The 54,924-nt window shown below is 70.5% G+C and carries 51 protein-coding genes and 7 tRNA genes (1 of these 58 only partly in view); 40 read left to right on the top strand and 18 right to left on the bottom strand.

From position 1 onward, the window contains the following. The first annotated feature begins 393 nt into the window (after nucleotides 1-393). Nucleotides 394-1,392, top strand: coding sequence for a type I glyceraldehyde-3-phosphate dehydrogenase (gene gap, locus ACFT2C_RS09075; RefSeq protein WP_377206715.1), 999 nt, complete (start codon nucleotides 394-396; stop codon nucleotides 1,390-1,392). 61 nt (nucleotides 1,393-1,453) lie between these two features. After that, entirely contained in the window at nucleotides 1,454-2,209 is a 756-nt protein-coding gene (locus ACFT2C_RS09080) for an alpha/beta fold hydrolase (protein WP_377206716.1), read from the top strand. Between the two features lie 71 nt (nucleotides 2,210-2,280). On the opposite strand, the gene ACFT2C_RS09085 is transcribed toward ACFT2C_RS09080, so the two are convergent. Then, entirely contained in the window at nucleotides 2,281-2,724 is a 444-nt protein-coding gene (locus ACFT2C_RS09085; protein WP_377206717.1) for a protein-tyrosine phosphatase family protein, read from the bottom strand. 83 nt (nucleotides 2,725-2,807) lie between these two features. Here ACFT2C_RS09085 and ACFT2C_RS09090 point away from each other — a divergent pair, with 83 nt between their 5' ends. Next, the gene (locus ACFT2C_RS09090; protein ID WP_377206718.1) at nucleotides 2,808-3,389 is read left to right on the top strand and encodes a dihydrofolate reductase family protein; all 582 of its coding nucleotides are present in this window, start codon (nucleotides 2,808-2,810) and stop codon (nucleotides 3,387-3,389) included. Between the two features lie 36 nt (nucleotides 3,390-3,425). Here ACFT2C_RS09090 and ACFT2C_RS09095 read toward each other — a convergent pair whose 3' ends face one another. Beyond that, a complete protein-coding gene (locus tag ACFT2C_RS09095) occupies nucleotides 3,426-4,001 on the bottom strand; it encodes a TetR/AcrR family transcriptional regulator (RefSeq protein ID WP_377206719.1) in 576 nt (191 codons plus the stop codon). Between the two features lie 96 nt (nucleotides 4,002-4,097). On the opposite strand from ACFT2C_RS09095, the gene ACFT2C_RS09100 reads away from it, so the two are divergent. Continuing rightward, nucleotides 4,098-5,027 (top strand): SDR family oxidoreductase, encoded by a 930-nt coding sequence (locus ACFT2C_RS09100; protein ID WP_377206720.1) that lies wholly within the window; start codon nucleotides 4,098-4,100, stop codon nucleotides 5,025-5,027. A 71-nt stretch (nucleotides 5,028-5,098) separates the two neighbouring features. On the opposite strand, the gene ACFT2C_RS09105 is transcribed toward ACFT2C_RS09100, so the two are convergent. Next, nucleotides 5,099-6,754 (bottom strand): beta-1,3-glucanase family protein, encoded by a 1,656-nt coding sequence (locus tag ACFT2C_RS09105; RefSeq protein WP_377206721.1) that lies wholly within the window; start codon nucleotides 6,752-6,754, stop codon nucleotides 5,099-5,101. Between the two features lie 132 nt (nucleotides 6,755-6,886). Continuing rightward, the gene (locus ACFT2C_RS09110; protein WP_377206722.1) at nucleotides 6,887-7,576 is read right to left on the bottom strand and encodes an alpha/beta fold hydrolase; all 690 of its coding nucleotides are present in this window, start codon (nucleotides 7,574-7,576) and stop codon (nucleotides 6,887-6,889) included. Nucleotides 7,577-7,664: 88 nt separating this feature from the next. On the opposite strand from ACFT2C_RS09110, the gene ACFT2C_RS09115 reads away from it, so the two are divergent. Together ACFT2C_RS09115 and ACFT2C_RS09120 are read left to right on the top strand one after the other, a co-directional pair. Then, a complete protein-coding gene (locus tag ACFT2C_RS09115) occupies nucleotides 7,665-8,474 on the top strand; it encodes an AraC family transcriptional regulator (protein WP_377206723.1) in 810 nt (269 codons plus the stop codon). A 131-nt stretch (nucleotides 8,475-8,605) separates the two neighbouring features. Beyond that, nucleotides 8,606-9,601 (top strand): sulfotransferase family protein, encoded by a 996-nt coding sequence (locus tag ACFT2C_RS09120; protein WP_377206724.1) that lies wholly within the window; start codon nucleotides 8,606-8,608, stop codon nucleotides 9,599-9,601. A gap of 304 nt (nucleotides 9,602-9,905) precedes the next feature. Here the strand turns inward: ACFT2C_RS09120 and ACFT2C_RS09125 are convergent, their stop codons facing one another. Next, nucleotides 9,906-10,547 carry a hypothetical protein gene (locus tag ACFT2C_RS09125; RefSeq protein ID WP_377206725.1) on the bottom strand — a complete coding sequence of 214 codons (642 nt, stop codon included), beginning with the start codon at nucleotides 10,545-10,547 and terminating at the stop codon, nucleotides 9,906-9,908. A 155-nt stretch (nucleotides 10,548-10,702) separates the two neighbouring features. Between ACFT2C_RS09125 and ACFT2C_RS09130 the strand changes: the two genes are divergently transcribed. Further along, nucleotides 10,703-11,251, top strand: coding sequence for a hypothetical protein (locus ACFT2C_RS09130; RefSeq protein WP_377206726.1), 549 nt, complete (start codon nucleotides 10,703-10,705; stop codon nucleotides 11,249-11,251). 44 nt (nucleotides 11,252-11,295) lie between these two features. Here ACFT2C_RS09130 and ACFT2C_RS09135 read toward each other — a convergent pair whose 3' ends face one another. Both ACFT2C_RS09135 and ACFT2C_RS09140 read right to left on the bottom strand, forming a co-directional pair. Continuing rightward, complete coding sequence (locus tag ACFT2C_RS09135; protein ID WP_377206727.1) at nucleotides 11,296-12,096, bottom strand: protein phosphatase 2C domain-containing protein; 801 nt, start codon at nucleotides 12,094-12,096, stop codon at nucleotides 11,296-11,298. Between the two features lies 1 nt (nucleotide 12,097). Continuing rightward, entirely contained in the window at nucleotides 12,098-12,937 is an 840-nt protein-coding gene (locus ACFT2C_RS09140; RefSeq protein ID WP_377206728.1) for a helix-turn-helix domain-containing protein, read from the bottom strand. Between the two features lie 232 nt (nucleotides 12,938-13,169). Between ACFT2C_RS09140 and ACFT2C_RS09145 the strand changes: the two genes are divergently transcribed. The 14 genes from ACFT2C_RS09145 to xerC all read left to right on the top strand — a co-directional run bounded on the left by ACFT2C_RS09145 (nucleotide 13,170) and on the right by xerC (nucleotide 22,095). Then, a complete protein-coding gene (locus ACFT2C_RS09145; protein ID WP_377206729.1) occupies nucleotides 13,170-13,400 on the top strand; it encodes a hypothetical protein in 231 nt (76 codons plus the stop codon). Next, complete coding sequence (locus tag ACFT2C_RS09150) at nucleotides 13,397-13,711, top strand: DUF6284 family protein (RefSeq protein WP_377206730.1); 315 nt, start codon at nucleotides 13,397-13,399, stop codon at nucleotides 13,709-13,711. Before ACFT2C_RS09145 ends, ACFT2C_RS09150 begins: the two co-directional genes overlap by 4 nt. A 14-nt stretch (nucleotides 13,712-13,725) precedes the next feature. Then, nucleotides 13,726-13,932 carry a hypothetical protein gene (locus ACFT2C_RS09155; protein ID WP_377206731.1) on the top strand — a complete coding sequence of 69 codons (207 nt, stop codon included), beginning with the start codon at nucleotides 13,726-13,728 and terminating at the stop codon, nucleotides 13,930-13,932. Between the two features lie 3 nt (nucleotides 13,933-13,935). After that, complete coding sequence (locus tag ACFT2C_RS09160; protein ID WP_377206732.1) at nucleotides 13,936-16,164, top strand: FtsK/SpoIIIE domain-containing protein; 2,229 nt, start codon at nucleotides 13,936-13,938, stop codon at nucleotides 16,162-16,164. 3 nt (nucleotides 16,165-16,167) lie between these two features. Beyond that, a complete protein-coding gene (locus ACFT2C_RS09165; RefSeq protein ID WP_377206733.1) occupies nucleotides 16,168-17,253 on the top strand; it encodes a hypothetical protein in 1,086 nt (361 codons plus the stop codon). Nucleotides 17,254-17,315: 62 nt separating this feature from the next. Continuing rightward, entirely contained in the window at nucleotides 17,316-17,687 is a 372-nt protein-coding gene (locus ACFT2C_RS09170; RefSeq protein ID WP_377206734.1) for a hypothetical protein, read from the top strand. 142 nt (nucleotides 17,688-17,829) lie between these two features. Further along, on the top strand, nucleotides 17,830-18,177 hold the full coding sequence (locus ACFT2C_RS09175; protein ID WP_377206735.1) for a hypothetical protein: 348 nt from the start codon (nucleotides 17,830-17,832) through the stop codon (nucleotides 18,175-18,177). Nucleotides 18,178-18,196: 19 nt separating this feature from the next. After that, nucleotides 18,197-18,613, top strand: a complete 417-nt coding sequence (locus tag ACFT2C_RS09180) for a hypothetical protein (RefSeq protein WP_377206736.1) — start codon at nucleotides 18,197-18,199, stop codon at nucleotides 18,611-18,613. Beyond that, the gene (locus ACFT2C_RS09185; protein WP_377206737.1) at nucleotides 18,606-18,767 is read left to right on the top strand and encodes a hypothetical protein; all 162 of its coding nucleotides are present in this window, start codon (nucleotides 18,606-18,608) and stop codon (nucleotides 18,765-18,767) included. Before ACFT2C_RS09180 ends, ACFT2C_RS09185 begins: the two co-directional genes overlap by 8 nt. Further along, nucleotides 18,767-18,979 carry a hypothetical protein gene (locus ACFT2C_RS09190; protein WP_377206738.1) on the top strand — a complete coding sequence of 71 codons (213 nt, stop codon included), beginning with the start codon at nucleotides 18,767-18,769 and terminating at the stop codon, nucleotides 18,977-18,979. Before ACFT2C_RS09185 ends, ACFT2C_RS09190 begins: the two co-directional genes overlap by 1 nt. Further along, entirely contained in the window at nucleotides 18,976-19,203 is a 228-nt protein-coding gene (locus ACFT2C_RS09195; RefSeq protein WP_377206739.1) for a hypothetical protein, read from the top strand. Before ACFT2C_RS09190 ends, ACFT2C_RS09195 begins: the two co-directional genes overlap by 4 nt. After that, entirely contained in the window at nucleotides 19,200-20,486 is a 1,287-nt protein-coding gene (locus tag ACFT2C_RS09200; protein ID WP_377206740.1) for a hypothetical protein, read from the top strand. Before ACFT2C_RS09195 ends, ACFT2C_RS09200 begins: the two co-directional genes overlap by 4 nt. A 164-nt stretch (nucleotides 20,487-20,650) precedes the next feature. Continuing rightward, nucleotides 20,651-20,881, top strand: a complete 231-nt coding sequence (locus ACFT2C_RS09205) for a helix-turn-helix domain-containing protein (protein WP_377206741.1) — start codon at nucleotides 20,651-20,653, stop codon at nucleotides 20,879-20,881. Next, the gene (gene xerC, locus ACFT2C_RS09210) at nucleotides 20,878-22,095 is read left to right on the top strand and encodes a tyrosine recombinase XerC (RefSeq protein ID WP_377206742.1); all 1,218 of its coding nucleotides are present in this window, start codon (nucleotides 20,878-20,880) and stop codon (nucleotides 22,093-22,095) included. The genes ACFT2C_RS09205 and xerC overlap by 4 nt, the downstream gene beginning before the upstream one ends. Before the next feature lie 101 nt (nucleotides 22,096-22,196). Here the strand turns inward: xerC and ACFT2C_RS09215 are convergent. The 3 genes from ACFT2C_RS09215 to ACFT2C_RS09225 all read right to left on the bottom strand — a co-directional run bounded on the left by ACFT2C_RS09215 (nucleotide 22,197) and on the right by ACFT2C_RS09225 (nucleotide 23,802). Continuing rightward, nucleotides 22,197-22,268: transfer RNA gene (locus ACFT2C_RS09215), tRNA-Val, on the bottom strand. A gap of 81 nt (nucleotides 22,269-22,349) precedes the next feature. After that, nucleotides 22,350-23,198 carry an aminotransferase class IV gene (locus tag ACFT2C_RS09220; protein WP_377206743.1) on the bottom strand — a complete coding sequence of 283 codons (849 nt, stop codon included), beginning with the start codon at nucleotides 23,196-23,198 and terminating at the stop codon, nucleotides 22,350-22,352. A 13-nt stretch (nucleotides 23,199-23,211) separates the two neighbouring features. After that, a complete protein-coding gene (locus tag ACFT2C_RS09225; protein ID WP_377206833.1) occupies nucleotides 23,212-23,802 on the bottom strand; it encodes a dihydrofolate reductase family protein in 591 nt (196 codons plus the stop codon). 201 nt (nucleotides 23,803-24,003) lie between these two features. On the opposite strand from ACFT2C_RS09225, the gene ACFT2C_RS09230 reads away from it, so the two are divergent. From ACFT2C_RS09230 to ACFT2C_RS09240, 3 genes are read left to right on the top strand one after another with little or no spacing between them, the layout of a single operon-like run. Further along, the gene (locus ACFT2C_RS09230) at nucleotides 24,004-25,335 is read left to right on the top strand and encodes an ABC transporter substrate-binding protein (RefSeq protein ID WP_377206744.1); all 1,332 of its coding nucleotides are present in this window, start codon (nucleotides 24,004-24,006) and stop codon (nucleotides 25,333-25,335) included. Between the two features lie 28 nt (nucleotides 25,336-25,363). Continuing rightward, a complete protein-coding gene (locus tag ACFT2C_RS09235) occupies nucleotides 25,364-26,368 on the top strand; it encodes a carbohydrate ABC transporter permease (RefSeq protein ID WP_377206745.1) in 1,005 nt (334 codons plus the stop codon). Then, on the top strand, nucleotides 26,365-27,306 hold the full coding sequence (locus tag ACFT2C_RS09240) for a carbohydrate ABC transporter permease (RefSeq protein ID WP_377206746.1): 942 nt from the start codon (nucleotides 26,365-26,367) through the stop codon (nucleotides 27,304-27,306). Before ACFT2C_RS09235 ends, ACFT2C_RS09240 begins: the two co-directional genes overlap by 4 nt. Nucleotides 27,307-27,314: 8 nt before the next feature. On the opposite strand, the gene ACFT2C_RS09245 is transcribed toward ACFT2C_RS09240, so the two are convergent. Beyond that, nucleotides 27,315-28,334, bottom strand: a complete 1,020-nt coding sequence (locus tag ACFT2C_RS09245) for a LacI family DNA-binding transcriptional regulator (protein WP_377206747.1) — start codon at nucleotides 28,332-28,334, stop codon at nucleotides 27,315-27,317. Nucleotides 28,335-28,385: 51 nt separating this feature from the next. On the opposite strand from ACFT2C_RS09245, the gene ACFT2C_RS09250 reads away from it, so the two are divergent. Genes ACFT2C_RS09250 through ACFT2C_RS09260 form a run of 3 tightly spaced genes read left to right on the top strand, consistent with a single transcriptional unit; the run spans nucleotide 28,386 to nucleotide 33,270 of the window. Next, nucleotides 28,386-29,342, top strand: coding sequence for a family 43 glycosylhydrolase (locus ACFT2C_RS09250; RefSeq protein WP_377206748.1), 957 nt, complete (start codon nucleotides 28,386-28,388; stop codon nucleotides 29,340-29,342). Next, on the top strand, nucleotides 29,339-31,522 hold the full coding sequence (locus tag ACFT2C_RS09255) for a glycoside hydrolase family 36 protein (RefSeq protein ID WP_377206749.1): 2,184 nt from the start codon (nucleotides 29,339-29,341) through the stop codon (nucleotides 31,520-31,522). The genes ACFT2C_RS09250 and ACFT2C_RS09255 overlap by 4 nt, the downstream gene beginning before the upstream one ends. Continuing rightward, nucleotides 31,519-33,270: a family 43 glycosylhydrolase gene (locus tag ACFT2C_RS09260; RefSeq protein ID WP_377206750.1), complete on the top strand. Its 1,752-nt coding sequence runs from the start codon at nucleotides 31,519-31,521 to the stop codon at nucleotides 33,268-33,270. The genes ACFT2C_RS09255 and ACFT2C_RS09260 overlap by 4 nt, the downstream gene beginning before the upstream one ends. Nucleotides 33,271-33,410: 140 nt before the next feature. Here ACFT2C_RS09260 and ACFT2C_RS09265 read toward each other — a convergent pair whose 3' ends face one another. Next, nucleotides 33,411-34,112 (bottom strand): DUF3800 domain-containing protein, encoded by a 702-nt coding sequence (locus tag ACFT2C_RS09265; protein WP_377206751.1) that lies wholly within the window; start codon nucleotides 34,110-34,112, stop codon nucleotides 33,411-33,413. Between the two features lie 232 nt (nucleotides 34,113-34,344). Here ACFT2C_RS09265 and ACFT2C_RS09270 point away from each other — a divergent pair, with 232 nt between their 5' ends. Continuing rightward, on the top strand, nucleotides 34,345-37,803 hold the full coding sequence (locus ACFT2C_RS09270) for an Ig domain-containing protein (RefSeq protein ID WP_377206752.1): 3,459 nt from the start codon (nucleotides 34,345-34,347) through the stop codon (nucleotides 37,801-37,803). Here the strand turns inward: ACFT2C_RS09270 and ACFT2C_RS09275 are convergent. Then, complete coding sequence (locus ACFT2C_RS09275; RefSeq protein WP_377206753.1) at nucleotides 37,800-38,876, bottom strand: chorismate-binding protein; 1,077 nt, start codon at nucleotides 38,874-38,876, stop codon at nucleotides 37,800-37,802. The two genes, ACFT2C_RS09270 and ACFT2C_RS09275, sit on opposite strands and share 4 nt — an antisense overlap. A 192-nt stretch (nucleotides 38,877-39,068) precedes the next feature. On the opposite strand from ACFT2C_RS09275, the gene ACFT2C_RS09280 reads away from it, so the two are divergent. The 3 genes from ACFT2C_RS09280 (at nucleotide 39,069) to ACFT2C_RS09290 (ending at nucleotide 39,359) form a co-directional block, all read left to right on the top strand. Next, nucleotides 39,069-39,140 (top strand) — tRNA-Gly (locus tag ACFT2C_RS09280). 63 nt (nucleotides 39,141-39,203) lie between these two features. Further along, a tRNA-Cys gene (locus ACFT2C_RS09285) sits at nucleotides 39,204-39,274 on the top strand. A gap of 13 nt (nucleotides 39,275-39,287) precedes the next feature. After that, nucleotides 39,288-39,359, top strand: a tRNA-Val gene (locus ACFT2C_RS09290). A gap of 80 nt (nucleotides 39,360-39,439) precedes the next feature. Here ACFT2C_RS09290 and ACFT2C_RS09295 read toward each other — a convergent pair. Then, nucleotides 39,440-40,744: a D-alanyl-D-alanine carboxypeptidase family protein gene (locus tag ACFT2C_RS09295; RefSeq protein WP_377206754.1), complete on the bottom strand. Its 1,305-nt coding sequence runs from the start codon at nucleotides 40,742-40,744 to the stop codon at nucleotides 39,440-39,442. Between the two features lie 521 nt (nucleotides 40,745-41,265). On the opposite strand from ACFT2C_RS09295, the gene ACFT2C_RS09300 reads away from it, so the two are divergent. Continuing rightward, the gene (locus tag ACFT2C_RS09300; RefSeq protein WP_377206755.1) at nucleotides 41,266-42,150 is read left to right on the top strand and encodes a S1 family peptidase; all 885 of its coding nucleotides are present in this window, start codon (nucleotides 41,266-41,268) and stop codon (nucleotides 42,148-42,150) included. Nucleotides 42,151-42,154: 4 nt separating this feature from the next. Next, nucleotides 42,155-43,054: a 4-hydroxy-tetrahydrodipicolinate synthase gene (gene dapA, locus ACFT2C_RS09305; protein ID WP_377206756.1), complete on the top strand. Its 900-nt coding sequence runs from the start codon at nucleotides 42,155-42,157 to the stop codon at nucleotides 43,052-43,054. A 45-nt stretch (nucleotides 43,055-43,099) separates the two neighbouring features. Here dapA and ACFT2C_RS09310 read toward each other — a convergent pair whose 3' ends face one another. Next, nucleotides 43,100-43,678: a dihydrofolate reductase family protein gene (locus ACFT2C_RS09310; protein WP_377206757.1), complete on the bottom strand. Its 579-nt coding sequence runs from the start codon at nucleotides 43,676-43,678 to the stop codon at nucleotides 43,100-43,102. 270 nt (nucleotides 43,679-43,948) lie between these two features. Here ACFT2C_RS09310 and ACFT2C_RS09315 point away from each other — a divergent pair, with 270 nt between their 5' ends. Continuing rightward, nucleotides 43,949-44,827 carry a S1 family peptidase gene (locus tag ACFT2C_RS09315; RefSeq protein ID WP_377206758.1) on the top strand — a complete coding sequence of 293 codons (879 nt, stop codon included), beginning with the start codon at nucleotides 43,949-43,951 and terminating at the stop codon, nucleotides 44,825-44,827. 99 nt (nucleotides 44,828-44,926) lie between these two features. Here the strand turns inward: ACFT2C_RS09315 and ACFT2C_RS09320 are convergent, their stop codons facing one another. Next, complete coding sequence (locus ACFT2C_RS09320; RefSeq protein ID WP_377206759.1) at nucleotides 44,927-45,325, bottom strand: PPOX class F420-dependent oxidoreductase; 399 nt, start codon at nucleotides 45,323-45,325, stop codon at nucleotides 44,927-44,929. A 270-nt stretch (nucleotides 45,326-45,595) separates the two neighbouring features. On the opposite strand from ACFT2C_RS09320, the gene ACFT2C_RS09325 reads away from it, so the two are divergent. The 5 genes from ACFT2C_RS09325 to ACFT2C_RS09345 all read left to right on the top strand — a co-directional run bounded on the left by ACFT2C_RS09325 (nucleotide 45,596) and on the right by ACFT2C_RS09345 (nucleotide 50,915). Further along, entirely contained in the window at nucleotides 45,596-46,477 is an 882-nt protein-coding gene (locus ACFT2C_RS09325) for a S1 family peptidase (protein ID WP_377206760.1), read from the top strand. Between the two features lie 188 nt (nucleotides 46,478-46,665). Continuing rightward, nucleotides 46,666-46,737: transfer RNA gene (locus tag ACFT2C_RS09330), tRNA-Gly, on the top strand. A gap of 24 nt (nucleotides 46,738-46,761) precedes the next feature. Then, nucleotides 46,762-46,832 (top strand) — tRNA-Cys (locus ACFT2C_RS09335). 1 nt (nucleotide 46,833) lies between these two features. After that, nucleotides 46,834-46,908: transfer RNA gene (locus ACFT2C_RS09340), tRNA-Val, on the top strand. A gap of 269 nt (nucleotides 46,909-47,177) precedes the next feature. After that, entirely contained in the window at nucleotides 47,178-50,915 is a 3,738-nt protein-coding gene (locus tag ACFT2C_RS09345; protein WP_377206761.1) for an Ig-like domain-containing protein, read from the top strand. 99 nt (nucleotides 50,916-51,014) lie between these two features. Here the strand turns inward: ACFT2C_RS09345 and ACFT2C_RS09350 are convergent, their stop codons facing one another. After that, on the bottom strand, nucleotides 51,015-51,716 hold the full coding sequence (locus tag ACFT2C_RS09350; protein ID WP_377206762.1) for a tyrosine-protein phosphatase: 702 nt from the start codon (nucleotides 51,714-51,716) through the stop codon (nucleotides 51,015-51,017). A 9-nt stretch (nucleotides 51,717-51,725) separates the two neighbouring features. Further along, nucleotides 51,726-53,504, bottom strand: coding sequence for a cation:proton antiporter (locus ACFT2C_RS09355; protein WP_377206763.1), 1,779 nt, complete (start codon nucleotides 53,502-53,504; stop codon nucleotides 51,726-51,728). 196 nt (nucleotides 53,505-53,700) lie between these two features. Here ACFT2C_RS09355 and thrS point away from each other — a divergent pair, with 196 nt between their 5' ends. Then, nucleotides 53,701-54,924, top strand: the 5' portion of a protein-coding gene (gene thrS / locus ACFT2C_RS09360) for a threonine--tRNA ligase (RefSeq protein WP_377206764.1). The gene runs 816 nt beyond the window's last position; 1,224 of the gene's 2,040 nt are visible here — the first part of the coding sequence; it begins with the start codon at nucleotides 53,701-53,703; the stop codon falls past the right edge of the window.

Below are 54,924 nucleotides of genomic sequence, written 5' to 3' on the forward strand. Positions count from 1 at the left end.
AGCACTTCCCGCCGCTTGGACAACGGCCAGGGATACCCAGACGGCATCACAACCCCCGATCACTCGAACGTTGCACTGACCGTATGAATCCGCCGGGCTCGGCGGACCCGCAACCCTCGGTTCGAAGCTGCCTGTGACACATAGCTTGCGGTTCGGCGCCGCCGCGCGCCCTGATGGACGCGGAGCTTGCGGTTCGGCGCCGCCGCGCGCCCTGATGGACGCGGAGCTTGCGGTTCGGCGCCGTCGCCCGCGGTGCGGTTCGACGCGCCGGACCCACCGAGCAGGGCCCTGGCGCGATCCTTGCGGGTAGTGGCGAAACGTATGGCGCAATCCTTGCGCACCATGGCGTTCGAGCCTCTTTCGACCCGGCGCCGGCGCGCAGAGCATGGAGGCATGACTCGCATAGCCATCAACGGATTCGGCCGCATCGGCCGCAACTCCCTCCGCGCCCTGCTGGAGCGCGACAGCGACCTCGACGTGGTCGCGATCAACGACCTCACGGCCCCGGACGCCCTTGCCCACCTGCTCAAGTACGACAGCGCGCTCGGCCGCCTCGGCCGGTCCGTCGAGGTCGACGGGGACGAGCTCGTGGTCGACGGCCGCCACATCAAGGTGCTGGGCGAGCGTGAGCCCGGCAAGCTGCCGTGGGCGGAGCTCGGCGTCGACATCGTGCTCGAGTCCACCGGCCGGTTCACCTCGGCGGACGCCGCCCGCGCGCACCTCGACGCCGGAGCCCGGCGGGTGCTGGTCAGCGCCCCCTCGGCCGGCGCCGACGTCACGCTCGCCTACGGCGTGAACACCGACGTCTACGACCCGGCCCAGCACGTGATCGTCTCGAACGCCTCGTGCACGACGAACGCCCTGGCGCCGCTGGCCGCCGTCCTGGACGACCTGGCCGGGATCGAGCACGGCTTCATGACCACCGTGCACGCCTACACCCAGGAGCAGAACCTGCAGGACGGGCCGCACCGCGACTGGCGCCGGGCCCGCGCCGCCGCCGTCAACATCGCGCCCACGACGACGGGCGCGGCCAAGGCGATCGGCCTGGTGCTGCCGAACCTCAACGGCAAGCTGTCCGGCGACTCGATCCGGGTACCCGTCCCGGTCGGCTCCCTCGTGGAGCTGAACACGACGGTCTCCCGCGAGGTCACCCGTGACGATGTGCTCGCGGCCTACCGGACGGCGGCCGACGGCAGCCTCAAGGGCATCCTCGACTACTCCGACGAGCCGCTGGTCTCCAGCGACATCACCGGTCAGCCGGCGTCGGCGATCTTCGATGCCGCCCTGGTCCGCGTCGACGGCACGCACATCAAGGTCGTCGCCTGGTACGACAACGAGTGGGGCTTCTCCAACCGGGTCATCGACACGCTGGAGCTGCTCGCCCGCGCCTGAGCGACAGTAGCGTGCTGCTGTGCGCGTGCCTGATCGATGCGGTCACGGAAGGGAACACCTCATGATGAACGGCCTGCCGTACTTCACGGCCGGCACGGGATCGCCCCTGGTGGTTCTCTTCTACACCCCGGAAGCGGCCAACCCGACGGGCCTGGCTCGCTGGTCGACGATGCGGATGCTGCGACCGTTCACGGAGCACTTCACGGTCTACGTCGTCAATCGCCCGCCCGGGCTGCCGTCGTCGACGACGATGGTCGACCTCGCGGCCGTCTACGCGGCAGCGATCAAGACCACCTTCGAGGGCCCGGTGAACGTGCTGGCCATCTCCACGGGCGGGTCCATCGCCCTGCAGCTTGCCGCCGACCATCCCGACCTGGTCGACCGTCTCGTCCTGGGCGGTACGGCCTGCAATCTCGGCCCGGTCGGCAAGCGAGCCCAGCGCGCCTACATCGAACGAGCACGCCGGGGCGACCGGCCGAGCCCTGCGCTGGCCGAGGTCGTCACGGAGTCGGCCATCGGCCGAAGACTGCTCGCCGGCCTGCTCTGGCTGTCGGACGGCGGCCACAAGGACTACACCGACGCCGTCACCGTGCTCGATGCCGAGGACGGCTTCGACCTGCGCGGACGGCTGCACGACGTCAAGGCGCCCACACTGCTGATCCAGGGCGACAAGGACCTGGTCTACCCGATCGAGCTGGCCAGGCAGACGGTCGAGGGCATCCCTGACGCCCGGCTCGTCGTCTATGCGGGCCGAAGCCACAGCAGCACGTTCAACGACAAGCGCTTCGCCCCCGACGCGCTCGCTTTCCTCAAGTAGTCGAGTGGCAGCGCGAGTGGTCGGCATTCCGTCAGGTCATCGGCACTCCGAGGTACCGATCACCTGACGGACTACCGACCACCCGCCACGGCTGCCGCGACGCTCCCGATCCACCTGCGTTGCCGCCGGGTCTCCACCGCGCGGGGCCGGTAGTGCTCGCGTACCCACGCCACGGCGTCGTCCGGCGCCACTCCGCTCATGATCGCGAGGACCGCCATCGCCGTGCCCGTCCGGCCGACCCCGCCGCCGCACGCGATCTCGACCCGCTCGGTCGCTGCCCGCGCGTGGGCCTCTCCCAGCGCGGCCACGGCCTCGTCGGTCGAGCTGGGCAGGCCGAAGTCGCGCCACCGGACCCACCGGTACTCCCAGTCGGGAACCCGCGGATCGCGGCCGAGCAGGTAGACGGCGAAGTCCGGGGCGGGGGCGTCGCCGCGCAGACGGCGCAGCCCCGTGCCGCGGACGCGCCGGCCGTCGGGGAGCTCCACGACGCCGTCAGTCATGTCCCACTGGCTCATCGCCCCAGCCTACTGAGCCGCGCACCGATGAGTAACGTGGCTTTCCACAGTCGGACAGGCATGGAAACCGGAAGGAGCCAGTCATGAGCAAGATCCTCACTCATATGACCATGTCGCTGGACGGGTTCATCGCCGATCCGCACGACAACCCCGGAGAGCTCTTCGACTGGTACGGGTCCGGGGACGTCACCGTGCCGAGCTCCAACGAGGACGTCTCGTTCGAGGTCGATGAGGCCAGTGCGGCCGTGCTGCGTGACCTGACCACGAACGTCGGGGCGCTCGTCGCCGGTCGGCGCCTGTTCGACATCGCCGGCGGGTGGGGAGACAACCACCCGGTGGGCGCCCCCGTCGTCGTGGTCACTCACCGCCCGCCCGAGGACGCGGACAGATGGCCGAGGACGACGTTCCTCGACGACGTCGGCACGGCGATCGACCGGGCCCGGGAGCTCGCGGGCGACAAGGACGTCACCATCGCGAGCGCGAACGTGGCTCAGCAGGCCCTCACGCTCGGCCTGGTGGACGAGGTGTGCGTCAGCCTCGTGCCCGTGCTGTTCGGCGAGGGGATCCCGTACTTCGCGAACCTGGGCGGCCACCACCTCCTGGAGGACCCGGTGGTGGTCCAGGGGCGTCGGGCGCTGCACCTGAGGTACCCCGTCCGGCGCTGAGCGGGGTGGGCGATCGGGCGGCCCGGCGGGCCCCTGTCACCGACCGGGTGCGACGTCCGACATCAGCCCCGCGAGGTCGTCGAACTCCCGCGTGAGCAGGGCTTCCAGGCTGGCCGACGGGTCGTCCAGCCAGCGGTCGACCACTTCGGCCCAGGCGACCAGGCCGACGTCGGCCGCCAGGCGGGCCACGCGCCCTGGGAGCCCGCGGTCCTCGAGCGCCGCCGCGAGGGTGGACTTCAGGGACTGACGCTTGGCCAGATCACGCTCCCGCAGCGCGGGGGACGCCGAGATCACGCGGTGCCGGGCCTCGGTCACTGTGCGTGCCGCCTCGAGGGTCGGCACGGCCGCCCGGAAGGCTCGGCGCAGGACCGCGAGCGGCGGAGCGTCATCCGGAGCGCTGCTCACGGCTGCCGCCAACGCCGCTTGGAGGGCTGCCTCGCCGTCGAAGAGCACCTCGCGCTTGTCGGCGAAGTGCCGGAAGTAGGTGCGTTCCGTGACCCCGGCCCTGGCTGCGATCTCGGCAGTGGTCGTGGCGTCGAACCCTCGCTCGGCGTAGAGATCGAGAGCGGCCTGTTGCAGGCGGCGGCGTGCATCTTCTCCACTGCGAGGCATGGGCCGATGCTACCGCGTTGTGTCAGTCACTGCCGCGACCGTGTTAGTGTCAGCGACTGACGCTACGTTGCTTTCCGCTTCGACCCAGGAGTCCTCATGCATGTGTTCGTCACCGGCGGATCCGGTCAGACCGGCCCCGCCATCGTCACCGAACTGATCACGGCGGGCCACGCCGTCACCGGGCTGGCCCGGTCCAGCGCCAGTGCGGACCGTCTCGAAGCGCTCGGCGCGACGCCGTTCCCGGGCTCGCTGGAGGATGCCGACGCACTCGCCGCCGGGGCGGCCCGCGCCGACGGCGTCGTGCACATGGCCATCGCCGGCAGCTTCGCCGACCCGGACGACCTCGCGCGCCGCGACGTCGCCGCGATCACCACGCTCGGTGAAGCGCTCGTCGGCACGGACAAGCCGTTCGTGAGCACGTCGGGGACGCTGGTGCTGCCCGCCGGCCGCGTCAGCCACGAGCGGGAGCCGGCGGACCCGGCGTCGATCGCTCCGTTCCGCATTCCCGGCGAGGACGCATGCCTCGGGTTCGCGGAGCGCGGCGTGCGGTCGAGCGTCGTCCGGCTCGCTCCCACGGTCCATGGGCCGCGAGACCGCGGCTTCATCCCGGTGCTCGTGGCGACCGCCCGCAGGACCGGGGTGTCGGCGTACATCGGGGACGGCGCGAACCGCTGGCCCGCGATCCATCGGCTCGACGCCGCGCGAGTCTTCCGGCTCGCCGTGGAGAAGGCGCCGGCGGGCTCCGTGCTGCACGGAGTGGGTGAGGGCGGAGTCGCCTTCCGGAGCATCGCGGAGAAGATCGGCGAGATGCTCGGGGTGCCCACCCGGTCGCTGGCGCCCGAACAGGCGGCGGGCCACTTCGGCGACCCGTTCCTCGGCATCGCCTTCGGCATCGACGTGCCGGTCTCCAGCGCACGCACGCGGGAGCTGCTCGGCTGGACCCCCGCGCACCAGACGCTGCTCGACGACCTCGGGACGGGCGACTACTTCGCTGGCGCCGCCCAGGAGTCGCACGCCCAGCACTGACGGCCGCGCTGCCGACTGACGACGGCGACCCCCGGCCGGCGCGAGGGCCGGAGGTCGCCGTCCTCGCGTCGTCAGAAGGTCCAGCGCTGCGCCTCGGCGCCGGAGCAGGAGCGGATCTCCAGCCGCTGGCCGTCGTGCAGGGGCGTGCCCCCGACCGTCGTCAGGCACTTGCCCGACTGCGGGTTCACGATCGCCCGGGAAGCGGACTGGTACGTCCAGCTCTGCGCCGCGGTCCCGTTGCACGTCCACAGCTGCACGACGGCGCCGTCGGCGGAGCTGCCGCCCGACACGTCCATGCACCGGCCGAGCGCTCCGAGCGTGGAGCCCGACCGGGTCCAGGTCTGGGCTGCGTTGCCGCTGCAGCTCACGATCTGCAGCGGGTTGCCGTCGAACGAGTCGGCCCACGGGACGTCGACGCACATGCCGTTGGCAGCATGCACCGGACCGGTGCCAGGCGGGAGGGCGGACCCGCCGCCGTCGTCCGACCCCGCGATGGGTGTTGCCGCGCCCTGGAACGGGTCGAGCTGGATGTAGGCGGCGGACGGGTTGCCGTCGTGCACCAGCGACTCCTGCGCCAGCACGTCGTCGAACGCGAAGCCGTAGGCCTTGCCGTTCGCCATCTGCTGGTGGATGTACTTGGCGTAGTAGTCGGTGACGGCCTCCTGGTAGAACCCGGAGGTGCTGGTGCCGGGCTGCGTGGTGGTGGACAGCAGGGTCGAGCGGTGGAAGCCCGCGCACAGGGTGCGGGCGATGGCGCCGATGTCGTTGTTCGGCGCGGCCAGGTCGTTGTAGCAGCCGAAGATCGAGTCGCTCGACGGCTTGCGGAACTCCGTGACGAACGCGCCCGACGAGTTGGTGAAGCGCATGACGCCGTTCTGCACGCGGCCCGTGAACCGCGCGGCCGGGTCGGAGGAGTAGGGCGCGACGGTGAGGGGCTCGTTCGCGTACTTGGCCCACACCCGGTCGACGTAGTCGGCCAGGACGTTCGCGTCGATCTGCCCGGTCCCGATCGCGTGGCCGGGGGCCAGGACCCGCAGGAGCGAGCCGTCGGGCGCGCGCTGCGCCAGGTTTCCCCACCCCGGCGTGCCGGCCAGGGCGCTGACGACGTTCTGATAGCCGTCCGGCTTGAGCATGCCGGTGCTGATCACGGTGCCGTCCGCCTTCCGCAGGCCCGTCTGGTACGGGGCGGAGAGGAAGTCGACCTGGGTGCTGTTGATCCACAGGCCGTCGTTGTTGAGCGTGAACTCGGTCCAGCTGAACAGCTTGTTGCGGTTGGGGTCGCTCGGGTTCTGCACGGCGGGCTGCACGAGCCGGCCGTCGTTGACGACCTTGAACGCGAGCTTGCTGTCATAGGAGAAGTAGACCCGGCCGGACATCTTGGGAAGCTGGATGGTCTTCGACTGCCCGTTCGCCGGGCCGGCGATCGAGGCGTCGGGGGCGTCCACCGGGGTGCCGCCCACGGTGGGCCAGGGATGGAACGTGCCCGCCACGTCGGACCAGCCGAGCCCGCCGGTGCCCGGGTCGCCGAGCACGTAGATGAAGACCTGGCCGCCGCGGCCGGAGTCGTTGGTGATGGTCAGGGGGATGGTGGCGGGGACCGCCGTCGCGGGCGTGGGCTGGGTGACGACGAGCGCGGTGGACGTGATGGCGAGCACGCCGAACGCGGCGACGGTGTTCAGCAGTCTGCGGAGCCGGGGCCTTCGGGTGCGTGACCGTGCTGGTGACATGGGGAGATCTCCTCGTGTGCCGTGGAGTACGTCGTTGTACTTACTGGACTGTCAGCAGAACCGAGCAGATCGGATATTAGTGAGGAATCCTGACTATGTCACTAGTCGGGCGCGATGAGCTGGTTGGCCTGGCTAGGCGGCCGGTCGCCCGGCGCCCGCGCCGAGCAGGAGTGCGGCGACCGCCTCCGGCGCCTCGTGCATCGCGTCGTGGCGGGTCGGGAGGTCGTGGACCTGCCACCCGGGATCGGCCTGGAGCCGGGTGCGGAGCTCGGCGAACGGCGTCCGGTCTTCCCATCCCGAGCAGTAGACGAACTCCCGACGCGGGATCCGGGCGAGCGCGCCGGTGAGCCGGATCCTCTGCAGGAACGAGGCGAGGGGATGGGGCCGACGGCGGGGATCGCCGCCGTCCGGCGGTCGGACGGCGTAGCCGGTGGTCGCCGCGCCGGCGGCGAACACTTCCCGGAAGTGCTCGTTCGTCGACGACCAGCACGACTCGCCGTCGCGCGGGACGTAGGCGTCGAGATGCACCAGCCGCGAGATCCGGCCGTCAGCGCGGTCGGCGGCGGCGGCGATCACCATGCCCGCGTAGCTGTGGCCGACCAGCGTTGCTCCGGTGATGTGGGCGCGATCGAGGAGCCGCAGCACGTCGTCGGCGTGCGTGTCGAGGTTGGCGGTCGCGACCGTCGCCTCGTCGTCGTCGGGCCGCAGGCCGGTCAGGGTCAGGGCGTGAACGGTGTGGCCGGCACGCTCCAGCAGCGGGGCCACCGCCTCGAACGACCAGGCGCCCTTCCAAGCACCGGGCACAAGGATGAACGTCGCCATGGGTCTCGCTCCATCTCTGAGATGAACTCCGTACGGAGGAAGTCTCGCCAGATCGAGGTATGGCGTGCTACCGATAGGATGCCAATCGATGCCCGTTCGCCGCCAACCTCGCCCAGCCGCCGGTGTGACGTCCCACGTGTGGCCGTCCGGGGGTCGTCACCTCTGGCCGTCCGGCGGGACGAGCGCCGTGCAGTCGCACGCACAGGGACACCTGGTCTACGCGGCCAGCGGCGTCCTGACCGTTCATACCGATGGCGGTACGTCGATCGTTCCCGCCAACCGGGTCGCCTGGACCCCCGCCGAGTTCACGCACTACCACCGCGCCCACGGGGACACCGATATGCGGATCCTCTTTCTCGCCCCGTCCCTCGCCCGGCTCGTACCGGACCACCCCGCCGTGTTCCTGGCCTCCGACCTCGCCCGCGAGGTCCTGCTGGCCCTGACCGGCCCCCGCAACTACGACGACGCCGCGCCTGGCTACAGCCGGTCCGCGCGCTCTCGTCTGCTTCGAGTCCTCGTCGACGAGCTGCGCGAAGCCGACGAACAGCCGCTGCAGCTCCCGGAGCCGCGGGACGACCGGCTGCAAGCCATCGCCCGGGTGCTGCACGAGACGCCGGCGGACGGCGCCACGCTGGCCGAGCTCGGGAAGGCGATCGGCGCCAGCACCCGCACCCTCAGCCGGCTGTTCCGCGACGAGCTCGGCATGACCTTCTACGAGTGGCGCACGCAGCTGCGCATCTACCACGCGCTCGTGCTCCTCGCCGAGGGCCACGACGCCACCCGGACCGCCTACGCCTGCGGATGGGCCAACCCCAGCAGCTTCATCGCGGCGTTCACCCACATCGTCGGGACGACCCCGGGCCGCTACCGAGCCGGCCGCCGGACCACCGCGCCCTGAACCAGCCAATCGTGGTGTCGATGTGGTCCCGGACCATCGTCCCAGGAGGTGCATGGCGGAATGCCGTGCCACGGTAAGACGGACGATGAGACGTACGAGTGGAGGCGCCTGACGTGCTTACGGTGCGAGAGATGGGCACACAGCTCGCCCGCCGGTTCGGTACGACGCTCGAGAAGCGCGCGGGCGTCCGGGTGACGCGCGTTCCCCGAGCCGGTGGCAAACAAGCGGGTGCTGCCCGCGGCGGCGCGGGCGGCGGAGGCGGGGGCGGCGCGCCGCACGGCCCCGGCCGGAAGCGCAAGTTTCGCCCGCCGGCCGACCCGGCGGCTGATCGCCTCCTGGTTGCTCCGCTCTTCGTGCTCTCCGCGCCGCGCTCCGGCTCGACACTGCTGCGCATGGTGCTGGACAGCCACTCCGAGCTGCACGCCCCGATCGAGACGCACGTCCGGCGGCTGTCCGTCCGGTTCAACACCCGGCTGGCCCGCAACGCGATGGAGGCCTTCGGGCACAACATCGCCGACGTCGAGCACATCCTGTGGGACCGGCTGCTCCACCGTGAGCTGCTGCGCAGCGGCAAGAAGACCATCGTGGAGAAGACCCCCAGCAACGTCTTCGTGGTCGACCGGCTCGCGGTGTGCTGGCCGGACGCCCGGTTCCTCTTCCTGGTGCGTCACCCCCTGTCCATCGCGCGTTCCTGGCACGACGCGGACCCGACGCGGCGGCCCATGAACAAGGCCATCCACCACACGCTGAAGTACATGGAGGCGCTCGAGGGTGCGCGTCAGCGGCACCCCGGACTCACGGTCCGCTACGAGGACCTCACCACCGAGCCGGAGGCCGAGACCCGCCGCATCTGCGACTACCTCGACGTGCCGTGGGAGCCGGGCATGATCGCCTACGGCGAGCAGGAGCACGGCGAGCTCCGCAAGGGCATGGGCGACTGGCGCGACAAGATCCGCACCGGCACGATCCAGCCCGGCCGCCCGCTGCCGCGCCCCGGCGAGGTCCCCCGCGACCTGCGCGAGATGTGCGAGCGCTGGGGTTACGCGACGGTGCCGGCCAAGGGGGCGATGGCTGAACGTGAGTCAGCTCCTGCCACCCAGGAGGCGCACGGTGAGCCCTGGGCGTAGTCACCTACTTTGTTACCCGGCCAAGCGTCGGAGCTGATGACGGACAATGCGAAAGGCCCTCCGCCCCAGCGTTTCCGCTGGTAGGAGGGCCTTTCGACACGGTGGGCGATACTGGGATCGAACCAGTGACCTCTTCGGTGTGAAGGCATCCCGGGCTGTGTAGAGAGGTCCTAAAGCGCTGAGAAACCGTCCTAGTTAGTCCAGCGGAGTCCTGCTGTGGCTCACCCCGTAGTCCCCCAATTGGTCCCCCGGCGGTCGGTCCAGCGGGCCACGGACTATGCCCCTCAAACTTGGTCGTGGCGGCTCACTTCGGACGCCATGCGGCCGCCCGCTTGAATCGCCTGACGGCGCGGGTTCGGAATGACAGCCACCACACGGGCCAGCCTGGGGAGTTGAACCATTCGCTCCGTGATTGCGGTTCCTGGACGAGTTTCACCGGTTGGTGTCGCAGCATGCGGCCGTTCGGGAGCCGCCACCACCACCGCCCTTTTGCGTCCTGGAAGGCGATTGCGACGAGGAAGTGGAAGTGGTGCATCCGTGCGTCCCATTTGCTGACTGCACGCCCGGAGATCTCGAACGTGCGCGTGTCATGCGGAGGAATGAGCGGCACGCTGATCGGCACCGGGCGTGGTTCTTCGACCTCGCGTGGCCAGATCCAGACTTGGACCTGCTGTAGTGCCTGGCCGGTGCCATTGCGGACGCTGAGGTTGACGCCTTCCTCGACGGTCGGTTTGGCGCCGACCGGCTCCGCCCAGGCGCTGACATCGGTGAGCTGTAGGAACTGGTCCAGTCGCCGCCGTCGGGCTTCGAGCACGAGCGCGAGGAGGGCTAGCACGGCGGCGACGATCACGCCGAGCGTTTCGAACGCTTGGAGGTGCTGGAACACCCATGACCACGTGTTACCGATCCACTCCCACGGAGACGAGGGCATTACGAGCGCAGGCATGCGCTGACGCTATGTGCGGGCGGCGGCTCCGGCCTAGCCTGATGCGGGCTTTCACCCATCGCCGCAAGGGACCCGTCCTGCGTGCCTTGCCAAAACGGCGCACGCTAAACGCTGGACCACACCAGCACCACGCCCTCCCCAGAACGGAACCCACCATGCGTAAGCTCATCGCCGCGCTCGGCATCACAGCGGCCGTCACACTCACCCTCGGGGCCTGCACCGCAGACCCCGAGAGCGCCGACACCCCGCCCGCCGTCGAGCCCACCGAAGGCGACGCCCCTCTGCCCGAGGACGCGTACGAGACACCCGAGGTGGCCACCGCGCAATTCGGCGACACAGGCTACGAGTTCGAAGACGGACTCGCCGTCAGTGTCAGCGAGGGTGAGAGCTTCAAGCCGAGCAAGTACGCCGTCTCCGACGAAGCACCCCACTACCTGAAGTGGACCGTCACCTTCACCAACGGGACCGACGAACCTTGGCGTGCGATCGACACCGTGATCGCCGTGGCATCCGGCGGCGTCGAGTACTCCGAGGTCTATGACGATGGTGTGGGGGAGCAGCCCAGTGTCCCTCTGCCGCCTGGGGAGAGCGCGTCCTACGATGTCGCGTTCGGGGTTGAGGATCCTACCGATGTCAGGATGTCGGTTACCCCGGACTTCGCTGACCACGCCGTCGTCCTCTTCACCGATGCGCAGCATGGCTGAGAAGGAGCGCCACCGTCGCGAGAAGGGCGAGGGCCAGCGGACATTTAAAGCGCGGTGACGTATGCGGCAGTTGCGTCGTCGGAGATCTTGTTCCGTGGCCATCGGGTGGCGTCGGGATCGCTCGCTTCGGCGCCTCTCACCTGGCGGATCAGCGCGTCTGGTCCAGCGTCTCGGAGGAGGTCGAGAACGTCGGGCCAGTCGTACAGACCGAACTCCACTGCTCGCGCTGCGCCGTCGCTGAGAACCGCCACCTGGCGGACCTCAGGGACCGGAATCTCGCCAGTCAGAGCATGCTCTGCCGCCGCCGGATCCGTCGTTGCTACCCAGAACCCGCCTGGCACGTTGCGGGCGGCCAACTCTGCATGCTTCATGCGGACGAGAGCTGCTGCCTTCTCCGGGTCGCTGGCGTGCATCGCATCGGCGGCGGCCCGCTCGGCCGCCGCCGTCTGACTCACGCGCTGGTCGCTGACGACCTGTATGCCATCGGCCGAGTCAATGACGACAGTGACGTCACCAAGCACGAGGTAGCGCATGGTCCTCCCGGTGACCTGAACGATGGCGACGGCGGCCGAGGGAGTGCCAGGGTGCGACAGATCGCACGTGTCGCGGTGCAGATCGGCCGTCCGGCTGATAGCTGCGGCCAGTGCCCCGGCTGGACCAAGAGGGGCATGATCCTTGATCCCTTCCGCGAGGTGGCCTGCGAACCACGACACGCCATGGATGCACCCGGTCTCGGTCCGGGCTGTGGCGCCGTCGAGCAGCACAAAGATGTCGGGGCCGGTTGCCGTGCTGTCTTCGTTGGCCCGGCTGGGAGAACCGGGCTCTGCCGCGATCGCCACTTGCATTTCAGGTTCCTTCGTGCCGATAGATCGGCGTGATTCTCTCGGTTGAGAGGATCTTCCGGTCATTGTCCGGCTCGAATTTACTGGCGACGATGGTCGAGAATCGCTTGGTTTTGAGTTCGCGGTGCAGTTCCTTGAGGTTGTCCGCTACGAACTGCGCCGCCCCAAGGGTGCCCTGGGCGTGAATGCCAGCAAGGTAGAGGAATGTTCCCTTACCGTCGGGGCGCGGCAGCCGCCCGATGTAGGCATAATCCGTGGGCTCCCCCTGGTCGCGCGGAGAGCGAAACTCTGTTCCCGTCGCCCGTTCTATGAGGAACCAGCCGTCTTTATCGTTGGCGAATCCAAGGTGCGGGTCCGCCCCCAGTGCCTGGCCGACGAAGGGCAGGAGCCGCGGGCTGGTCAGGACGACGAGGTTGGGCCTGTTCAGGTCCACCAAGCCAGGCGGCGGCACAATTTCGTGGCTGGAGTCGAGGCCGCTTGCCTTTGCCGCATTTGCCAACGTCTCATATGCGGCCAAGGTCTCAGCGGAAAGCATGTTGCTGGGATCGCTCCTGCCCGTCTCCTGCTTGCTGCCGATCGCGAATGTCAGGTGACCGGTCCCGAAGAAAGCGCGCTCCGGCCGCGAGCCTGCGGAAAGCATCATCGAGATTCGCGAGCGGGATATACCCAGAAGGTCAGCCAACTGCGTCTGTGTTCTTCCGGCGGCGAGCAGTTCTTCCAGCGCCTCTTTCCGCAATCGAGCAAGTTCCTGTCCGGTCGCCTGGTTCTCGTCGATCAGGGCCGAGAGCTTCTTGGCCCGCTCTTCCGGGTCGCTGATTGCGGCAACGGACGTGAGGTCCGACATGGATGTCCTCCACCTAGTTAACGGGGCTTACTCAGGCTACCCCTGTCAACGGGGGATGGGCACCCCTCGTTCCGTCACCCCCGGCGACGCGACCGTGTTCATAGGGGTTGACAGGCTCACTGAACCCGTGTTCTCGTATGTCATACCCGGTAAGTGACCCGGTTAACAGGGGTTGACGGCCGGGCTTCGGGCCGATGGGCGGTCCGGGACTGAGGCACCGAGGAGTCGAGCAATGTCGAAGAGGACTGAGGACCTGGCAGCCGCGAGGCGGCTGCTGCTCGCGCTGTCCGAGGGACTGAGCAAGGCAGGGCAGCTGCTGTTCGCGACCGGTCTGGCCGACGACGGTCGGACCGTGTCCCGCATGGTCACCGACCTCGCGGCGATGCGGCGTGACGTCCGCGCCGCCCACCACGCGGCGATCGCCGCCGAGCGTGGCACCACCGCAACGGAGGACAACCGATGAGCACCTACACCGCCCTTGCCGCGTTCGACGACGAGCCGACGCCGAGCGACCTCGCGGCCATCGTCGACGAGGAACTTGTCATCGCGGCCGGTGTCGACGTGGTGGACGCCGAGTGCGCCCTTGCGGCGTCGCCCAACGAGTTCACGATCCGCCGCCACCGCCGCGCCGTCGTCGCTCTCGGCGTCGCGCTCCGCACGGCGGTCGAGACCAGCACCAACCGCGCCACGTCTACGGCTCCGGTGTTCGTCGCCGGTAGCCCGCTCTTGACGGCCCGCCGGGTCGTCATCCGTCCCGCCACCCGCACCGCCTGACAAGGAGCTCCGCCATGATCACCGTTTCCCTGCTGGTCTTCCTGCTTATCGTCTCGTTCATCGCAGTCAAGTACGGCTCTGCCAAGGTCGGGACCCTCACCCTCGGTGTCTGCCTCGGGCTGGCGCTTGCGTCCACGTCGTTCGGCATGTGGGGCGTGGATGCCCTGAACGACTTGCTCAACAACCTGTTCACGGGCGCCAACGGCATGGTGGAGGGCTGACGCATGACGAACCCCAACGACCACATGCCGGGTGACCACGTCCCCGACGACGCCGAGCTCGACGCGATCGTCAACGGCCCGGGCGAGGTCGTGAGCCTGACCGACGCGCGCCGCGCGCGTGGCCTGGACCAGAGCGCCGGCGGGGCGTCGGTGGACGAGGACAACACCCTCACGGGTGAGGTCATCGACGCCCCGCCCGCTCCGTCGCCCGAGGCCGCCGTGCGTGCGCCGCGTGTCCTGGAGCACCGCGGGGACCACGAGCCCCTACAGGTTCTGCCGCAGTGGGCCACCTCCCCGGAGGTGTTCCTCGCCGCTGTCCAGCGTGAGTCCAAGTTCGTGGCCTCGTGGGTCGGCCACCACGGCATCCGGCTGCCGTTCGTGTACCTGCCCAAGTTCCTGGCCCGCGCCGGGGTCGGCCTCGGGCTGTGCGTCCGTGGCCTGGCCCGGTGGGTGACCGACGCCGAGAACAAGGCCACCCGCGCCGCCCTCATGGCCGGTGTGCGCGGCACCGCCGAGTGGAAGACGCTCCGCAAGGAGCACGCTGACAGCGTCCGCGCCCGCCTGGGTGGCCTCGCCGCCGCCGGGATGGTCTCCGGCGTCGGTGGCGTGACCCTGTACAGCTACGGCGGCCCCGACACCCTGACCGCCGCCGCGATCACGGCCGGTGCCGCCGCCGTGACGGCGTTCGGCGTCGTCGGCACGAAGAAGATCACCAAGCCGATCCTGGACACCCACGAGGAGAAGGTGCCCAAGCTGACCGTGGACCTCGTCACGGACGCGCTGCTCACCCTCGGGCTGGGTTCGATGGGCGAGGTCAAGGCGGGCCGTGCGGAGAACAAGATCCTGCGGATCTTCCCCACCACGGGCGGCGTGGAGATTCACGTTGACCTCGTGCCCGGTGCGACCACGGCCATGGTGATTGAGCGCAAGGACCGCCTGGCCTCCGCGCTGCGCCGCCCGCTGGACACGGTGTGGCCGGAGAACAACCACAAGGCGCACCCGTCCCGCCTGAACCTCTACATCGCGGACAAGGCGCTCTCGGAGCGTCGTGCCGTGGAGTGGAAGCTGCGCAACCGGGGCGAGACCAACGTGTTCGAGGCGTTCCCGATCGGTGAGGACCAGCGTGGCCGCCCGGTGCTGGTGAACCTCATGTACAACAACGTGGTCATCGGTGGCCTGCCCGGCATGGGCAAGACCTACCTCCTGCGCGTGCTGATCCTGGGCGCGATGCTCGACCCGCGTACCGAGCTGCACATTCACGAGCTCAAGGGCACGGGCGACCTGCTGGCGCTCAAGCCCGTAGCGCACGTGTGCCAGTCCGGTGACGACCCGGACGACTTCAAGGCGCTGCTGGCCGACCTGCGCAACGTCCGTGAGGAGATGCGCCGCCGGTCCGCGTTCATCCGGTCCCTGCCGCGTGACGAGGTGCCCGAGTCCAAGGTCACCGACGAGCTGGCCAACCGGTACGGCATCCGCCCGCTGCTGTTCGTCATCGACGAGTCGCAGCTCGCGTTCAAGGACCCGACCTACGGCGGCGAGATTGCTTCCCTGGTCGAGGACATCACCCGCCTGGGGCGCGCCCTGGGCATCATCCTGATCCTGGCCACGCAGCGCCCGAACAAGGACGCGATCCCCACGGCGATTTCGTCGCTGCTGAGCATCCGCATGGCCCTGCGGGTTGGTGACCAGACCACCAACGACATGGTGCTCGGCACGTCGATGTACAAGGCCGGGCACCGGGCCACGGACATCGACCCCGAGGCCAAGGGCGTCGCGCTCATGGCGGGGGAGAAGGCTGACCCGCAGCTCGTGCGCGGGGCCAGCGTGGACGGGGCCGCCTCGGACAAGATCGTCGAGCGCTCCCGCGCCATCCGCGAGGCCAAGGGCCTCCTGACCGGCCAGGCCGCCGGGGACGAGCCTGCCGACCTGGACCACTCCACCGTGCTTGACCACCTGCTCGCGGTCTGGCCCGAGAGCGACCCGGAGTGGCCCACCGGGAAGATCTGGTCCGACGAGCTCGCCGCCCGCCTGGCCGAGCACAAGCCCACCCTCTACGCCGGGTGGGACGCCGCCCAGGTCAACGCCGCCGCCAAGCGCCACGGCGTCACCGCCAAGAACGTCAAGCACGGCACCGGAGCGAACAACGTCCGCAAGGGCCTCGTGCGCGCCGAGGTCGTCAAGGCCGCTGGCGAAGTCATCGCACTGCCCGACACCACCACCGAGGAGGACTGACCCATGAGCACCAACACCACCCGACCGGGCTCGCGTCGCCTGGTCCTCGCGGGAGCCGTCTCCGTCGCTCTCATCTCGACCGTGTCCGCTTACCTCGCCATGGTGGGGTTCGGCACCGACGTCCTGGGCATGGACCCGGTCACCGCCTACACCACGGCGGGCGTGTTCGAGCTCTCGCTCGTGACCGTCGCGCTGCTGGCGCGTGAGGCTGCCCGGGACAACCGGCCCGGCGGCACGCTGCTCACGCTCACGTGGGCGCTGTCGTCCGCGTCCGGTGTGTTCGCCGCCGTGCACGAGGTCTACCTCGAGCACCCCGCCGGAGCGGTCGCGTTCCGGTTCATCGTGCCCCTGCTGGCGGCCCTGATGTGGCACCTGGCCCTGATCGGTGACCGGCACCTCGCGTCCGGGGCCTCGTGGTCCGGGATGCGGCAGGCCATGCGGATGCACGCCCTGTTCCTGACCACGGAGGACGCTGTCCGGGCGCACGCCGCCGACGACGGCACACCCGCCGCCCGGCGCGCCATCGTCCGGGCCGAGGCCCGCCGCCGGGCGGCCCGGGCCGTCGCCCTCAAGTCCGTACCGCCCGCCCAGATGCGGACACAGACCGCCGAGTGGATGGACTCGCTGTCCGCCGTCGCGGACGCCGTGACCGACGTGGCCCGCCTGCACGTCGAGGCCAACAACCGCGTAGCTGGCTTCGTGTCCGGGCCGGTCGTGTCCGGGCCGGACTACACCGACCGCGCCGCCGACGCTGTCCGGGCAGAGCTCGCGGACATCATCACGGACGCTGACCGGCTGTCCGCCACCCCGGCGGCCGGACAGGACACGCCCCGTGTCCGGGCCACTGTCCGCCCGAGCAAGCCCCGGACCGTCCGCCCGGTGTCGAGCGGTGACCGGGCCGCCCGTCTGGACATCGTGTCCGGGCTGCTGGACACCAACCCGGACGCCACCGCTCGTGACGCGCTGTCCGCTCTGTCCGACGCCGGACACCACGTGACCGACCGGACCGCGCGCCGCCTGCTGTCCGACGCCCGCCCGGCAGACACGACCACCGCCACGGACGCCGACACCGACGTCGAGGCGGCATAACTGCCCGAGCACTGGCACACCGTCGCCTGACCCGCGCCACCCGCCCACTCGTAGGAGGAACCGTGAACCGCAACGACAACCTCAGCCCAACCGAGTACGCCGAGCTCGTGCGCGACGCTCGCCAGCTCGTGGCCGCCGTCGAGCGCGCCGTACGCCGCACGGGTGCCGTGTTCGTCGTGACGATGGGCCTCACCGTCGCCGCCACGGCCCTCGGGCTGGACGTGGTCGCCTCGCTCGCCGCCGTGGTCGCTGTCGCCTCGTTCGCCGTCGCGCTGGTCTCGCTCATGGCCCGTATCGCCCTCGGTCCCATGCCCGCCGAGGTAGCCACCACCACCCCCGCCGCACTGGTCGAGCACCCGGCGAACGGTAGCGCAGGCCCCGCTACCGGTAGCGGCACCGCTACCGCCGAAAACGGCGTGATTCCAACGAAGTAGCGGGGTAGCGCCCCCACGCGGCGCACCCCGAAACCCCCACCTCACGCAGTTCTGAGGGCACGGCGGGCCGCTACCGCTACCCGCCGTGCCCCTACCCCACCCATGCCAAAAACAGGCCGCAGAACAGGAACGGAGACCCGCCATGACCAGCACACCGCCTGCCGGTCGCGCCTACTCCCGTCAGGTCATCGCCGCGTGGCTGCACGGCTACACCACCGGCCACGCGTCCGGCTGGCACGACGGCCGCGCCGCCGGGCACGCCGAGGGGTACGACGCCGGGCACGCCGACGGCATCCCCGCAGGCCGCGACCAGGCCGACCACGAGGCCGCCGAGCGGTTCCGCCACTACCGCGCCATGTCCGACGCCATCCGCCCCAACCTCGCCCGCCCCCGCCCCTACGGCGAGGCCAAGCCACTCCCGACCCCGACCGAGTGCCTGGCCACCTGGCCCGCCACACCCGCCCTGCACGCCGTCCGCGACGCCGCCTAACCCCGAGGGAGACACGACCATGAAGCACTCCACCCGCCACCTGACCGCCGTGCCGGCGCAGCCTGCCCATGACGTCGAGGAGTTCGTTCTCGACGTCCACCGCACACACACGAGCTGGTGCTACTGGCCTCCCGAGGTCGGACAGGCCCGCCGGTTCGAGCTGTCCGAGGCGCAGGCCGGGACCTACCCCGTACGCGTCGGGACCAGTCCCGTGGGCGACCTGCTCGCGGTGGTGGACCTGGACACGTTCGTCATGCGCCGCATCACCTGGCGGTGGATCTTCCCGAGGGTCGAGCGGCTCTACGCCCGGACGGTGTCCGACGTCGCATGGCTCACCGACGAGGTAGCGGACGGCGCCGCCGCGATGACCGACGACGACGGCACACCGCTCGCCACCTGGCGTCGTCTCGACACGGAGGAGGCCGACCGTGGCTGACCTCGCGAGGTGCAAGACCTGCGGGCGGATCTACATGTCCCGCGACCGATACGCCTACGAAGACGGGTTCGGTCACCGGGTGGTTGCCGGGCACTGGCCCGTGTTCGACCGCTACGTCGAGCTCGACGAGCTCGACGAGACCGGGGAGGCGTGATGGCCGTCATCGCCGCCTACCGCACGGCCCGCGCCCGCCGCGTCTGCGACGGCCCCGGCGCGTGGGGAGTGCGCCACCACATCGAGCCCGGGCAGCGCTACCAGCGCCACGCCGCGACGCCGAACGACAACGACCTGGGCAACCCCCGTTGGTGGGTGCTCAACCTCTGCCAGACCTGCATGACTCCGGAACCGATGGGAGCCCGTTCATGACTCGCTCGCTGCGCACGACCCCGATGCATTGCGGCAAGTTCAACGGCCCGCATGACTGCCTCGAACCGGCCGGGCACGTCGGCGACCACGTGTGCGCCGGATGCCATGACCGGTGGAACCGAGGCCCGTGGGACGACGACCCCGACGACCTCGACCCCTGGGACGGCACCACCTGCCTGGACGACCTGAACGACGAGCTCGACGACGAGGAGGCCGACCGATGACCGCCACCGTGCCCGACTTCCGCACCGGCACCGAGCCGGAGGACCTGGACCCGGAGTCGGTGTTCTGGGAGGCGCGCCCCGAGCTCGCTGCCGTCCGCCAGACCGCCCGCGCCGCCATGGCCTCACCCTGGGCCGTCCTGGGCTGCGTCCTGGCCCGAGTGTCGCTCTCCGTGCCGCCCTCGGTCGTCATCCCGCCCCTGGGCAACGACCGCTCCGCCGTGGCGTCCCTGAACGTGTTCGTGGGCCTCGTCGGCCCGTCCGGCACCGGCAAAGGCGTCGCCACCGCCGCCGCCGAGGACTTCCTGAACACCCCGCCCGGCGGCGGTCGCCTCATCGAGAAGCTGCCCCTCGGATCCGGCGAGGGCATCTCCCACACACTCATCGACACCGACAGCGAGGGCGAGAACACACCCTCCATCCGCTCCGTGTGGTTCGACGTCCCCGAGATCGACACCCTCACCGCCCTCATCGGTCGCCAGGCATCCACGACGTCGTCCGAGCTGCGCAAGATGTTCTCCGGGGAGGGACTGGGCTTCCAGAACTCCGACGCGACCCGCCGCAAGATCGTCCCCGCGCACTCCTACCGCGCCGCCCTCGTCGCCGGGGTCCAGCCGCTCAAGGCCGGGCCGCTGCTGGACGACTCCGCCGGGGGTACGCCTCAGCGGTTCCTCTGGCTGCCCGCCACCGACCCCGGAGCGCCCGACGTCACCCCGGACGCCCCGCCGCCCCTGTCCTGGTCCAGCCCGGTCCTGGCCACCGAGCACCGCCGCACGCCCCTGACCGTGGCCGCGTCGATCACGGCAGTTCTCCGGGAGGAACGTCTCAACCGGCTGCGCGAGGTGATCACCGATGGGCTCGGACAGCAGTCCCTTGTTCGGCTCAAGGTCGCTGCCCTGCTCGCCCTGCTGGCCAAGCGTCTCGACATCACCGAGGGCGACTGGAGCCTGGCCGACTACATCATGCGGATGTCCGACCACACCCGGAACCGGATGCGTGACGTGCTGCGCGCCGAGGCAATGCAGGCTGTCCAGGCGCGGGCCGAGGCCCGGGCCGCGTTCGACGAGCACCACGCCGCCGCCGCCGTACAGCGCACCGCCGCGAAGATCCTCACCAAACTCGACACCGAACCGGTCTCGGCGACCACGGTTCGTCGAGGCCTGGGACCGGCCCTGCGCGACTACTTCGAGGCCGCCACCGACGACCTGATCCGGCGCGGTCTGATCGACCGCCACGACGACGAGTACCGAGGCCAGCCCCGCACGCTGCTCCGTCTCCGCCGGTGACTCGTAGGCGGTTAGGGGTGACAAACCGTCACCCCTAACCGTCACTCCTAAAACCCCAGGTCAGAGCCACTTTTTAGGCGTGACATTTAGGGGTGACGACTGTCACCCCTAACCCCCTCCGACCACCGCCCGCAGTAGGCATCGAACACTCAGGGAGACCCGTCATGGCTACCGCCACTCCGCCGGTCTATGTCGAGACCACGCCCACCATCACCGCCGTCGTGCCCTTGCTCTACCGCGTCGAGGAAGCCGCCGAAGCACTCCGGCTCTCGCGCTCGCAGGTCTACGAGCTGATCCGTTCCGGTGCGCTGCGCACCGTCAAGATCGGTGGCCGCCGCCGCGTGCCGGTCACCGCCTGCACCGAGTACGTCGAGACCCTGGAGGTGGCAGCATGACCGAGGAAATGAAGAAGCCGCGACGTTCGCGCGGCGAGCGAAGCGTCTGGTTCGACGAGTCCCGGAACAGGTGGATTGCGCAGGCGACCGTGGGCTACACCGGGGCCGGAAAGCGGATCAAGCGCAAGGGCTCCGGAACCAGCAAGTCCGCCGCGCTCGCCGCCCTCAAGGTGCGGATCGACGACTACAAGAAGGGCCTGGGGCCAAACGCCGAGAGGTACACCGTAGGCAACGCCATCTCGGACTGGCTGGAGTTCGGCCACGGAGACGTAGACGTGGACACCTTCAAGCGGCACGACTACCTGTCACAGCACGTCGTCAAGGCCCTCGGTGCCCGGAAGGTGCGCGACCTCAAGACGCGAGAGGTCGAGGCGTTCCTGAAGACGCTCGCGCCGACCCACGCGACCACCACGATCCGGGATATCAAGTGGTGCCTGAACACGGCCGTCCGCCGGGCCATGGCCCGGGACATGGTCGATCGGAACGTGGTGGAGCTTGCAGAGGTGCCACGCGGGCTACCCGGGAGGCGGTCCAAGTCGCTCACCAAGGAACAGGCGCTCGGAGTCCTGATCCACACCAAGACGCACCCGATGTACACCTACCTCGTCGTATCGCTCCTGACCGGCGCGCGTACGGAGGAGGTGCGTGCCCTGACGTGGTCCGACGTCGACCTTACGAGCGAGCCCGGCTCGATTGCCGTCCTGCGATCGGTCCGAAAGACGGGTGACACGAAGACTCAGAAGTCGCGTCGCCTGCTCGGTGTGTCCGATCTCGTGGTGGACGTTCTACGGCGCCACAGAGTGAAGCAGGGTGAAGCGCGCACACGCGCCGGTGCCCAGTGGACTGAGACCGGTCTGGTCTTCACCACGTCGCGGGGAACGGGACTCGACGCCGCGAACGTGAGGCGGTCTGTTCGTCACGCGCTCCGACTGGTCCCGGGCATCGACCCGGAGGAGTGGGCGCCGCGCGAGCTTCGGCACTCGTTCACGTCGATCATGTCGCAGGAGAAGGTTCCCGTGGAAGAGATCGCCCGAGTGCTCGGGCACTCGGGATCCGCAGTCACGGAGAAGGTGTACCGCCACGAGCTGCGCCCCGTGATCGAGACTGGCGCAACCGTCATGGATCGCGTATTCGCCGTTGCCGACGTCGGGCCGGACTGGCACATGCCTCCGCTGTTCGACGTCGCCACGGCGCAAGGCCGTGGAAGTGCTTAGTCCCCCAGTTGGTCCCCCAAGGGCCTGCAGCGCGACACGTCTAGGTAAATAGAAAGTCCCCCTGACCAGCGTTTCTGCTGGTCAGGGGGATTTTCTCTATGTGGGCGATACTGGGATCGAACCAGTGACCTCTTCGGTGTGAACGAAGCGCGCTACCCCTGCGCCAATCGCCCGTGCCGCTCGCCCCGTAGGACGTGCGTGGACGATATTAGCCTGGTTCGAGCGCGGATGCGAAATCCAATCGCCCCGACGTGTCAGGGATCGATCCGCTCGCGCATGTTCCGCTCGAACAGGTCGCGCGCGGCGCTCGACAGCTCGCCGATCTGCAGGTCGACGCCGTCCAGCCACACGGTCGGCTGCACGTTCCGCACGGACCCGGTCAGCAGCATCCGCGCCGTGCCGGCGGTCACCCGGTCGAGCACGGAGAACGGCAGCTCGCCGTCCTTCGCCTCGCGCACGGGCAGGCCCTCCTCGGCGCCCCACTCGAGCAGCAGCTCGCGCGTGATCCCGGCGAGGCAACCCGAGCTGAGCGGGGGAGTGACCAGCTCGCCGTCGATCTCGAGGAACACGTTGGAGCCGGTGCCCTCGCACAGCTCGCCCTTCGTGTTCGCGAAGACCGACTCGTCGGCGCCCTTCTTGATCGCGTCCGCGAGCGCCACGACGTTCTCCGCGTAGGACGTCGTCTTCAGGCCCGCCACCGCGCTGTTCTCGTTGCGGGTCCAGGGGGAGCGGGCGGCGCGCCCGGTGGGCACGATGACGGCGGCGCTCGCCGCCACGACCACCGTCTGCGGGGTGTCCGAGCGTCCGGAGCCGAGGGGCCCGACGCCGTCGGTCACGGTGATCCGCAGGCGCCCGGCGTCGGGCGCGGCGGCGAGGACGGCGTCGACCCCGCTGCGCACCTTGGGGAGGTCCAGGGGCGCCATGCCCATGCCCGCCGCGGACCGTTCGAGGCGCGCGAGGTGGCGCGTGAGGGCGAAGGCGTGCCCGTCGAGGACGGCGCAGGTCTCGAAGACGCCGTCGCCGACGGTGATGCCGTGGTCGACCGCGCTGAGCGCGGCCTCGTCGGGCGCGACCATGCGCCCCTCTGTCCAGATGACCGTCATGGCGCCCAGTCTGTCACCGGCGCAGCGTCATATGGGTGACCTCGGGCGTGTGCCGCACGGAGGTGGAGCCGAACTCGATGGGTGGGACGCCGTCGAACACGCGGGTGCCCGAGCCGAGCGTGAAGGGCACGACGTGCAGGCGCAGCTCGTCGACGTACCCGGCGGCGAGGTACTCGTTGAGCGTCGTGGCTCCGCCGGCGATGGAGATGTCGCGGTCCCCGGCGGCGGCCCGCGCCTGCTCCATGGCGCTGGTCAGGCCGTCGGTGACGAAGTAGAACGTGGTGCCGCCCTCCATCGGGATCGGGTCGCGCGCGTAGTGGGTGAGGACGAAGACGGGCCCGTGGTACGGCGGGTTGTCGCCCCACCAGCCCTTCCAGTCCAGGTCCCAGGGCCCGCGGCCGGCGGTGAACATGTTGCGGCCCATGATGTACGCGCCGGCGCCGACGATGGCGTCGACCTCGGCCTTGTGCTTGTCCCCGTAGTCGAACATCCAGGTGTGCAAGCGTTCGCCCGCGAGCGGCCCGAACGGGTACTCGAGGGTCTGGTCGTGCCCGGCGGAGTAGCCGTCGAGCGAGATTGCCAGGTCTGCTTTGACGATGCCCATGCCTGTCCGACGACGGCGGCCGCCAGAACTCATCGATGGCACAGGATAACGTTGTCCCGCTGCCCGGAGAAGTCTCCTGAGCACTCGTATCTGAAATGAGACAGTCGCTTGACACTCCGGGCCAGGCCGCTAACCTGAGAACGTTTTCCTGTGCCGATCGCGGCGCAGCTCAAGGACGAGAGCTTCTCAAAGGGGAGAGTCATGATCAGATCACGCGCCCGCTGGGCGACCGCGGGGCTCGCCGTCACGGCGCTGGCCGGCCTGAGCGCCTGCTCGGCCGGGGAGGCGCCCGCAGGCTCGACCGACGCCGAGGCCACCGGACCCGTCACCATCGAGGTCTGGGGCTGGAACGCCGAGACCGGCGAGCAGATCGCCAAGGCGTTCAACGAGGCGCAGGGCGACGTCACGGTGAAGTACGTGCTGCAGGCCAGCAACGTCGCCACGCAGACCAACTTCCAGAACGCCATGGAGGCCGGCTCTGACGTCCCGTGCCTGGTGCAGGGCTTCGCGCCCCTGACGACGATGGTCGTCAACGGCTGGGCGCAGGACATCACCGCGCAGGTCGAGGGCTCCGCCGACCTCTACAACGAGGGCGCGCTCGCCGCGGCGCAGGTCGACGGCAAGTACTACGGCCTGCCGTCCGGGTCGGACGGGCAGTTCTACATCGTGAACCAGAAGACGTTCGACAAGTACGACGTCGAGGTGCCGACCACCTGGGACGAGTTCGTGGACGCGGGCCGCGAGCTGAAGCCGCACGGCGTCGACATCACCAACCTGGCAGGCGAGGACCCGAGCAGTCTGATGAACCTGGCCCAGCAGGCGGGCGCCGAGTGGTTCGCGATCGACGGCGACCAGTGGGTCGTCAACTTCACCGACGAGGGCACGCTGGCCGCGGCGGACGTGTACCAGCAGCTCATCGACGAGGACCTGGTCTCGAACCAGACCTACATGGACAAGCCCGCGCTGCTCAAGTATTTCGACTCGGGAAAGATGGCGTCCGTCACCACGCAGTGGTGGTCGCTCGGCGGCTACCAGGTCGGCTTCACCGACTCGGCGAACGACTGGGCGGCATACCCGATCCCGCAGTTCGCGGACGCGACGGAGCCGGTGACTCCCGGACGCACGCTTCCGTCGTTCGTGCCGGTGGGCTGCGAGAACCCCGACGCGGTCATGGCCTATACGGACTGGCTCACCACGCCTGAGGCCGTCGAGGCCGGCAAGAACAAGGAGACGGGCGCCATCGGCTTCCCGACGCAGATCCCGGACCCGTCGCCCTACGTCGAAGAGGTCATCCCTAAGGGCTTCTTCGCCGACGAGAAGACCGCGGGCGACGTGATCGTGGACGCGCAGGAGACCGTGATCGGCAAGTTCGAGCTCGGCCCGGACTACGACGCCTGGTTCCCGGAGCTGCAGGACCAGTGGGGCAAGGCCGTCGCGGGCAAGATCACGCTCGAGGAGGCCCTGACCGCCGTGGAGGAGTTCGTCGCCTCGGACCTGGAGAGCAAGGGCATCTCCTACACCGTCGCCGAGTGAGCCGCTGACCCACGAGGGGAGGACGCCGATGTCCGTCAACACGCAAGACAACCACGCCGCCGTGCGCGAACCATTACCCGGCTCGCCGGACGGCGGGCGTCCCAGGAGCGGCTCCTCCCCTCGTGGGCGTACCCCGCGCTGGAGCTGGCGCACCGCGCAGAGTGTCAAGGGCGCCTCGCTCACCTTCCCGTTCCTGGCCGGCTTCGCGCTGTTCGTGCTCGTGCCGGTCGGGATGGCGCTGCGGGAGAGCGTCTACACCACGAAGTCCACGGGCGGCCTGGGCTTCGGCGGGCAGACCGTGTCCTTCGCCGGGCTCGACAACTTCGCCGCCGGGCTCGTCGACGGCTCCTTCTGGTCGGGGATGCTCAGGGTGTTCCTGTACGCCCTGGCCGTGGTCCCGCTGACCCAGGTGCTGAGCCTCGCCCTGGCGCTTCTGCTCGACGCCGCTCGCCGCCGCGCGGCCGCCCGGTTCCGGATCGCGCTGCTGCTTCCGTACATGGTCCCGGGCGTCGTCGGCACGATGGTCTGGATCTTCCAGTACAGCCCGACGGTCGGACCGCTGACCCCGTTCTTCGAGGCCATCGGGCTCGACGTCAACTTCTTCTCCAGCTCGATGGTCTGGGTGTCGATGGGCAACCTCGCGGTCTGGGGCTCGCTCGGGTTCACCATGCTGATCCTCTACGGGTCGCTGCAGGCGGTGCCCCACGAGATCTTCGAGGCGGCGCGGCTCGACGGCGCGTCCGAGCTGCGGATCGCGTGGTCCATCAAGGTCCCGTTCGTGCGCGGGTCGCTGGTGCTGACGTCGCTGCTGTCGATCATCGGCACGCTGCAGCTCTTCGACCAGCCCCTGCTGTTCCGGGCGGTCACCCCCGAGACCATCACCCGCGACTTCACGCCGGCCATGATGATCTACGACCAGGCGTTCAAGGTGGGCAACCTCAACTACGCCACGGCCCTGTCGGTCATCCTCGCCCTCGTCGTCGGCGTCGCCTCCGCGATCATCTACCGCTTCATCAACAGGGAAGAGCCATGAGCGACACGACACTGGTGCCCGACGCCGCCGTCGTCGGCGAGACCCCGCGCAAGCCAGGACGCCGTCGCCGGCGGGCCGACGAGAACTCTTCCGTGGCGGAGGCCCGCGGGTCCTCCCGCTGGGTGGTCCTGGGGGTGCTGGTCGCCCTGACGCTGTACGCCGTCGGGCCGCTGTGGTGGCTGCTCGTCGCGGTGACGAAGAACCAGCGGGACCTGTACACCACCAACGGGCTCTGGTTCAGCCAGTTCAACCTGTGGCAGAACCTGGGCGACCTGTTCACCTACCAGGACGGGATCTTCGTCCGGTGGCTGTGGAACACCGTCGTGTACGCCGGGCTCGGCTCGCTCGGGCTGACGCTGGTCGCGCTCGCGGCCGGCTACGGCATCGCCAAGTACCAGTACCGCGGGCGCGGGCTGACGATGGGCCTGATCATCGCGTCGTTCCTGATCCCCGGCTCGCTGATGATCGTGCCGAGCTTCGTGCTGTTCTCGCGGCTCGGCCTGTACGACACGATCTGGGCGATGATCCTGCCCGGCATGTTCGGGTCGTTCTCCGTCTACCTGGCCAAGGTCTACGCCGAGGGCGCCGTCCCGACCGAGCTCATGGAGGCCGCACGCATCGACGGCGCCGGGGAGTACCGGATCTTCTTCTCCATGGGGCTGCGCATGCTGTCCACGGCGGGCGCGACGATCTTCCTGCTGCATTTCGTGGCGTCGTGGAACACGTTCATGTGGCCGCTGGTCTTCCTCAAGGGCGTCGAGAAGTGGCCGGTGATGCTCGGCATGTACTCCTGGCTGGCGCGCGGCACGGACAGCACCGTCGACCTCACGAGCCTGGTCCTGACGGGCTCTCTCATCTCGACCATCCCGATGGTGGTGCTCATGATCGCGATGCAGCGCTACTGGCGCTCGGGCGTCACGCTCGGGAGCCTCAAGTAGTGGGCGGCTCAGCCCTTGGGCGGAGCCGTCGACTCGCGCACCACGAGCTGCGGCGCCTTGACCGACGACGCCGCGTCGTCCTCGCCGTCGATCACCTGCGACAGGAGGCCGAACGCCCGGGTGCCGAGGTCCTCGAAGTCCTGGTCCACGGTGGTCAGGGAGGGGCGCCACAGGGCGACCAGCGGCTGGTCGTCGAACCCGATCACCGAGATGTCCGCCGGGACGGCGATGCCCCGGTCGGACAGGGCTCGCATCAGGCCCAGCGCTATGTCGTCGTTGGCGCAGAAGACAGCGGTGACATCGCTCATCCCGGCGATCCGCTCGCCCCAGCGGTAGCCGGCGCTCGCGTCCCACTCGGCGCGCATGACCTGCGGGACAGGGGCGCCGGCGGCGGCCAGCGCCGCGCGCCAGCCGTCGGTGCGACCCGAGTGCTTGCCCTCGGTGGGGCCCGCGATGTGGTGGACGGTCTTGTGGCCGAGGTGCAGCAGGTACTCCGTGGCCTGGCGGCCCGCGGTGCGCTCGTCGATCAGCGCGGCCGGGACGTGGCCGGTGCGGCGCGAGCCGCCGCCGGCGACGACCACGGGCAGCCCCTCGGGCAGCGACTTGGCGGCGTTGATGCCCGCACGGTCGAACTCGAGCACGATGACGCCCGCGGTCGGCTGCGCCAGCGTGAGGTCGATGGCTGCGCGGACGTCCTCGTCGTCGCCGGACTCCACGACGGTGATCGACACCGTCATGCCCGCGCGGCGGGCGGCGGTCTCGACGCCCTGCAGCGTGCGGGCGTAGCCGTAGTTGGCCGTGGCCCCGGCCAGGACCGAGACGAGCGTCCGCCGTCCGGAGCGCATCGAGCGGGCGGCGCCGTTCGGGCGGTACCCGAGCGCCTGCACCGCCTCGTTCACCCGCTGGGCGAGCTCCGGCGCCACGTACTTCGAGCCGTTCAGGACCCGGGAGACCGTGGGCACGGAGACCTCCGCCGCCCTGGCGACATCGGCGAGGACGGGGGCTCGGTACGGCTTCGGACTGGCCATGCGGCCGAGCATACTTTACCTGATAACGTTTTCCCCCCTCAAGGAGACTGTGTGTCCACCCATCCGCGAGCCCCACGTGGCGTCATCGCACCAGGACGGCTCTTCGTCGACGACCAGGGCGCCGTCGCCCAGCTCCACGGCGTCGGCATCCAGAAGTTCGGCGACCTGTTCTACGCCTGGGGCGAGGACAAGACGAACGCGGGGCTGTTCGGCGGAGTGGCGTGCTACTCGTCGCCCGACCTGGCGACCTGGACCGCGCACGGGCATGCCCTCCCGGTCTCGCCGGACATCCCCGACCTCGCCCCCGGCCGCGTGGTCGAGCGGCCCAAGGTGCTGCGCAACCCGGCCGGGACCTACGTGATGCTCCTGCACGTCGAGTCCGCCGACTACGCCGACGCCCGGGTGGGCTGGGCCGTGGCCGACCGGCCCGAGGGGCCGTACACCTACCTGCGCAGCGAGCGCCCGCTGGGCAACATCAGCCGGGACATCGGCGTCTTCGCGGACGACGACGGCACCGGGTACCTGCTGTCGGAGGACCGCGAGCACGGGCTGCACATCTACCGGCTGTCGCCCGACTACCTGGCGGTCGAGGAGGTCGTGGCGACCACGCTCACCCCGCCGAGCGACCACCCGGCGGGCCCGCACGGGTACGAGTCGCCGGCGCTGGTGAAGGTGGACGGCCTCTACTACCTGTTCGGCTCGGACCTGACGGGCTGGTCCACGAACGACAACAAGGTGGCGACGGCGTCGTCGCTCGCGGGGCCGTGGAGCGACTGGGCGGACTTCGCGCCCCCGGGCTCGGCCACGTACGACTCGCAGACCTCCACGATCGTGACGGTCCGGGGCTCGCAGGCCACCAGCTACGTCTACGTCGGCGACCGGTGGGACAGGGACGACCTGTTCCACTCCGCGCCGGTGTGGCTCCCGCTGCGGATCGCCGACGGCGCCGCCGAGCTCGACTGGCGCGACGCCTGGACCATCGATCCCGCCACGGGCGTGACCGCATGACCGTGACCCTTCCCGGCCTCGAGGACGACACCGAGCGGCGGCTCGAATGGGGCAACGACGTGATCCGCGTGGCGATCGCTCACGGTCCGCACACCGCGCCGCGGCTCGTGGCGCTGTGGCACGTGGCCGAGGGGCGGCCGGACCTGGCGGGCCTGCGCCGCTCGGCGCTCCCGGTGCTGGAGGTGGCGGTGCTCGGCGACGGCCGCTCCGGCACCTCCGGCAAGCGGCACGTCGACGGCGCGGCGGCGCAGCGGATGCGGCTCACGGGCCTGGACGAGGGCCCGGAGGACGGCCCGGTCCGGCGCCTGCTGCTGCACCTGGCCGACGCCGAGTCGGGCCTGCGCGCCACCGTGCACTACGAGCTCGCCGACACGATCCCCGTGCTGCGGACCTGGGCGGAGCTGTCCGCCGACCGCGAGCTGGTGCTCGACCACGTCACCACCGGCGTCGTCTCCGGGCTGGGACATGCCGCGCGCTGGGAGGACGAGCTGGCCGTGTGGGAGTCGGCCAACCCGTGGAGCGGCGAGTTCCGCTGGCGCCGGTCCACGCTCGCCGAGCGCGGCCTGTACGACGTCGGCATGGTGCGGTTCGGCCAGGTCGGCTCGAAGAACCGGATCAGCCTGACCTCGACGGGCGCCTGGTCCACCTCCGAGCACCTGGCCATGGGCCTGGTCGAGGACACCCGTACCGGCCGGCTCCTGGCCTGGCAGGTCGAGACCAGCGGCGCCTGGCACGCCGAGCTCGGCGACCGGTACGGCGACGTCTACCTCGCCGCCATGGGCCCCACGGCGCACGAGCACCAGTGGGCCGGCCGGCTCGCCCCGGGCGCGTCGTTGACGAGCGTCGCGGTGAGCCTCGCCGTCGTCCCCGGCGCGGCCGCCGGACCCGAGGCGACCCTGGACGCCGTCGGCGCCGCGCTCACCGCGCACCGCCGCCGCACCCGGCGGCCCCACCCCGACCACGAGGCGCTGCCCGTCGTCTACAACGACTTCCTGAACGCCCTCATGTCCGACCCGACCACCGAGCGCGAGCTGCCGCTGATCGAGGCCGCCGCCGACGTCGGCGCCGAGTACTACGTGATCGACGCCGGCTGGTACGACGACGAGAACGGCGGCTGGTGGGACTCCGTCGGCCAGTGGGAACCCTCGACCACCCGCTTCCCCGACGGCGGCCTCGGCGGCCTGATCGACCGGATCCGCGCCCACGGCATGCGGCCCGGCCTCTGGCTCGAACCCGAGGTCGTCGGCGTGCGCAGCCCCGTCGCCCACACGCTGCCCGACGCCGCGTTCTTCCAGCGGAGCGGCCGCCGCGTCGCCGAGTGGGGGCGCTACCAGCTCGACCTGCGCCACCCCGCCGCGCGCGAGCACCTCGACACGGTCGTGGACCGGCTCGTCGGCCGGTTCGGCCTCGCCTACCTCAAGCTCGACCACAACATCGACATCGGCCCCGGGACCGACGCCGGGACCGGCGAAGCACCCGGCACCGGCCTGCTCGAGCACGGCCGCGCCTTCCTGGACTGGGCCCGCGCCGTCATGGACCGGCACCCCGGCCTGGTCGTCGAGGGCTGCGCCGCCGGCGGGTCCCGCACCGACCCCGCCAGCGGCGGCGTCTTCCCCGTCCAGTCCGTCACCGACCAGCAGGACTACCGCGCCACCCCGCCCATCGCCGCCGCCGCGCCGCTCGCCCTCCCGCCCGAGCAGGCCGGGGTATGGGCGTGCGCCGACGGCACCATGGACCGCGAACAGCTCGCCTTCTCGCTGGTCACGGCGCTCCTGGCGCGCGTGCACCTGACCGGCCGCATCGACACGCTCGACGCCGGCCAGCGCGCCATCGTCCGGGAGGCGCTCGCGGCGTACCGGGCGATCAGGTCCGCCGTCGGCCGCTCGGTCCCGGTGTGGCCGCTCGGCCTGCCGGGCTGGCGCGACCCCTGGATAGTCCAGGGGGCGCGCGACGGCGACGACCTCTACCTCGCGGTCTGGCGCCGTGGCGCCCCGGACGACGGCGGCTCCGACACCCTCCGGGTTCCGCTGCCGGGCCGGCTGGCCGACGAGAGCGTCGAGGTGCTGTACCCGCGCTGGGGCGGCGAGTCCGTCGTCGTGGCCGACGACGGGCGGGCACTCGAGCTCAAGCTCCCCGGGCTGACCTCGGCGCGGCTCCTGCGGGTGCGGGTGGCCTCGTGAGCGAACCGATGCGCCGCCCGATGCGGACGGCGGTGAACCCAGTGGTGCGCGGCTTCGCCCCGGACCCGTCGGTGATCCGCGTGGGGGACTGGTACTACCTCGCGACCAGCTCGTTCGAGTGGTTCCCGACGATCCCGCTGTACCGCTCGCGGAACCTGGCGGACTGGGAGCCGGCCGGGGCGGTCGACACCGCCGCCCCCGGCCGGTCGCTGCTCGGCGTGCCCGACTCGGGCGGGATCTGGGCGCCCGCCCTGAGCCACGCCGACGGCGTGTTCTGGGTCGTGTACTCGATAGTCCGCTCGCTCGGCACGCGGCACTTCGACCTGGAGACCTACCTCTGCACGGCGCCCGACGTCGGCGGCCCGTGGTCGGAGCCCGTGCGCCTGCCCGGCCACGGGTTCGACCCGTCGCTGCTGCACCACGACGGCAGGCACTACCTGCTGAACCTGCAGAACGACTCGCGGGTCGGCGGACGGCGGTTCGACGGGATCGTGCTCACCGAGCTGGAGGTCCCGCTGGCCGACGGCGTGCCCGACCCTTCTTCCGTGCGCGCCGCGGGCCCGACGCGCCTGCTGCTGCAGCGCGACAACCTGGTCGAGGGGCCCAAGATCACCGTCGAGGACGGCTGGTTCTACCTGCTGCTCGCCGAGGGCGGGACCGGCGTCGAGCACGGGGTGCTGGTCGCGCGGAGCCGGTCGCTCACGGGGCCCTACGAGGTGGACGACGTCCCGCTGCTCACCTCACGGGACGACCCGGCCGTCCCGCTGCAGAAGGCCGGGCACGGCGAGCTGGTCCGGGCGCCGTCGGGCGAGTGGTACCTGACGCACCTGGCGTCCCGGCCCCTGCCGACGCCGGGCGGGCCGCGCAACACGCTCGGGCGGGAGACCGCGGTGCAGCGCGTGGTGTGGACGGACGGCTGGCTGCGGCTCGCCCAGGGCGGCTGGCACCCGGCGACCGGGGTCGAGGTGCCGGACGTGACCGTGGGTCTCGATCCCGCAGGTAGAGGCGGACCCTCCGTTGGTCGGGCTGGCACCCTCGCGGGTCGAGCTTGTCGAGACCTTGGCACCGAGCCGGACGATTTCGACAAGCTCGACCAGCGGGGCGGCGTCTACCAGTCTGGCGTGCTCGACGTCGCTCCCGCGTGGCCGTGGTCGACCCTGCGGGAGCCGGCGGGGGACTGGGTGGAGCACGTGCCGGGCCGGCCGGACACGCTCCGGCTGCGCGGCCGGCAGTCCGCCGAGTCGCTGTGGCAGCAGTCGCTGCTCGCCCAGCGGCTGACCGAGCACCGGGCCGAGGTCGAGGTGACGGTCGACGCCGAGCCCACGACGTTCACGCAGTCCGCCGGGCTGGTGCTCTGGTACAACACGACGTCGTACTACCAGCTCCACGTGACGTGGGCCGAGCCCGAGGGCGAGCCCCAGGCGGGGCAGCAGTGGGCCGGGGACCGGGGCCGGCGCGTGCTGGTTCTCACTCACGGCCACCCGGACGGTGCGCGAAACCTGGCCACCGTCGGCGTAGCGGACGGCCCGGTCCGCTTGCGCGCCCGGATCGACGGCGCCACCGCCCGGCTGTGGTCGGCGTGCGGCGACGGGCCGTGGGCGCCGGTCGGGCCGGACGTCGACTTCAGCGAGCTGTCCGACGACTTCGGTCCGCGCCTGCGGTTCACCGGCGCGCTGGTGGGGATCAGCGCGGTCGACCTCGTCGACGGCGCCTTCACCGCCGAGTTCAGTGATTGGTTCTTGCGGTAACGCGTCGAGACCAGTACGACCGGCGCGCAACACATCGATGGACGGATCGCGCGAGGTTCGCCTAGTATCGAGACACGCGATAGGGAGAAATCCTGAGCGTCTTGCCTCAGCCCCCGCCTCCGGCGGGGGCTGCTGTGCTTCTACGGCTTCCAGATCCGCTCCTTGCGCATACTCGGCGCGACGACCGACCACAGCTCCTCGTTCGCCCTAGCGGCCCGCTTGTCGGTCTCGATCACGTCCGCCACTCGCTGGTGGAGGAACGCAACCATGTCCGCAGCTTGAACGAGACGGCTCATCTCTGATGAGACGAAGTAGATGGTGTCGACGATGCGACGCGGATGTCCCCTGTATCCCCAGACAGCTCTGCTCCTGGTCCCACGGAGCGCCTCTTGTGCAGCGCGCGCCGTGTGGTGCTCATCGGCAACAACCAGCAGGTCCTGACCACGTCGATCCGCGTAATGATCCAACTTCTCGAGAAGGTGCAGAAGCGTCGTCACGTGCTCGTCGTGCTCGTCCGCGTATCTGCTCTGGAAGCGTCCGCGATCAAGCCCTTCCACAAAGAAGACTTCGCAGAGTTCGGCGATCACTTCGAGCGACTGCCTGTATATCGAGATGCGCGCACGCGTCAGGCGGCGGAGAGGTGCCCAGCGCTCGGTTGCCTGGAACAAGTCGTGGCCGTGGAGCTCGTCATCCGGCTCGATTCCGTCGTACGTCGCGGCCGCACGATCCATCACGGAATTCAGACCGTCGAGCAGCAGGCGCGCGTTGTCCTGGTGGACGATCAGGCCAAGGGTTCGGTAGTGGAGATGATTGGACGACTCGTCGATGAAGGCCAGGAGCACTGGGCCAGGCTAGAGCGGTTGAGGGAGTCGCGCAGCGCGAGGCGGTGGCCCGGAGCCGCGATGAACAATCCGTTGCGAGCGTGAGCTGACTTCCGGCACGCAGGCCTTGTGCTGTCCGGTTCGCCAGGATAACGTCTTCCTGGGATAACGATATCCCGCTCACGACGAGGTGACGACGGCGCGGCCCCGGGTCGCGCTCGGCCCGCAGAGCTGCGGCCGTGGAGGGAACACCATGAGGCAACGCACGTCCAGGCTGCGGTCGAGGGCCGCCGCACTGCTCAGCACGGCGGCCGTCGTGGTCGCCGGGATCGTCCCGGCGCCCGCGGCAGCGGCCGCGGCCACGGACACGACCACGGCCACGGCCTGCGAGGTCCAGCTGACCAGCACGGTCAGCGACGCGGGGTTCACCCACCCTGGCGTCGGGCTCACCGCACCAGTCCTGGAGAACGCCCGCGACCAGATCGCGGCCGGCGCCCAGCCGTGGAAGGGCTACCTCGAGGGCATGCAGCGGTCGAGCGCGGCCGCGACCACCGTCACGTCGTCGAACCGCTCGTCGACCGACCCGACCAAGCCCGCCTCGGACGCGTTCAACAGCCAGGGCTTCAACTCGAGGTTCATCGCCGACGGGCTCAAGGCGTACACGCAGGCGACCCTGTACGTGCTGACGGGCCAGGAGGTCTACCGCAAGAACGCCCTGGACATCATCCGCATCTGGGAGCAGATGGACCCCGCGAAGTACGAGTACTTCACGGACTCGCACATCCACACGGGCATCCCGATGAACCGGATGGTCACGGCGGCCGAGATCCTGCGCTACACCTCGTGTGCGGACGAGCAGCACCCCTGGACGGACGCCGACACCCGCGCGTTCACCGACAACCTCATCGTGCCGTCCATCGCGACCTTCCAGAGCTCCCCGGACCGCTTCATGAACCAGCACAACTACCCGCTGCTGGGCTCGATGGCCGGCGCCATCTTCATGGACGACCGCGCGCTGTACAACGAGAAGGTCGAGTGGTTCACCGTCAACTCGACGGCGAAGGACCAGGGCTTCAACGGCTCGGTCTCGCGGCTGTTCCGCTGGGTCGACCGCAACGACGCCACCGGAGAGCCGATCGACGAACCGCACGTCCAGCACGTGGAGATGGGACGCGACCAGGCGCACGGCGGCGGGGACCTCACCAACGCGGTCATGCTCTCGCGCATGCTCCTGGCGCAGGGCACCAAGGTGGACCCGGTGGCGGGCACCGTCTCGGACGCCCCGGACGCCGTCGGCCCGTACGAGTTCCTGGACGACCGGATCCTCGCGGCGGCCGACTACTTCTGGCGGTTCATGCAGGGCTACGACACGGACTGGACCCCGGTCGCGTACGCGATCTCGCCGGATGGCACGATCCGGGACACGTACAACCACATCTCGAACTCCTACCGCGGCCGGTACAACACGGCGAGCTTCTGGGAGCCGTACTACTACTACACGTACGCCCGCGGCGAGGACGTCGCGCAGGTCGCGCCGTACTACGCCGAGGCCTACGCCAAGCGCCCGGGACCGCTCTGGTACTACGGCGGCAACCTCAACAACCCCTGGGACAACGTCGACGGCGGCGGCGACTTCTGGCTGTACATCCCGGCCGAGGCGGCCGGCGAGAGCGTGCCGGCGCTCCCGGCCAGCGGCACCACCCTGGAGGTCGAGGACCGCTACACGCACCTGACCGGCCAGGCCGAGACGGCGCGCGACGGCGGCACCGGGTACGTCCGGCTGGCCGCGACCGCCCAGGGGTCGAAGATCGCCTACCTGAGCGGGTCGACGTCGCGCACGCTCGCCGGCTTCCGCATCCGCACCACCGGTGAGGCGCGCATGCACCTGACCGGTGGGCTGGACGAGACGGTGGTCCTGCCGGACACCGGCGGCCAGTGGCGCTACGTCACCGTGCCGCGGTCCCTGGCCGACATCCTCTTCATCGAGGTCAAGGGCTCGGGCGCGACGGTCGACATCGACCACGTCGACACGGCGGCGGCCGACCACCTGACGCCGCCGGTGTTCGACGGCGGCACGGGGACGCGACGGATCGTCGGCTACGCCGGCGCGAGCCTGAGCGTGCCCGTGTCCGCCACGGACGCAGGCGGCGCCGGCACCGTCACCTACTCCGCGACGGGCCTGCCCGACGGTGCCGCGATCGATGCCGCCACCGGCACCCTGACCTGGCACCCCGACGCCGCCGGCACCGCCGACGTGGTGGTCGTGGCCTCCGACGGCACCACGGTCACGGCGCTGCCGGTGCGCGTCGAGGTGGCGGCCGACCGCGCCGCCGCCCTCGCCCTGGCGACGGAGGGCCACGACGAGGACGCGACGTACGAGTCCGCCTCGCTGGCCGACTACACCGCCGCGGTCGACGCCGCCACCGCGCTGTCGGACGGCCCCGAGGGGGAGTACCTCGCGGCCCTGCAGGACCTCGTCGGCCGGACCGCCGCGCTGCGCCTGGTCTCGCCACGAACGGCGGACGGGAGCCTGGACTACCCCGCGCGCGTGGTGAGCTCGACCGCGGGGGCGAACACCGCCAAGCTGGTCGACGGCGACAACCAGACCGGCACCTCCTACGGACAGGCCGTGAACCTGTCGCACACCTTCGACTTCGGGCCCGACTACCGGGTCTCGGCGACGAAGTTCGGGTTCCAGAGCAACATCTTCGCCGACCGGCTGGCGAACTCGGCGGTCTTCGGGTCCGACGACGGGCAGAGCTGGACGCGCCTGACCCCGGGAGTCACCGCCTACACGCAGGACTACAACACCCTGGACGTGGCGCCCGACCTCCAGGACGACCAGTTCCGCTACCTCAAGGTGCAGCTCCTCGAACCGCAGCCCGACGTGCTGTACGGGATCGTGCGGAACCTGTTCGAGATGAACGAGTTCCACGTCTACGGCGACCGGCACGAGATCGGCAACCAGGTCGAGTCGGTCTCGCTCTCCGCCGACTCCGCGGTGGCGGGCAAGATCGCCGTCGGCGACACCGCGAAGGTGACGGTCGTGGCCCGGCAGGCGCTGCGCGCCGTCGACGTCACCGTTCAGGGCGTGCGGGTCGCGGCCCGCAGCGAGGACGGCGTGACCTGGTCGGCGTCGGCCAAGCTCGTGCGCGTCGACACGGGGCCCGTCACCGTGGCCGTCGACTACACCGCGTCCGACGGCGCTTCCGGCCCGACCCACTACGGCACCACGGACGGCTCGAAGCTGTTCGTCGCCGGCAACCGCAAACGGCAGGTGGACGTCGCCGCGCTGGCGACGGTGACGGCGTCCGACAAGCAGTGGCCCGGCACCGGGCTGGGTGCCGACAAGGTGGGCTACCTCCTGTTCGACGGCGACCCGACCACCTACGGCGACCTCAACACGTCGACAGGCTCGTACTACGTGATCGACCTGGGGGCCGGCGCGAGCGTGCGCCCCGAGGAGTTCCTCATGCTCCCGCGGTCCGGGCAGCATGGCCGGCTCAACGGCACCTACGTCCAGGGGTCGCAGGACGGGCAGGCCTGGACCAACCTCACCAGAGCCGTGACCGGCGCGGCCCCGGACACGTGGGTCGACGTCGTGCCCGACGGCGCCCCGAGCAGGCCGCACTACCGCTACCTGCGGATCATCAACGACACCGCCTGGAGCGGCAACGCCGCCGAGGTCGAGATCTACGGCGACCTGGACTAACCGGGCCCCGACGCCAGCGCGACCAGCCGCTCCGCCTTGAGCTCTGTCTCGTGCCACTCGGCGGTCGGGTCGGAGCCCCAGGTGATGCCGGCGCCCGTGCCGAACCGGAGCACGCCGTCGGCCCACCAGAACGTGCGGATGCCGACGGCGAGGGAGGCCTCGCCGTCGGCCACCCACCCCACGGCCCCGCAGTACGGGCCGCGCGGCACGGGCTCGAGCTCGCCGATGATCCGCAGCGCGCTCGACTTCGGGGCGCCCGAGACCGATCCCGGCGGAAACGTGCCGGCCAGCAGCCGGTGCCACAGCTCACCGGAGCGGGCGACGTCGTCGGACAGGGTGCCGCGCACGCGGGAGACGAGGTGCACCAGGCCGGGGTGCTCCTCGACCGCGAGGAGCGAGGTGACCTCGACCGTGCCGGGGCGGCAGACCGTCTGCAGGTCGTTGCGCACGAGGTCGGTGATCATGATGTTCTCGGCGCGGTCCTTGTCCGTGAGCCCGTCGGGCGTGCGGGCGGTGCCCTTGATCGGGCCCGACTCCACGACGGTCCCGACGCCCGGCTCGGCCCGCACGGACAGGTACAGCTCGGGGGAGGCGCTCACCACCCACACCGGGTCCAGCCCGGTGGCGGCGGGGACGTGGACGGCGGCGGCGTGCGGCGCGGGGTTGCCGGCGGCGAGCCGGGCGGCCAGCGCCCGGGCGTCGGGCTCGGTGCTCGGTCCGGCGAGCGGCGCCGACAGCACCCGGCAGATGTTCGCCTGGTAGACGTCGCCGTCGCGCACGTGCTCGCGCACCCGGCCGACGGCGGCCTCGTAGCCGGCCTGGTCCATGGACGACGCCCAGGCGTCGCGCGCGGGGCCGTGCCAGGTGTCGGCGGGCGGCGCTCCGGCGTCGGGCACCTGGGCGGCGTCGTGCACCCGGGCGAACCGCCACGCGCGAGCCGGGCCCTCGAAGTCGGCGACGACGAACCAGGTCCCGGTCGCGAGCCGCTCGGGCTCGGCCCGGACGTCGACGCACTCGACCGCGTCGGTCGCGACTCGTCCTGCGAAGCTCGCCCAGCCCGTGTCTCCGGTCACGTCGGATGGAGGAGTCGTGGGACCTGTGCGCTCCGCGACTGGTCGGATCGTGCGGTTTGCGGGCGGATGGGCCGGGCTGGGGGACACGGGACAACCGTACGGCGGCGCGCGCGATTGGACGGTTCGCCCTCCGGTCGATTAATGTTCAGAACGCGCCGGAACACCGGGGGAAACCCCAGGATGCCCGGTTTCGCGGATGTAGCTCAGTGGTAGAGCATCACCTTGCCAAGGTGAGGGTCGCGGGTTCAAGTCCCGTCATCCGCTCGGAAACGCCGCTCTCGTGGATTCGGCTGAAGAGAGCACCCCAAGGTTGTAGTTTGGCCGAGCGGTGGGTTGGCCGAGTGGCGAGGCAGCGGCCTGCAAAGCCGTATACACGGGTTCGAATCCCGTACCCACCTCGTTTTGCAGCATGGGCGATTGGCGCAGCGGTAGCGCGCTTCCCTGACACGGAAGAGGTCACTGGTTCGATCCCAGTATCGCCCACCCTTGTGCGAAGGCCCCGGACCTCGGTCCGGGGCCTTCGTCATGCCCGACGGCGGGTCGTTGGCCTGCGAGGACGTTCCTCAGTCCTGGGTGCCGTACTCCCAGTGCCAGGGCTCTGGCTTGCTGCCACCGGGCTCGGCCCAGGAGGGATGCTCCCAGCCGTACGCCCCGGCATTAGCCGTCATCCAGTTGAACTCGGTCGTGCCGAACGACTGGATGCCGCCGGACAGGTCCACAGCCAGGCCCCAGCCGTGGTTCGACGTGCCCGGCGTGGCCGCAAGGTTCTTCTTGAGCGCCTTGGTCGTGACCTGCGCCGCGTAGGACCGGTACGAGTCGCTCACGCCCAGGTTTCGCCCGAACTGGGCGGCGTACGCCGCGTTGAGCTGCTCCAGCTGGGCGGCGGCGTCGCAGCGCAGCCGCTGACCGGGCGAGAACGAGACCTCGCACAGGAGCTCGAGGGGGATCAGGCCGTTGCCGTAGCCGGCGGTGGCGGCGACGAGCTGGGCGACGCGTTCGGCCTCGGCGGCGGCGGCCTTGGCGGCGCGTTCGGCCTCAGCGGCAGCGGCCTTGGCGGCAGCGGCCGCTCTCCGGGCGGCGATCTCCTCGGGGGTGGGAGGCGCTGGCTTCACGGACACTGCGGCGGCGGGCGTCGCGTCGAGCACCGTGCGGAGCCTGGCGGTCGCCTTCTTGATCGCCACTGCGGCCTCGTCGGCCGTGTGCACGCTGTCCGACGCCGGATCTGTCTCCTCGGGAGTGGTCGTCGCTGTCGCGAGAACGTGATCGGGCGCGTCGCCGGCCTCGTCGGGAACAGTCCGCCCCACGACGGGGTCGGGGTCGGGGTCGGACGCACGCACCTCGACCGGCTCCACGGTGGCAGCCGGCGTCGCGCCTGTGCCGGACGCAGCCGCCGTCGGGCTGGTGGCGGCCGGGCCGTGCGAGCGCTCATCGATGCCCTGAGCGGTGCGCGTGCGCTCGGGCGCGACCGGCTCGGTGCTGGCTTCGCGGACCAGAGTGCGCAACGCGGACGTGGCCTTCTTGATCCGGTCACGGGCGGCGGTGTCGACAGGTGCCTCGGTGGTCACGTACTGGGAGTCGGAAAGTGCCTCTCCGGCGGCCTGCACCACGGTCGCGACCTTGGCGCTGGCCTCGACCGCCGGGACGGCGGGCGGCGAAGGGGCGGCAGCGGGAGTGGCCGGCGGCGCGGCCGGGGCCGCGACGTACCTCGCCGAGGTCGAAGGCCGGGAAGCCAGCCCATCGCCCCCCGTGGTCAGGGCCATGGCGGCCAGCACGACCGCGACGGCCAAGGACGAAAGGCGCGTCAGGGAGCTGCCGTGCTGGGTGGCGCCGGTTCGATTCTGGGCGCGACCGTCTCCGGAATGTGGCATGACTGTCCCCTGTCCAAGGAAGCCAGGGGCTGGCATCAGCCGGGTGAAGCTCCCTGGTGGTCCTGCGGCTTCGAGGCTGACACGTGCGCAAGACGCAAGTCAAACCAGATTGGCATTTTTGCCGGGTACGCAACAATCTTTAACCCGGGTGAGAGATGCCGGCACGCACGACGCAGCGCGGCGGTGACCGCTCCTGTCGCGCACGCCCACGGAGAGGGTTAAATTTGCGGCAACTGATTCGCAATATCTTGGTGATCTTGCGCAGCCGGCCGTGGGCTCGATGCCCCTCACCAGGATGACGCGGTTGGCACGTCCGCCGGCGCCTGCTGGTCGGACTCGCCGTACCGCACGCCCAGCTGCACCTGGCAGCGCAGCGTCTCGCCGTCGAAGTCGAACCACATCGGGTTGACCTGGACCGTGTCGTCCAGACGGGGACCCGTGGGCCAGCGTGGTGGCCGGGGCGGCATCAGCCCTGGTGGGCAGAACTCGCCGCGGACTGGCCTCTACCCTGAGAGGTCGCTATGAAGGTACTTCCCACCGCATCTCACACCACCGCGGCGAAGTGGTTTCGCCTGACCATCCTCGCCGCGCTGATCGGGCTCATGGCACCGGTCACGGCCGCACCCGCGAACGCCTCGGAGTCCGACGAGCCGACCGACGCCGAGCTGGCAGAGCTGAACGAAGCCGTCGGGGAGACCGACATCGAGGGCATCGCCTGGTACACCGACCCGGTCGCCAACGAGGTGGTCGTGACCGCCGACTCCAGCGTCTCCCTGTACGAGCAGAACCACCTCCGCTGGACCGCCCGCGAGGATCTGGACGCGCTGGCGATCGAGCGGGTGAGCGGAGCTTTTGAATCCTTGGCGCTGTATCCCGGTTCTGCCGTCTACGGGCGGGGTGTGCGCTGCTCGTTGGGTTTCAACGTCCGCACCGGCTCGAGGTACTACTTCCTCACGGCAGGGCACTGCGGCAAGGTCGTGCCCTACTGGCACGCGAAGTCGTCCACCGGCAAGCTGATCGGGCGGAGAATCTTCACCTCGTACCCGGAAAACGACTATTCGATCATCAGGTACGACCCCAAGTGGCTGAGCCGGCCCGGCGGCTACAGCTTGGCGAAGCCCACCGTCGGGCAGGCCGTCACCAGGGACGGGTCGACGAGCGGTACGCACTCGGGCCATATCACCGCGGTCAACGTCACCGTCAGGTACGTGGGCGGGTACACGATCAACGGGCTGATCCAGACCGACATCTGTGGTGAGCACGGCGACTCCGGCGGCCCGCTCTACCGAGGATCCAAGGCCTTCGGCATCACGTCTGGCGGAGTCGGCGAGTGCCCGGAGCATGGCATCACCTTCTACCAGCCCGTCGGCGAGATACTCAGGGCCCACGGGCTCCACCTCTACTGATCCTATGAAGAGCATTCCGATCCGAGGCATCATCCCCGCGCTGGTGACGCCGTTCCACGACGACGAGTCCCTGAACCTCGAGCAGATGAAGCGCCAGACGGTGCGTGCCATCGACGCCGGCGCCCACGGGGTCTTCTGCCTGGGCACCAACGGGGAGTTCTTCCAGCTGACGGCGGACGAGCGCGTGGCCGTCCTCGAAGCCGTCAAGGAGGCCGCGGACGGACGCGTGCCGGTCTACGCCGGCGCGGGGGCCGTCGGCACGCGCGACACCATCACGCTCGCGCGGCGACTGGCGAGTGCCGGCGCCGACGTGCTGTCCGTGATCACGCCCTACTTCGCCGCCGCGTCGCAGGAGGAGCTCTACCGGCACTTCGCCGCCGTCGCCGAGAGCGTCGACGTGCCGATCCTGCTCTACAACATCCCCGTGCGGACGAACGTGAACCTGAACCCGTCAACGGTGGCCAGGCTCGCCGCTATCGAGAACGTCGTCGGCATCAAGGACTCCTCGGGGAACTTCGACAACGTGCTGCAGTACCTCGAGCTCACCGACCGCGACACGTTCGCCGTCCTGTCGGGCACGGACTCGCTGATCCTGTCCACCCTGCAGGCCGGCGGGACCGGTGGCATCACCGCCATCGCGAACATCTACCCGCAGACGATGGTAGAGATCTTCGAGCAGTGGCAGGCGGGGGACCTGGAGGCCGCGCGGTCCGCGCAGTCCCGCATCCGCTCCGTGCGCAATCTCTTCCGCCACGGCAACCCCAACACCATCGTCAAGGCGGCCACCAACGCCGCCGGCGAGCAGGTGGGCCCGTGCCGGGCGCCGTTCAATCACCTCGGCGAGGAGGCGCTCGCCGAGATCGCGGCCACCGTTGCCGCGGACCACGCCCGGGGCGTGCGATGACCCCGGTCCAGATTCCGGCTGTGTCGCTCGACGGCGTCGCGACGCTCAGCCGCCGGCCCCGGGCGGCCCGTCCAGGACGGTCGGGATGTACTCGAGGAGCTGGAGCCGGCCGTCGAAGGTGCGGCTCTCGACCAGGTCGAGGGCGACGTCGGGGTAGTGGTCGAAGATGCGCTCCCGCCCGGTGGCACCGGTGATGACCGGGAAGACGACCACGCGGAACCGGTCTACGAGGCCGGCCTCGAGCAGCGAACGGCACAGGCTGAGGCTGCCGATCGTGCGCAGGGGGCGCGACGAGGTCCGCTTCATCTCGCGGACGGCCTCGACGGCGTCGCCGTCGACCAGCTCGGTGTTGGCCCACGAGAGCGGCGTCTCCAGGGTGGCCGAGAAGGCCACCTTGGGCAGCGCGTTCATCTCGGCGAAGCCGGGATCGTCCGGCATCTGAGCGGCGAACCCCGACATCAGCCGGTACGTCGTCGCGCCCATGAGGGCGGTGTGCTCGTACTCGGGCCCGGAGCTGACCCACTCCAGGTACTCGGGCCCCTCCATGCCCCAGAAGCCGGGCCAGCCCTCCGCTGCCGCGTAGCCGTCGAGCGAGATGATGAAGTCCACCATGAGGTTCGGCACCGGTCTCTCCTTCGTGGTCGCTGGTGCGTCGTCCCAGTGGTGACCGACCGTCCGAACGAAACTCATCGGCGCCGGCGCGGCTGGCGCGGCCGGGGTGAAAACGGCCCGAATCGGCCGTATTTCATTTCCAGTCAGTTACATCTGGTTTGGGGTCTTGTGGGGTGAAATATCCGAAGGGCATACTCACGCCAGCGAGACGGCAAGGGACGGCGACCCGCCCTTGCCGAGCAGGGTCCGCCACCAGCGGGCCCCTCACCCCAGGAGGACGTCATGACGTTCACTCGCACCACGTTCCGCCAGGGCTCCGCGAAGCGGGCCCGCCTGATCGCACTCGCAGCAGGACTCGCGCTCGCGACGTCCGCCCTGTCCGGGCCGACGGCGTCGGCCGACTCCGGCAAGGCGACCGCCGCCGAGCTGGCCTCGGTGCGCGCCGCCGTGGCCTCGACCGACGTGACCGGCATCGCCTGGTACACGGACCAGGCGACCGGCAAGGTCGTCGTGACCGCCGACTCCACGGTCTCCGCCACCGAGCTCGGCGAGGTGCGCAAGGCCGCGGGCGCCGACGCCGACGCCCTGGCCGTCAAGCGCGACTCCGGCGTCTTCAAGCCCCTCCTGGGGGCCGGCGACGCCATCTACGGTTCCGGGTACCGGTGCTCGGTGGCCTTCAACGTCCGCAGCGGCAGCACGTACTACCTGCTCACCGCCGGGCACTGCGGCAACGTGGTGCCCACCTGGTACACGAACTCGGCGCAGACCACCCTGGTCGGCCCGACCGTGGGCTCCAGCTTCCCGGGCAACGACTACGCGCTCGTCCGGTACGACAACACGTCGGTGAGCCACCCGGGCGGCTGGACGGCGGGCAACGCCTACGTGGGTCAGAGCGTCACGCGTGACGGCTCGACGACCGGCGTGCACTCGGGCACTGTCACCGCCCTCAACGTCACGGTCCGCTACGCGGAGGGTTCGGTCGGCGGGATGATCCAGACCACCGTCTGCGCCGAGCCCGGCGACTCGGGCGGTGCGCTGTACAGCGGCTCCACCGCCCTCGGCATCACCTCCGGCGGCAGCGGCAACTGCTCCTCCGGCGGCACCACGTTCTTCCAGCCCGTCACCGAGGCGCTCAGCGCGTACGGCGTGTCCATCTACTGATGACCGGCCGTATCTGATCTGACCTGCGCGGGCGGCGTTTCCGGGATGGTTCCGGGGATGCCGCCCGCGTCGCGTTCGGGTGTCTCGCGAGTCGGGGCGCTACTGCGTCGCGTAGCGCTCGATGCTCATCACCAGGACCACCCGGTCGGCGCTGTCCGCCGGAGGCTGCTGGTCGGGGTTTCCGTATCGCTTGCCGAGGTGGACGTAGAACTCCCCGGTCGGGTCCGGGACCACCTCGACCAGCTTCCCGCGGACCTCGAGGTAGTTGAAGGCGTTCTCGTCGTTCAGGATCGCGAGGCTCATCGACGGATTGTGCTGGAGGTTGCGGTACTTGGCGCGCTTCGTGGTGTGCGTGAAGCGCAGCGTCTCGCCGTCGAAGTCGAACCACATCGGGTTGACCTGGACCGTGTCGTCAGGACGGACGGTGCCGAGGAACGCGTAGTTCGGCGCCTCCAGGAGCGGGATCAGGTGGGCGGGGATGATGTCGGTCGCACTCATGCCGCTGAACATAACCCGGCGAGGCCCTCAATGAGTATTGGGTGAAAGGCTGGACGGTGAGGCGTTTTCACCCGACAACATGCGGGCGATGCCGGATGAAACGACTTGAGACGAGCGGAATTCGTTTCCAACCGGTTACATCTGATTTGAAGCCTTGTGGGGTGAATTGGGGAAGGGCAATACTCTCCGCCAGCGAGACGGCGGGCGACGGCGATCCGTCCTTGCCGAGCAGGGCCTGCCCCTGCAGACCCCTCACTCCAGGAGGATGCAATGAGGTTCATTCGCACCACGCTCCGTCCCGGCACCTCGAAGCGGGCCCGTCTGATCGCACTCGCGGCAGGGCTCGGGCTCGCGGTGTCCACCCTGGCCGGGCCGGCGGCCACGGCCGCCCCCGGCAAGCCGACCGCCGCCGAGCTCGCCACGGTGCACGCCGCCGTCGGCAAGGCGGGCGTCGACGGCGTCGCCTGGTACACGGACACCGCCACCGGCAAGGTGGTCGTCACCGCCGACTCCACTGTCACCGCGGCCGAGCTCAACACGGTCCGCAAGGCGGCGGGCGCCGACGCGGACGACCTCACCATCAAGCGCGCCAGCGGCGTCTTCAAGCCGCTGCTCGGCTCCGGTGACGCCATCTACGGCTCGGGGTACCGCTGCTCCTTGGGCTTCAACGTCGTCAGCGGCGGCACGTACTACTTCATCACCGCCGGGCACTGCGGTGACGTGGCCCCGACCTGGTACACCAACTCGGCGCAGTCCACCCTGATCGGCCCGACCATCAGCTCGAGCTTCCCGGGCGACGACTTCGCGCTCGTCCGGTACGACAACGCCTCGCTGACCCACCCCGGCGGCTATACCGCGGCCAACGCCTACGTGGGCGAGAGCGTCACCCGGGACGGCTCGACGACCGGCACGCACTCCGGCACCGTCACCGCGCTCAACGTCAGCGTCAACTACCAGGGCAGCGGCCGCGTCCGGGGCATGATCCAGACCAACGTCTGTGCCGAGCCCGGCGATTCCGGCGGCGCGCTCTACGACGGCAGCAAGGCGATCGGCATCACCTCCGGCGGCAGCGGCAACTGCACCACCGGCGGCACCACGTTCTTCCAGCCGGTCACGGAGGCGCTCAGCGCGTACGGTGTGTCCATCTACTGACGGGCATCGGCCCTGACCTGCGCGGGCGGTGTTGCCGGATGGCTCCGGCGGCACCGCCCGCGTCGCGGTCGGGCCGCCGGGCGCGACGCAGGTGGCGGGGTCATTTCGATTGGACCGGCGGGCCGTTTGTGAACTACTCTTCCGGAGCGTCACCACGAGGGCCCGAGAGGGTTCAGGATGGTGGCAGCGCGGATGTAGCTCAGTGGTAGAGCATCACCTTGCCAAGGTGAGGGTCGCGGGTTCAAGTCCCGTCATCCGCTCGATCCCATCTTGGTGGGGAGCACGGTGGGTTGGCCGAGAGGCGAGGCAGCGGCCTGCAAAGCCGTACACACGGGTTCGAATCCCGTACCCACCTCGGGCGATTGGCGCAGCGGTAGCGCGCTTCCCTGACACGGAAGAGGTCACTGGTTCGATCCCAGTATCGCCCACCAGCTAGGCCCCGGACTTCGGTCCGGGGCCTTTTCTGTTGCCCGACGGCGCCCGGCGCATCTCCCCGCCCTCATCGCCGAAACGATCAATAGCGAACAACATCTTGGCGCTTTCAGTTGCTCCGGCTAGCGTGGCGGCCAGTAGTTGATCCTCAACGATCAGAAACGAACATCGACGTCGATGGTCACTGGGTGCGGCTCAAGGAAGACCTGCACCGCCTCCGCCGTGAGCCCCCGGCGTCGAAAACACTTCAACGTGGAAGGGGAGCACCATGAGACGTGGACGAATGTCGTCAGCCGCCATCGCGGGGATGCTCGTGTGCGGCGTGATCGGATCGTCGCTCGTCGCGGGAGCGGGGGCATCGGCCGCGGGAGTGCCTCGCGCGCCGGAGGTCACCGAGATCACGGTCGACGGGGACGACGTCGCCGCGGACAACGTCAACGGCCTGACCTTCAAGGGCTTCGGCGTGCTCAGCGCCAACAGCACCAGCGCCCTCCTGATGGACTACAAGTCCGAGCAGCCCAGGAAGTACGCGGAGCTGCTGCAGATCCTGTTCGGTGGTGACCACCCGATCATGCAGCACGTCAAGATCGAGATGGGCGACGACCGCAACAACTCGACGGGCTCCGACGTGTCGACGATGCGCACCGCGGACGAGCCCGCGAACGTGCGACGCCACCCGGGCTTCCAGCTCGCGGCGGACGCCAAGAAGGTCAACCCCGACCTCAAGGTGTCGATCCTGCGCTGGAACGCCGCTCCCTGGGCGAACACGAACGACAAGATCTACGACTGGTACAAGAACACGATCCTGGCCGCGTACCGCGAGTACGGGTACATGGTCGACTACGTCCACCCCGGCGTGAACGAGCACACCGCCGACCTGGACTGGACCAAGGAGTACGCCGAGCGCGTCCGTACCGACATGACGGGATACGTGAGCGACGACCCGCGGCTGGCGGGCTTCCGCCGCGGGGAGGCGAGCCTCTTCCACCAGATCCAGGTGATGGTCTCCGACGAGGCGGGCCTCGGCACCTTCGGTGACGAGATGGTCGCCGACGCGTCGCTGCGCGACGTCGTGGGCGCCTCCACCTACCACTACTTCACCGACGACGACGCGGCCGGGAACTTCAAGCGCCTGGCCGACGAGCTCGACGAGGAGGTCTGGAACAGCGAGGCGCAGGCCACGTTCAGCAACTCGTCGTTCCGGCCGAACAACAACACCGCCGACCCGACGGTCGCTGGCACCGGCCTCGGCGGGAGCGGAAGCTCCCTGGAGATGGCGAACACCATCGTCAAGGGCTTCGCCAACTCCCGGCGCACGCACTTCATCTACCAGCCCGCGATCGGCTCGTTCTACGAGGGCGGGCAGTACTCGTACAAGGAGCTCGTGAGCGCCCGCGACCCGTGGTCCGGGTGGATCCACTATGACGCAGGCCTGGTCGCGCTGCAGCACTTCTCGAACTTCGCGGTGACCGGCTGGGAGGACTCGCGCAACCGGTCGGGGATCTGGCGTGCGGTGCCCCAGGCCTCCGCCACCACCGCTACGGGCACCAACCCAGTCAACGGGCGGAACGGCGGCCCGAACTACCTGACGCTCGCGGCGCCCGACCGCTCGGACTTCTCGACGGTGTTCGTCAACGATTCCGAGGCTCCGCGGACCTACCGGATCACCCCGGAGGACCTGGACCTCGGGTACAAGCCCCGCCTCGCGGTGTGGGAGACCCGTGCCGCGGAGGACGGCGAGGCCTTCGACGCCCGGTACAAGCAGCACGTCGGCAACGTCTCCGCGGACGCCGAAGGCGCCTACAGCGTCACGGTGCAGCCGTACTCGATCACCACCGTGACCTCGCTCGACGTCCGCCGCGACGAAGCGTGGACCACGCCGCTGCCCGTCGAGGGCGAGCGCACCGTGCTCGACGCCGGCGCCGCCCGCGAGGCACCGCGGAACGTGCTCTGGTCCGACGACTTCGACTACTCGGACAAGCGGGTGCCCATCGTCCGCGAGGGCGGCGGCCTGTCCGGCCGCACCGAGGACTTCGTCGACTCCCGCGGCGGCGACACCGGCGCGATCCCGCTGTACACGTGGGACCGCAACGGTTCCTTCGAGGCCTACCGGGCCGACGACGGCGAGCGGGTCCTGCGCCAGCAGGTCGACCGCGAGGGCACCGGCGTCGGCGGCGCGTGGAACGACGGCGAGCCGATCACCGCCGTCGGCGACCGGCGCTGGAGCAACTACCGCGCCACCGTCGACGTCCGCTTCGAGCGTGACACCGTGAGCGGCAACTACGCGGCCCTCGGCGCCCGCTCCAGCGGCGGCGACACCTCGCACGACCTCCGCGGCACGCCCTACGCGCTCAAGCTGGCCGTCGACGGCGGCTGGCAGCTCACCCGGCGAGGGACCGCCGTGGAGAGCGGCTCCGTCGCCGGCGACGGCTGGGACGCCGCCGCGTGGCACGAGCTGTCCGTGCAGGTCGCGGGCGACCGGGTCACCGGCTGGATCGACGGCGCGCAGGTGTTCGCCTGGACGGACGACGCCCCGATCCTCTCGGGCTGGGTGGACCTCGCCAGCGGGTTCCACTGGACGCAGTTCGACAACCTGAAGGTCGAGCGCGTGGCCGACGAGGTGCCGTACTACGGCGAGTACCTCGACGGCCACGAGATGACCGACCTCGCCGACCCGGCGGCGACCAAGCTCGTCTACGACGGCGAGTGGGCGCACGCCAACGGCAAGGGCATGTTCGAGTACGGCCGCACGTCGTCGATCAACCAGGCCGCCGGCGCCTCCGTGAGCTACACCTTCACGGGCTCCGGGCTGGACGTGCTCGGGGTGAACGACGGGTCCGCACGCCTGGACGTGACGGTCGACGGCGAGCCCGTCGCGCTCAACGCCCGCACCCGCGCGTCGGGCCAGTACCAGCAGGCGTTCGAGCTGCGGGGCCTGCGCTGGGGCGAGCACACGGTGACCCTCACCGTCGCGTCGGGCACGCTGAACGTCGACGCCGTCGGCGTCGTCTCGGCACCGGCTACCCGGGCGACCGACGTCCGGGCGCTCGCCGCCGCGCTGGACGTCGCGGAGGACGTCGAGCGCACCGACGACTTCACCGACGTCGAGTGGACGGTCCTCCAGAACGGCGTCACCGCCGCTCGCGCCGCGGTCGCCGACCCGGGGCGCTACCGGCTCGACGGGCAGGGCTCGGCGGACCTGGCTGCCCGGCTCCGGACGGCGTCCGCGCCGGTCGCGAACCGGATAGTCGACCTCGAGGAGCCCAGCGTGGCGACCTACGTCGGCGAGGCTCCGGCCCTGCCGGACACGCTCACGGCGGAGCTGACCGACGGCACCACCCGCGAGGTGCCGGTCGACTGGGCCCTCGACCCGGCGTCCTTCGACGAGGCCTGGGCGACCGTCGCGATCGAGGGTTCGTACGGTCAGGCGTCCGCGACCGCGCACGTCGAGGTAGTGCCGCGGGGGACCGTCGCGTTCGCCGACGTGAACGCGACCAGCGGCGGCGCGCTCGGGTACGACTCACCCGCCTACGCGGCGATCGCCGGCCTCGTCGGCGACGCGCTCGTGAACGACGCACCCGACCGGGTGCGGGAGAACGGCGCGGCGTGGGGGCACTGGGGGCAGAGTGCGTCGGGCAGCCGGTCGATCAGCTACAAGGGCGTCGTTCCTGGTGCGTACGACAAGACGACGACCACCGGGATGTACACGGCGAACCAGGTGGGGGCCGAGGTGTCCTACACCTTCACGCTGCCCGCGGGCTCGTACACGCTCGCGGCCGGCTCGCACTCGTGGTGGCCCGAAAGCAGCAGGAGCGCGGACGTCCTGCTCGACCACGACGGCGCGAGCCACCCCGTCGGGACGGTGACCCTGAACTCGGGCAACCCGAGCGAGGTGCTCAGCCACGACGTCGAGCTCGCCGAGCCCGGGCCGGTGACGATCCGGCTCAAGGCGACGAACAACCAGTCCCCGATGCTGTCCTGGGCGGCGGTGGTAGCCAGCGACTAGGAACTCAGCGGCCCCCCGTTGGTCGAGCTTGTCGAGACGTGGTGCCCCCAGGGGGCTCGACAAACTCGACCAGCGGCGGTGCTCGATCAGCGGTTGCGCTCAGTCCCGCTCCAGCAGGCGGGTGCGGAGCGCGCGGACGTGGCCCGGGGTGAGCCCGCCGCGCGCGAGGTACGCCTCGATCGAGCCGTGCCGGGTGCGCAGGTGCTCCAGCGCCCCGAGGATGACGTGCCGGGTGGGCGGGACCTCGCGCCCGGCGACGACGTCGCGCTCGTCCGGCTCGGCGTACCGGGGGGCGAGCCGCTGGTTGGTGATCTCGTAGTCGTCCGCGAGGGCGTCGACGTCGGCCCCGACGAGGGAGAGCGCGAGCGCCACCACCAGCCCGGTGCGATCCTTGCCCGCGGCGCAGTGCACCAGCACCGGCCCCTCGGGCGCGTCGGCGACGGCCCCGACGGCGCGCGCGAACAGCTCGGGACGCCGGTCCAGCAGCCCCGCGTACAGGTGGACCCACGGGCCCTCGACGGGGTCGCCGGGAGCCTGCACCGGTAGGTGCATGTGGGCGGGGAGGCCGGCGAGCCGGCTCGGCTCCTGCTCGATCTCGTCCGGGCGGCGCAGGTCGATGATCCGGGACAGGCCGTACGCGGTGGCGGCGGCGACGCCGTCGTCGGTCAGGAAGCTGGGGGAGTCCGAGCGCACGAGAACCCGCTCGCGGACCGCGCCGCCGCCCGTGAGCGGGAGCCCGCCCAGGTCACGCACGTTGAGGCAGCCCGGCCAGTCGAGGTGGAGCGGCGTGTAATCCGTCACGCCGGGAGGTTAACGCTCCGGGTCGTCATCCCGTATTGGCATTTTGCCCTTGCGCATCTCCACCGCTATCTGCTCGGCGTCCAGCAGGTCCAGGGCGTTGCCGAGCTGGGCGGAGTCGTAGGTGCCGGCGGATCGGGCAGCGAGCAGCTCCTCGCGCTGGGCGGCGATCGTGGCCAGACGCAGCTCCCGGTACTGGATGAACCGCTCCCTGGTGAGGACGGCATCCTCGTCCTGCGACTCGTGCTCCCGGAACATGTCCTTGCGTACGCGGGCGACCACGCCGTCGTCGTACGGCGAGCCGTCCGGGCGGCGGGGGTCCGCGAGGAAGGCGCGGGCGGCCTGCTCGTTCTCGCGGCGCAGGGCGGGCAGGTCGCCCGTGGTGTCCTGCCCGACGAGCCCCAGCCGGCGGGTCAGCCACGGGAGGGTGCTGCCCTGGACCAGCAGGGTCCCGAACGCGACGCCGAACGCGACAAGGATCAGGAAAGACCGGTTCGGCGTGTAAGCGGGCAGCGTCTGCGCGGCCGCGAGCGTCACGACGCCGCGCATGCCCGCCCACACCAGCAGGGTGCCCTCGCGCCAGCCGAGCGGCCGGGACAGGTCGTAGTCGATGTCGGCGGTCCGGCGCCGCAGGGTGCCCTGGATCCGCTCCAGGCGGGCGGAGGTCGAGCGCCGGTCCTTGCCCCCGACGCTCTCGACGGCCTGAGCCGTCGGCGTCGGGGCCCGCGCGACCCGCTGGTCGATGCGGTCCTGGACGCCCGACAGGGTCTCCCGGACGGCCTCGCCCCGGCGTGCCCGCCGGGCCTGGAGGCCGATCAGCGGCGTCACGAACGCGGCGCGCACCACGAGCACCGCGACGCCCGCGACGGCCGCGAGCCCGGCGGCCTGGAGCACCGTGCCGCTGCCGCGCTCGGCGTCCTCGATGAGGTCGAAGAGCTGGATCCCCATCGCGAGGAAGACCGCGCCCTCCAGCAGCAGCTCGACGGTGTGCCAGTTGGACCGTTCGGCGATGCGGTCCTGCGGCCGCAGGTGCCGCGCCGAGCCGTTGCCGGTGACGAGGCCCGCCGCGACGACGGCGACCAGCCCCGACGCGCCCAGCTCCTCCGCGGGCAGGTAGGCGGCGAACGGGATGACGAACGACACGGCGGTGCTCAGCGCGGCGTGCTGCAGGCGCTTGCGGATCCGCAGGCCCACCCAGCCGACGGGCACGCCGATCGCGACGGCCATGCCGGCCGCGAAGGCGAAGTCGCCCACCACGTCCCACAGGCTGACCGACACCGCGGTGGCCGCGATCGTCGAGCGGAGCAGGACCAGCGCGGAGGCGTCGTTCAGCAGGGACTCGCCCTCGAGCATCGTGACGCTGCGCGGGGACGCCCCGAGCCGTTTCACGATCGAGGTCGCCACGGCGTCGGTCGGGCTGACTATCGCGCCCAGGGCGATAGCGGTGGCCAGGTCGATCCCGGGGATCAGCCAGCGGAACAGCAGCCCGAGCACCACCGAGCTGATCACGACGAGCGTCACGGAGAGGCCGCCGATGGCCGTGAAGTCGCGCCGGAAGTCCATCGACGGCAGGCCGACCGCCGCCGAGTACAGCAGCGGCGGGAGCACGCCGCCGAGGATCAGCTCGGGTGGCACCGCGACCGCCGGGACGAACGGCAGCAGGCTCACCCCGGCGCCGAGCACCACGAGCACCAGGGGCGAGGCGACGCCGGCCCGGGGAGCGAGGGCGGTGACCGCGATGACGAGGGCCGCCGCGGCTGTCGCGACGGTCAGGTAGTCCACGTAGTCCACGGCCTGACGGTACGAGACGCCGGCGGCGTCCGCCCCGGTAGGTGACCTGGATCACCCGGTCCGTCCGGCTCTGCCGTGCGCGTGTTCGCGCGGACGCGGTGCGACCGCGGGTCACGGATCGGTACGATCGAGGGGCACCGTCCGGCGGACGGTGTCCCTCGATCCGTTTTCCTTCCGTTCCCCAAGGAGCACTCCTGTGTCCGACGTCGCATCGCCGCCCAGCCCCATCGACCTCGCCGATGGCGAGACCCCGGCTGAGAACTCCACGGGGGCGACGACGACCACGGCCACGACCACCGGCGCCGAGCTGTACCGCGAGCGCCGCGACGTCGTCGTGGTGCGGGTGGACGGCGAGCTGTGGGACCTCGACCGCGAGATCCCGGCCGGCCACGAGGTCGAGCCCGTGACCATCGGCGAGCCGGACGGCCTGGCCGTGCTGCGGCACAGCGCCGCCCACGTGCTGGCGCAGGCGGTGCAGCAGGTCAACCCGGACGCGAAGCTGGGCATCGGCCCGCCGGTGACGGACGGCTTCTACTACGACTTCGACGTCGAGACGCCGTTCACGCCCGAGGACCTCAAGAACCTCGACAAGATCATGGGCCGCATCATCAAGGAGGGCCAGACGTTCCGCCGTCGGGTCGTCACCGAGGACGAGGCCCGCGCCGAGCTGGCGAACGAGCCGTACAAGCTGGAGCTGATCGGCCTCAAGGGTGGCGCCGGCGACGGCGGTGCCGACGAGAACGGCGAGAACGTCGAGGTGGGCGGCGCCGAGCTGACCATCTACGACAACGTCCGGGGCGCCGGGCGGGAGAGCGAGACCGTGGTTTGGAGCGACCTGTGCCGCGGGCCGCACCTGCCGAGCACGCGCCTGATCGGTAACGGCGTCCAGCTCATGCGCTCGGCCGCGGCCTACTGGCGCGGCAGCGAGAAGAACCCGATGCTGCAGCGCGTCTACGGCACGGCGTGGCCCAGCAAGGACGAGCTCAAGGCGCACCTGGAGCGGCTGGCCGAGGCCGAGCGGCGCGACCACCGGCGCATCGGCGCCGAGATGGACCTGTTCAGCTTCCACGACGAGGTCGGCTCCGGCCTGCCGCTGTTCCACCCCAAGGGCGGCGTGATCAAGCGGGTCATGGAGGACTACGTCCGCCAGCGGCACATCGAGGAGGGCTTCTCGTACGTCGGCACGCCGCACATCACGAAGGACGGGCTGTTCCACACCTCGGGGCACCTGCCGTACTACTCGGACACGATGTTCCCGGAGATGGACCTCGAGGGGTCCAAGTACCGGCTCAAGGCCATGAACTGCCCGATGCACAACCTGATCTTCGCCTCGCGCGGGCGCTCGTACCGCGAGCTGCCGCTGCGCCTGTTCGAGTTCGGGTCGGTGTACCGGTACGAGAAGTCCGGCGTGGTGCAGGGC

The organism is Promicromonospora sp. NPDC057138, assembly GCF_042670845.1.
Taxonomy (GTDB): Bacteria; Actinomycetota; Actinomycetes; order Actinomycetales; family Cellulomonadaceae; genus Promicromonospora.

Excerpts from the sequence above, each read along its gene's own strand:
- ACFT2C_RS09225 (WP_377206833.1), bottom strand. The coding sequence starts at position 23,802 with ATGGGCATCGTCAAAGCAGACCTGGCAATCTCGCTCGACGGCTACTCC.
- ACFT2C_RS09160 (WP_377206732.1), top strand. The coding sequence starts at position 13,936 with ATGACGAACCCCAACGACCACATGCCGGGTGACCACGTCCCCGACGAC.
- ACFT2C_RS09135 (WP_377206727.1), bottom strand. The coding sequence starts at position 12,096 with ATGCAAGTGGCGATCGCGGCAGAGCCCGGTTCTCCCAGCCGGGCCAAC.
- ACFT2C_RS09180 (WP_377206736.1), top strand. The coding sequence starts at position 18,197 with ATGAAGCACTCCACCCGCCACCTGACCGCCGTGCCGGCGCAGCCTGCC.
- ACFT2C_RS09090 (WP_377206718.1), top strand. The coding sequence starts at position 2,808 with ATGAGCAAGATCCTCACTCATATGACCATGTCGCTGGACGGGTTCATC.
- ACFT2C_RS09140 (WP_377206728.1), bottom strand. The coding sequence starts at position 12,937 with ATGTCGGACCTCACGTCCGTTGCCGCAATCAGCGACCCGGAAGAGCGG.
- ACFT2C_RS09235 (WP_377206745.1), top strand. The coding sequence starts at position 25,364 with ATGTCCGTCAACACGCAAGACAACCACGCCGCCGTGCGCGAACCATTA.
- xerC (WP_377206742.1), top strand. The coding sequence starts at position 20,878 with ATGACCGAGGAAATGAAGAAGCCGCGACGTTCGCGCGGCGAGCGAAGC.
- ACFT2C_RS09220 (WP_377206743.1), bottom strand. The coding sequence starts at position 23,198 with ATGACGGTCATCTGGACAGAGGGGCGCATGGTCGCGCCCGACGAGGCC.
- ACFT2C_RS09320 (WP_377206759.1), bottom strand. The coding sequence starts at position 45,325 with ATGAGTGCGACCGACATCATCCCCGCCCACCTGATCCCGCTCCTGGAG.
- ACFT2C_RS09110 (WP_377206722.1), bottom strand. The coding sequence starts at position 7,576 with ATGGCGACGTTCATCCTTGTGCCCGGTGCTTGGAAGGGCGCCTGGTCG.
- ACFT2C_RS09240 (WP_377206746.1), top strand. The coding sequence starts at position 26,365 with ATGAGCGACACGACACTGGTGCCCGACGCCGCCGTCGTCGGCGAGACC.
- ACFT2C_RS09095 (WP_377206719.1), bottom strand. The coding sequence starts at position 4,001 with ATGCCTCGCAGTGGAGAAGATGCACGCCGCCGCCTGCAACAGGCCGCT.
- ACFT2C_RS09200 (WP_377206740.1), top strand. The coding sequence starts at position 19,200 with ATGACCGCCACCGTGCCCGACTTCCGCACCGGCACCGAGCCGGAGGAC.
- ACFT2C_RS09105 (WP_377206721.1), bottom strand. The coding sequence starts at position 6,754 with ATGTCACCAGCACGGTCACGCACCCGAAGGCCCCGGCTCCGCAGACTG.
- ACFT2C_RS09230 (WP_377206744.1), top strand. The coding sequence starts at position 24,004 with ATGATCAGATCACGCGCCCGCTGGGCGACCGCGGGGCTCGCCGTCACG.
- ACFT2C_RS09175 (WP_377206735.1), top strand. The coding sequence starts at position 17,830 with ATGACCAGCACACCGCCTGCCGGTCGCGCCTACTCCCGTCAGGTCATC.
- ACFT2C_RS09085 (WP_377206717.1), bottom strand. The coding sequence starts at position 2,724 with ATGAGCCAGTGGGACATGACTGACGGCGTCGTGGAGCTCCCCGACGGC.
- ACFT2C_RS09165 (WP_377206733.1), top strand. The coding sequence starts at position 16,168 with ATGAGCACCAACACCACCCGACCGGGCTCGCGTCGCCTGGTCCTCGCG.
- ACFT2C_RS09130 (WP_377206726.1), top strand. The coding sequence starts at position 10,703 with ATGCGTAAGCTCATCGCCGCGCTCGGCATCACAGCGGCCGTCACACTC.
- ACFT2C_RS09245 (WP_377206747.1), bottom strand. The coding sequence starts at position 28,334 with ATGGCCAGTCCGAAGCCGTACCGAGCCCCCGTCCTCGCCGATGTCGCC.
- ACFT2C_RS09345 (WP_377206761.1), top strand. The coding sequence starts at position 47,178 with ATGAGACGTGGACGAATGTCGTCAGCCGCCATCGCGGGGATGCTCGTG.
- ACFT2C_RS09190 (WP_377206738.1), top strand. The coding sequence starts at position 18,767 with ATGGCCGTCATCGCCGCCTACCGCACGGCCCGCGCCCGCCGCGTCTGC.
- ACFT2C_RS09120 (WP_377206724.1), top strand. The coding sequence starts at position 8,606 with ATGGGCACACAGCTCGCCCGCCGGTTCGGTACGACGCTCGAGAAGCGC.
- ACFT2C_RS09080 (WP_377206716.1), top strand. The coding sequence starts at position 1,454 with ATGATGAACGGCCTGCCGTACTTCACGGCCGGCACGGGATCGCCCCTG.
- gap (WP_377206715.1), top strand. The coding sequence starts at position 394 with ATGACTCGCATAGCCATCAACGGATTCGGCCGCATCGGCCGCAACTCC.
- ACFT2C_RS09315 (WP_377206758.1), top strand. The coding sequence starts at position 43,949 with ATGACGTTCACTCGCACCACGTTCCGCCAGGGCTCCGCGAAGCGGGCC.
- ACFT2C_RS09145 (WP_377206729.1), top strand. The coding sequence starts at position 13,170 with ATGTCGAAGAGGACTGAGGACCTGGCAGCCGCGAGGCGGCTGCTGCTC.
- ACFT2C_RS09300 (WP_377206755.1), top strand. The coding sequence starts at position 41,266 with ATGAAGGTACTTCCCACCGCATCTCACACCACCGCGGCGAAGTGGTTT.
- ACFT2C_RS09205 (WP_377206741.1), top strand. The coding sequence starts at position 20,651 with ATGGCTACCGCCACTCCGCCGGTCTATGTCGAGACCACGCCCACCATC.
- ACFT2C_RS09255 (WP_377206749.1), top strand. The coding sequence starts at position 29,339 with ATGACCGTGACCCTTCCCGGCCTCGAGGACGACACCGAGCGGCGGCTC.
- ACFT2C_RS09150 (WP_377206730.1), top strand. The coding sequence starts at position 13,397 with ATGAGCACCTACACCGCCCTTGCCGCGTTCGACGACGAGCCGACGCCG.
- ACFT2C_RS09155 (WP_377206731.1), top strand. The coding sequence starts at position 13,726 with ATGATCACCGTTTCCCTGCTGGTCTTCCTGCTTATCGTCTCGTTCATC.
- ACFT2C_RS09295 (WP_377206754.1), bottom strand. The coding sequence starts at position 40,744 with ATGCCACATTCCGGAGACGGTCGCGCCCAGAATCGAACCGGCGCCACC.
- ACFT2C_RS09100 (WP_377206720.1), top strand. The coding sequence starts at position 4,098 with ATGCATGTGTTCGTCACCGGCGGATCCGGTCAGACCGGCCCCGCCATC.
- ACFT2C_RS09115 (WP_377206723.1), top strand. The coding sequence starts at position 7,665 with ATGCCCGTTCGCCGCCAACCTCGCCCAGCCGCCGGTGTGACGTCCCAC.
- ACFT2C_RS09325 (WP_377206760.1), top strand. The coding sequence starts at position 45,596 with ATGAGGTTCATTCGCACCACGCTCCGTCCCGGCACCTCGAAGCGGGCC.
- dapA (WP_377206756.1), top strand. The coding sequence starts at position 42,155 with ATGAAGAGCATTCCGATCCGAGGCATCATCCCCGCGCTGGTGACGCCG.
- ACFT2C_RS09125 (WP_377206725.1), bottom strand. The coding sequence starts at position 10,547 with ATGCCTGCGCTCGTAATGCCCTCGTCTCCGTGGGAGTGGATCGGTAAC.
- ACFT2C_RS09270 (WP_377206752.1), top strand. The coding sequence starts at position 34,345 with ATGAGGCAACGCACGTCCAGGCTGCGGTCGAGGGCCGCCGCACTGCTC.
- ACFT2C_RS09195 (WP_377206739.1), top strand. The coding sequence starts at position 18,976 with ATGACTCGCTCGCTGCGCACGACCCCGATGCATTGCGGCAAGTTCAAC.